The organism is Thalassobacillus hwangdonensis (genome assembly GCF_042675915.1).
Classification (GTDB): Bacteria; Bacillota; Bacilli; order Bacillales; family Halobacillaceae; genus Thalassobacillus_A; species Thalassobacillus_A hwangdonensis.
Genome location: NZ_JBHTKL010000006.1, coordinates 396367 through 451820, shown reverse-complemented (window position 1 = coordinate 451820; position 55454 = coordinate 396367). Strand labels below are relative to the sequence as shown.

Here is a 55454-nt window from a genome sequence, read left to right as displayed (position 1 = left end):
ATATAAGGCAGACAAAAGAGGTGGTAACCTATGCTCGTAAGTATGGTGTTACCGTAGAGGCAGAAGTAGGGAGTGTCGGTGGCAGTGAAGGTAGCGACAAGGTAACTGATCCTGTTTATGCGGATCCGATAGAATGCATTGATCTGGTGAAACGAACTCAAGTTGATTGTCTAGCCCCCGCCCTAGGATCTGTACATGGGATATATAGAGGTGCACCGAAATTGGATTTTGAAGGGATGAAGGAAATTTCCCAATTAACAAAAGTTCCATTGGTTTTACATGGAAGTTCAGGTTTATCTGCTGACCATATTAAGCGTACCATTGCATTGGGAACCGCGAAAATTAATGTGAATGCAGATAATCATCTTTCTTTTTCTAAAGCTGTTCGAAATTGTTTGGAAAACGATAAAGGATTATATGATGCCAGCGTATATGGAAGTCTGGGGCGGGAACAGCTGAAAGAAACAATCAGAATAAAGATGAGGTTGTTCGGGTCAGTTGGAAAAGCAATAGAATAAAAGGTGCTTCTCATGAAGCACCTTTTATTCGCTAAGAAATTCTTTTTTGCCTTCGCTCAGCTTGAATCTTATTTAGCTGTAAGATGATACTCTGTTGCTGTTTCATCGATACATTGATGAACTGCACTCCGTATTGGTTCATCTTTTGATGGATATGCTCTTCTTTCCTGACAAGGAGTCCGAATTGTTCAAAGGTTTCATTGTTCAATTCAAACACGACTTTTATTTTCAGCTTCGACTTTATCGGCAAATTGTATGGTGAGGTAATTTTTAAACCAGATGTGCTTATATCTTCAATGTGTGAAGTGATTTTTCTATTCGTCAGTCTTTTCAGGCTTTCTTCCTCCACGTCAACGAACTCGATCGTACAAGGGATTTGTGGGACTTCTAAACGGAAATTCCTCCTCGTACCTGCTTTTACGGGCATGAGTTCTTTCTTTATAGTTTGAAGCTGCTTTTGCAATTCTACGATTTCTTTTTTCTTTTTCACAAAAAGTCGATTACCTTTCAGCAACAGGAACAACATCAACAAACTAACCACTAAACCATAACTGACTAACCAAATCATCATGGCCCCTCCGTTCCTATTACATCAACTTTTGTGGTTTTCCCAATAAGAAACCTTGAGCATACGTTACTCCAAGCATTTTGGCTACCGTAAGTTCTTTTGAAGTCTCAATCCCTTCTAAAATCAATTTAATGTTGAATCTTCGGCTATAGTTGACTAAATACTGAAGAAATTCCTGTTTCTTCGGTGATGTATCGAGTTCGGAAGTAATATAACGGTCGACTTTGATATAATCCGGGTTCAATTCCAGCAGGTTCATCATGTCACTCCTGCCAGCACCGAAATCATCGATAGCTATTTTCAAGCCAGAACTCTTTAAGGAATCTAATTTTTTTACAAGTGGACCTGGGTGATCCAACTCTTCGGATTCGTTCAACTCAAACACGAGAGAATCTTTCTGTACACAAGGGTGAATATGTTCTTTGAAGAAGAAGTTGAAATCTGGATGAAGTATCGTGGAAGGATAGACATTGATGAACAACTTGGCACCTTTGTGAATGTGTTGAAAAGTCGATAGGTTGTGAAGAGCCAGTTTTATCGACTCGATATCCAGTTTGAAGAGGTTCTTTTCCTTTTTGGCAATTTGAAATGCTTTGACTGGGGTTGCGTGAATCTTTGAGCGGAATAAAACCTCGTATCCTGTTTTGTTCCATGTTCTAAGATTGAAGATCGGCTGGTAATTATGATAAAAACTTTCAGCGACAGTTAACGGCATGTAATCTGTTTTCATTGAATCGCTCCTTTTTATTCATTAAAAAAAGCAGTCTCAAATAAGAGACTGCTTTGTCTCCCATGCTTCGGTAACCCGGCTATCGTAGATAGAACATCTGTAGACCCGTGGTTTTGCGTCCCAGCCTTTCAACTGGTTTGCCATTATCGGTAGGGCGGATATTAGTTGTATCTTTATTTCACGTGTATCGCAATATCAGTTCAGATTTACCATTCACATCTAATTTTTTGTAGATGTTCTTGATGTGGGCTTTTGCGGTGTGTTCTGAAATATGAAGGGATTTTGAAATATTCAGCGAGTTTGCTCCGTTCAATAGGTGGGAAAGTACTTCGTCTTCTCTAGCAGTTAAGCTTTTTCTGAAGTCTGAATGGTTAACTATATCTTTTTCATTAATTGCGAATTCTAACTTCAAACTTTTAAGGCGGTCGATTTGATCGGAAGAAAAATTCTCATGATTGATCGTCGTATCGATAGCGTAGATCAGATCATTGATATCTTGCGGGGATAATAAGTAAGCATTAACCACTTTCAACATAAATCTCCTCCTTTCGACATGCGTCGATATGTACATATTACTATACTAGTAAAATAACATCTATTACTTATGTGTGGTATTTTCTAACCATATAAGGGTATTTATTACTATTTTAATATTGTTAATGGGAATTAATGGGTATAAAGGCATTGTTTTTGAATTATTTTTTTAGAAATGTACCAATTTTTATTGAAATATGATACCATAATGTAAAATATTGCAAAGGGACAATTTAATTATGTATGATATTAAAGGAGGAGGTTGCATGGCTCAACCTCAGTTGTACGACCCCATCCGGAGAGAGCTTGAAAGAAAACGCCACCGGATGATGCAGGAAGGGATGGAACGTGGATTTCAAGACCCGATCGTCCTCAAACTTTCACAGGAATTGGACCAGTTACATAATCAGATCATCATGAAAGCATAATTTTTCATCATAGAGCGTACTGTCAACTTTCCAGCCACATGGTTGGGAATTTTTTTATGGTAATATGTAATATATTTTTGACACTATGTAAAAAATATATTACAATAAGCATCGTGAGGAGTTGAACATATGGTGCTTAAAGATAATGGAGAGTTGGAGAATCGTATTGCGGTCTTTCGTGCAGAGAAGAAGTGGTCGCAAAAGGAAGTTGCCCAGAAGCTTGGTGTCAGCAGACAAACAGTCGTTTCATTGGAGAAAAACCGTTACAATCCATCACTCAAGTTAGCGTTTCAAATCGCAGAGTTGTTCGAAAAGGATATAAATGAAGTATTTCAATACAAGGGGAGGGAGATTGAATGATTTTCGCAGGAATCATTTTAATGCCGGTATTTTTAGTATCACTTTATATCATCTTCAAGGTGTCTTGGGGAGAAGAAGGGAAAGATGAACGAGGCCAGGCGATTCTGAACAAGTCTTACATGTTCTCAGCACCGATCCTTCCAATCGGATGGCTGCTGTTGGAAACGGCGCATTCTTTTTCGGAAGTCTCTTATGATTTTTACCGGGATACGATGTGGGTGCTGATCCTGCTTACGTTTATTGTGCAGGGAGCTACACTTTACACGATCAGAAAGCGGGCGTAATAAAAGAACATCCAGAACTCCCGGGTTCTGGATGTTTTCATTTATCAAGATAGGAAAATCCGTAATTGATGAAGTTATTGATCAGCACAGCCATTTGCTTCGGAGACTGGTCCAAATCGTTTTCAAGCCAATCCTTGATTACCTGGATGGCGCCGCTGATGGCAAAGGAACTCAAATACCTAGACTCATCCGCCTGCAGATAATGGTCCTTCATCCAGTTGTTCATCATGAATCCTCGTGTCAAATCCATCATCCGTTGTTCAAACGTCGGGGCTGCATCCTGCTTCAAAAATGTCTGGAACATTACTTTATTATCAACCACGTATTCGAGAATTTTCTCGGTCATCTGAATTGACTCTTCTTCAATTTCATAGCTGTAGCTGTGAAGGTATTTGTTCATATCCTCGGTTATTTCTTCTTCTATTTTACTGAGCAGGTCATAATGGTCGGAGTAGTGGGTGTAGAAGGTCGATCGGTTGATATCGGCAAGCTCGCACACTTCTTTTACAGTAATATCAGAAATTGTTTTGTTTGCCAGTAAAGTAATCAGGCTTTCCTTCAGCACTTTCCTCGTGTATTTCTTACGGCGGTCCAATTTTTCACTCAATTCGTCCTGCCTCCATTTTGTTAAAAATTTGTTACAATCCAACACTTATCTATCGTTGTGTTGGGAAACTGACGCATCATAGCAAACTGTTTGTTGAATATCCAACACGGTGTCAAATACAATAGTAGAGTGTGAGTTACGGTTTTGCAAGAGAGGATGAGGACTTATAGATTGGGCAGCACGAATCATAAAACATAAAAAGAGCATTGTGATTATCTTTTTCATCCTTACATTACTGAGCACGATTGCGCAGTTCGGGGTCTCGGTCAATTACAATATGGCTGACTACCTGCCGGAAGACTCGCCGTCGATGAATGCAGTGGATGTGATGGAGGAAGAATTCGACGAACCGATGACGAATGCGCGGATGATGGTCAAAGATGTGTCCGTCACAGAAGCGCTTGAATATAAGAAGAATCTCGAAGCGATTGATGGCATCAGCGGAGTAATGTGGCTCGATGATGTCGTTGATTTGAAAGTGCCACTCGAAATGGCAAATGAAGATACAGTGGAAGAGTATTATCAGGACAACAATGCGTTGATTACGCTGAAAGTTCGTGATGGAGACGAAGTCGAAGTCATCAATGAAATCTACGAGTTGATCGGGGACGAAAACGCAGTAACTGGAGAAGCTGTCACGACAGCGACTTCCCAGCAGATGGCTGGCAGCGAATCGATGAATGCAGGTCTTTTACTGGTACCGATCATCATCATCATTTTGATTCTGTCGACTACTTCCTGGATCGAGCCGTTATTCTTCCTGACGGCGATCGGAGTGTCGATCCTGATCAACCTCGGAACGAATATTTTTCTCGGAGAAGTGTCATTCATTACCCAGTCCGTGGCACCGATCCTGCAGCTTGCAGTGTCGCTCGATTACGCGATCTTTTTACTGCACAGCTTCCAGGATTACCGGAAGGATGAATCGGATCCGGTGAAGGCGATGTCGCTTGCGATGAAGCGGTCATTCCCAGCGATCATCGCCAGTGCTTCGACGACGTTTTTCGGATTTTTCGCATTGACGTTCATGGACTTCGGTATCGGGTCTGATTTGGGAATCAACCTGGTTAAAGGAATTCTATTGAGCTTCATCAGTGTCATGGTTTTCTTACCGGCATTGACGCTCTTGTTCTATCGCTGGATCGATCGTACCCAGCACCGCCAGTTCATTCCTGATGTGAAAAATATCGGCAAATTTGTGATGAAACTGAGAATTCCGAGTCTGCTTCTCGTTCTGCTGATCATCGTGCCAGCATTCCTTGCTCAAAGCAAGACACCATTCATCTATGGTGCCGGGGAACAGCCGGAGAATACACGTGCAGGTCAGGACGCAGCAGCCATTGAAGATGCCTTCGGTAAAAATGTGCCGGTCGTCCTGCTTGTACCTGAAGGGGACCGGGCAAAAGAAGAAGAGCTCGTCCAGGAACTTGAGGATGTGCCGAACATTTCTTCTGTCATCTCCTACGTGAATATGGTCAGCCCGGTCATTCCGCCTGCCTATTTGGATGAGGAGACGACCGATCCATTCTATTCGGAAAATTACGCTAGGATCACTCTTTATACAGACACCGAAGAAGAGGGAGAGGAAGCCTTCAAGCTGATTGAGCAGGTGAAGGAAACCGCCGGCGACTATTATGACAAAACGTATATGTTAGGGGAAAGCGTCACCCTGTACGATATGAAAAATGTCGTCCAGAAAGATAATACGCTCGTCAATATCCTGACCGTCATTACGATTGCGATCGTGCTGTTGCTTACGTTCCGCTCCCTTTCTATCCCAGTCGTTCTATTGCTGACCATCCAGACATCGGTATGGATCAACTTGGCGGTACCATATTTTAGTGATACGCCGCTCGTTTACGTAGGATATCTACTGGTAAGTACTATTCAATTGGCAGCAACGGTCGACTATGGAATATTGTTTACTGAAAATTACTATATGCTCCGCAAGAAAATGCCTGCAATGCAGGCGATCAAGCAGACAATCGATGGCAAAGTCTTTGCGATTTTCATTTCAGCTGCAATCTTGTCGAGTGTCGGATTCATTCTTGGAGCGACCTCCTCGAATCCAGTCGTGTCAGCTATCGGTCTGCTGCTGGGTCGAGGCGCACTGCTTGCCTTTCTGATGGTCGTATTCGTACTGCCGGCAATGCTTGTCGTCTTTGACTGGATCATTAAGAAAACAACATGGAAAGCAAACTTCTATAAGGGGAAATGAAAATGAAATTCAAACGGATAACTGCAATGTTCATGACGTTTCTTCTTGTCCTGCCATCCTTCCTCGTTTCGGCGGAGAAGGGTGAGTCCTCTTCTGAGGAAAAGAAGCCACAGGGGGAAGGGACGTATGCAGAAAAGCATGAAGTGGTCTATGCCACATTGAGTGCAACCGGGAATCAGGAAGAAATGTACGTCGTCAATAACTTTAAGATAGAAGACCAGGGAACGATCATCGATCACGGAGCTTATACGAAAGTGGAGAATTTGACGGACCTTGAAGAAATCAAGCAGGAGAACAGCAAGGTGAAGTTCACTGCTGCAAGCGATCAGTTCTACTATCAAGGGAACCTCAAGGATAAGCCGCTGCCATGGGATATCGGCATCTCCTACAGCCTTGATGGAAAAAGGGTTGCTTCGGATGATCTGCCAGGAAAAGATGGCGAGTTGGAAATCCAAATCGATACAGCGAAAAAAGAAGGCGCACCGGAAGCCTTTTTCAATAACTACCTGTTACAGATTACGCTGAAGCTCGATTCGAAAATCTATGAAAATATTGAAGCGCCAGGCGGATCAGTAGCCAATGCTGGTAAGAACCGCCAAGTGACGTTCACCGTCATGCCTGAGAAAGAAGAAAGCTTCACCGTGAATGCAGACGTCACCGATATGGAGATGAACGGAATTGAAATAGCGGCTATTCCATCGTCCATGTCGTTCGATGCACCAGACGCCGATACGATGACCGGTGATATGAAATCACTGTCTGATGCGACAGCTGAAATCAATAAAGGTGTCGGAGAACTGAAAAATGGCATTGCCGAACTGAATAATGGAGCAGCAGAGCTTCAAAACGGTTCCGCTCAATATAAGAACGGCATCAATGAGCTTAACAATGGCTCATCCGAATTGGTGAACGGTTCCGCTTCCATCAAGTCTTCGCTTCAGCAAATGAGTGAATCGGTCAATGGTGGCTCGAGTGATATGAATCTCGGTGAGCTGAAACAGATGGTAGAGGGGCTTCGTCAGCTTGCTGGTGGGTTGAAAGAGACCGAGACTGGTTTGACAGACTTGAAGAATCAGTACAGCCAGGCGAATCAGGCATTAGCGCAGGCGATTGAAAGCATTCCAGCAAGTGAGATTTCGGATGCAGATATCCAGGCACTGAAGGAAAGCGGTGCTAACCAGGAAGTCGTCAACAAGTTAGTGGCCAGTCACCAGGCTGCCCAAGGTGCAAAGGCGACCTATAATCAAGTGTCAGGTGCGTTCCAAGCGGTAACTCCTGCCTTGGAACAAAGCGCAGCTGCACTTGGTGAAATGCGTGCGAACGTGAACACGATGGCTGACGGGCTCAGCAGCAGTCTGGAAAACATGAATGTCGATGATTCGATGAAACAGTTGCAGGAAGGACTGCAGCAGCTTTCCTCCAACTATTCCAACTTCCATGCTGGATTGACGGAATATACAGGCGGGGTTAGTGAACTCGCTGGTTCATATAATGAATTGCACGGCGGCATCGCGGGGTTGGCGAACGGTACAGCTGAACTTGAAAACGGAGCGGCCGAACTTCATGAAGGAACATCCGAACTGGCTGACTCTACAAGCGATCTACCTGGTCAGATGCAAGGGGAGATCGACCAGATGATCAGTGAATACGATAAATCGGGTTTCGAGCCGGTTTCCTTCGTATCGTCTGAAAACAAAAAAGTGACTTCGGTCCAATTTGTCATTAAGACGGAAGCCATCAAAAAAGAAGAAAAAGCGCAGGAGGAACCTGAACAAGAAGAAGAAAAAGGGTTCTGGGACCGCCTGCTGGCATTGTTCAACTAAACTACCGTACCTTCTCTTGCTACTCTGAGAGAAGGTTTTTTTATGCTAGAATTAAGTTACTATTTTGAGAGAACTGGAAGAAGGTAAGTGGATGAAGAAGTTTATTTTTAGGTTGTTGATTGGAATTGTACTGGTGCTGGCAGTTGGATATGGAACCTATGAAGTGATGAATGCGCGTGGCTTTCAAGTATTCGGGGAACTTACCGATCATGTGGAGACCGATGAAAAAGTAGTCGCACTCACATTTGATGATGGGCCGACAGAGAGGGTAAAGGACCTATTGCCTTTGTTGGAAGAATACGATGTGAAGGCAACCTTTTTCCTTGTGGGAAATGAAATCGAGCAAAACTTGGATGAAGCAAGGATGATTATTGAGGAAGGGCATCAGGTTGGGAATCATTCCTATTCCCATCAGAAAATGGTCTTCAAACGCTATTCTTTTTATAAAAATGAAGTCAACCTCACAAATGGCATGATACGTGAGATCGGGTACAAGAGAGATATTGATTTCCGTCCTCCTTTTGGCAAAAAGCTTGTAGGTCTTCCATATTATTTGAATCAGCTGGATATGGAAACGATCATGTGGGATGTAGAACCGGACACTTACTATACAACCCCGGAAGACAAAGTTGCCTATGTTAATGAAAACGTGAAGCCAGGGTCCATTATTTTGATGCATCCAATGTATGGAGAAATAGAAGAATCTTTAACTGCTATCGAAGGCGTAATTCAAACCTTATCAGATAAAGGGTACACGTTCGTAACGGTCGATGAGCTGAAAGAAAAAAGAAGGAAATGACTTGTATTAGAGAAGGCTGCTGACATCAAATGAGTCGGGGGCCGGAAGCTAATCCGGCGAAAATCAGAATAAACTGGCGAAACCGGTAGATAATCTGGCGAAAACAAAAATAAACTGGCGATACCACCAATTAATCTGGCAATCAATCAAAAAAAGCCGTTTTTCAGCAGCGTCATACTGAAAAACGGCTTCAATTTACTACTTTCAAAGTAGGAAATGTTTTGATAAGTAACTGGCATTTTTTAACCATTGCAATGGAAAGTTTCTTTTTACGGAATGTCTGTGGGCGATTCCAAAGATCCTTGAATAATTGGCAGACGATCCGTTCTGCAAGCTCGCGATCTTCAATTTCATTCCGAACGATCCGATAGACCAAAGGGCTATACTTGTCATAAACTGCTTCTAATGCCTGACGGTCCTTCCTTGCAATGCGTAACAATAACGATTGATCGCTCTTCACTTGATACCCCCTAATATGTAACCTCTTGATATCAAGATACCCGTTTCCTCATATTAAAAACATTCCTGATGTGCTTATTTTACTAGATTGACTACTTTTCACTCGGCTAAAATGCTCCGGAACTGGTTATATTGGTAGATAAAAGAAATGTGTGAAAGCATAGAATATCAGATTTCATTTCACGACAAAATTCCTTAAAATGTAAGAGTATTCGATGCTTTGTCATAGGTCATTAATATAGTATAGTTAGAATAGACGAAATATTTTAAATTATTTCAGGAAATATGGGGGGAGTCTTACGTTATGGCCCAGCAGACATTTTTATATCAACCTAGAATTTCGGAAGTTTTGAAGAATATTAGAAAAGTAATGATTGGTAAAGATGAAGCGGCATTATTAAGCGTAGTTGCGCTGTTAGCGAGAGGGCATGTGTTGTTGGAGGATGTTCCTGGCGTCGGGAAAACGATGCTTGTTCGAACATTGGCGAAATCGCTCGATTGTGAGTTCAAACGGATCCAGTTCACTCCTGATCTACTGCCGTCAGACGTGACAGGTGTATCAATTTATAACCCGAAAGAAATGGAATTCGAGTTCCGTCCAGGGCCGATTCTTGGAAACGTCGTCCTTGCAGATGAAATCAACCGTACATCTCCGAAAACCCAGGCGGCACTGCTTGAGGGAATGGGAGAAACGAGCATCACTGTCGATGGGTCACCAATCCCGTTGAAGGAACCGTTTTTCGTAATGGCGACACAGAATCCGATTGAATATGAAGGTACCTATCCATTGCCTGAAGCTCAGCTTGACCGTTTCCTTCTGAAGCTGAAAATGGGATACCCGAACCGTAATGAAGAAGTGGAAATGCTTCAGCGGACGTCAGGAGCACATCCGATTAATACGGTAGAAGCCGTGATGAGCCGTGATGAGCTAGTCGAGATACAGAAACAAGTCGATGATGTCTATGTCGATGCTTCGGTCCAACGGTATATCGTTGATATCGTCGGGGCTACGAGAAATCATGAAAGCATTTATCTTGGAGTCAGTCCACGTGGATCATTATCCTTGATGAAAGCTGCGAAAGCATATGCCTTCATCCACGATCGCGATTATGTCGTACCTGACGATGTGAAATTCCTTGCACCTTTCGTTCTGCCGCACCGGATCATCCTCAATTCAGAGGCGAAATTCGAAGGCCAGACTGCAGAATCGATTACCAAAAAGGTACTGGAGCATACACCTGTACCAGTCCAAAGGGAACATCATGAATGAAGCGAAATCTATCATTCATCGCTAAATTATCAGTAGTTGCGATTCTCTTTTTCGTATTATTTTCCTATGCGATGTTCCAGGGAGGGTTTGTCAGCTGGTTTTTGTTTACGGCATTTGCTCCCTTCCTTCTATATATGTTCGGGCTATTGCTCTACCCACTTCACAATTGGAAAGTGGAACGGAACCTTTCTAAGCGGATCGTGCAGGCGGGAGAGCAGATCAGCGTGGAGGTTACGATCAGGCGGAAAACACCATTTCCGCTCTATTACTGTGTAGTGGAGGAATTTTTTCCGGAATCGTTGAAGAAAAAAGACGACCATCTGGAAAAATACAAGCATATGGATCAGCCGGATATCCTCCTGCAAAATCGGAAGATGAAGCGGGTTTCTTTCCCGTGGTTCAAACGCACAATCCGCCACACATACGAATTGGATGAAGTGCCTCGGGGAGAACATCGGTTATGGGGAATCCGTGTGAAAACCGGAGATTTTTTCGGATTCCTGAAAAAAGAGCACGTTTACCGTGTCGATCACACGTTTCTTGCTTATCCATACCAACGGGAGGTGCGCTTGAAAGAGAGAGCCTACAGTTTTGAGCAAGGTTCAAGCCCTTCACTGACCGTCAATTACAAAAATACCAATATCGTCTCCGGTGTGCGTGACTATATGCCGGGTGACCGTTACTCGTGGATTGATTGGAAATCGACAGCGAGAAAGAACACGATCATGACGAAAGAGTTCGAACAGGAAAAAAGCATGGACATGTTGCTGGTGCTGGATGCTTCCGAGTCGGAAAACCTTACTTCTGTAGCGTTTGAGGGGATGGTGGAACTGACGAATTCACTAATGGATGAAATTCGGAGGCGGACATCCCAGCTGGCAATCATGACTTTAGGCAATCAGCGGATTTACTTTCCTTTTCATAGCGACCAGAGTAATCGGACTCTGATTCAGAAACATCTATCTGTTGTGCAGCCAACTGGAGAAATGCCGTTTGCACAGCAGTTGGAAAAAGAACGTGCCCAGATGCCGAACGGGCTGGTCACGCTCGTCGTCACCTCGGAAATAAGTCTTGATCTTAATAAAGCCTTAGAGCGACTAAGTCAGAAATCTAAGCGTGTCACGTTATTTGTCGTTCGTCCTAAGCGCCACATATCCGAATTGGAACGAAAATGGCTGAAGCAGCTGAGCTTCCACAACATCACAGTCAACATTCTCACAGAAGATCAGTTTACCCAGCGGGAATTCGAGGTGAGTACGTAATGTCGCTATCCAGGCAGCAGCAAAAGTTTCTTTATCAGTTCGTCATTTACGTATGTGCCTTTCTTCTGTTCTGGGAATGGCTGCGACCGCTTGAGCAAATCACCGATACAGAAGACATCACGATTTTCATCATTTACGCAGGCTTTTGCTTTTTCATATCCTTCTTGCAGGTAAGCTGGTGGCTCTCGATTCCGTTAAAGTTTCTGGGGCTGGCATTTATTCTGGATGGGCTGTATCTTGCAGAGCGTCTCTTTTCGAAGGCTTGGTTTACAGCTGCCACTGAGCAGATCCAGTTCAATATAAGCCAGATCTTCCAGCAACAGTGGTGGGAAATGACACCGTTCTTCCGGAGTCTCTTATTCCTTATCCTGCTATGGCTGATGAGTTATCTGTTGTATTACTGGTTTGTAGTAGCGAAGCGGATGTTATTTTTCGTTATCCTGACGTTCATCTATGTCACCGTGCTCGATACGTTTACGGTGTACGATGGGAAAATGGCGATTGTCCGGACCTTCATTATTTCATTGATTGGGCTTGGAATCAGCAGTTTTTCCAAAGAGATGGACCGAGAGGAAGTGCACTTCAAAGGCCTCCGGAAAGCGCATTTATGGGTGTTGCCGTTAGTATTGGTCATTGCATTTTCTTCAGTTGTCGGCTATGCATCGCCAAAGCTCACACCACAGTGGCCGGACCCTGTTCCGTTTTTGACAGGTGGTACTGGTAGTGGTGGATTCGGTAATGGCGGTGGTATCCAAAAAGTAGGCTATGGTGAAAATGATGAACGGCTTGGTGGTTCCTTCATCCAGGACGAATCACCGGTTTTCCAGGCTGCGACAGATAGTAGAAGGTACTGGAGGATCGAGTCGAAAGATCAATACACCGGAAAAGGCTGGGTCAACTCGCTTGAGCCCTCAATTACCAGACTCTCGAATGGTGATATAACCTATCGAACGTTTACTGACGAGGTTGAAACCGAGAACCAGGAAACAATCGTTGTCTTCAATGATCGTGCAAATTTAAGGAAGCTTGTCTATCCATACGGGGCCGATGAGCTTGTGCGTTATACCAATGGTTTTGAATTTGAACAGAATGGATCTACCGGGGAAATCAAAACGTATCGGAATCAATTGTCGGATAACCCGAGTCAGATCGGTAACTATCGGATGACGTACGATTCGCCTTCCTTTGAGTATGATCAGTTGAGAGAAGCGGGGGATGACGATCCTCAGGAAATACTGGACACATACTTGCAGCTTCCGGAAGATATGCCGAACCGGATCCGAAACCTGACTGAACAAATCATCGAAGAGGAAGAGAACCGCTATGACGCGGTCAAAGAAGTGGAAGGTTATTTTTCCTCCAACGGGTTTGAATACAATACGGAAGATGTAGCGGTTCCTAGGGAAAACCAGGACTATGTCGACCAGTTCATTTTCGAAACACAGCAAGGCTATTGTGATAACTTCTCTACTTCGATGGTCGTCATGTTGCGGTCCGTTGATATCCCTGCCCGCTGGGTGAAGGGGTTCACCGGTGGTGAGCGTCTCGATGCAGAGGTGGAGCTTGGTGAGGAAACCCATAACTTTTACGAGATTACGAATGCGAATGCCCACTCATGGGTGGAAGTGTTCTTCCCGGGTATTGGATGGGTACCATTCGAGCCAACGATGGGCTTTACGAATCCGACTGATTTCTATATGAATACGGATGACCTCGAGTCTGATGAAGACCAGGAAACGAATACACCTGAAGATCCGATGGGGCAGATCCAGGACTTTGAACAGGAGACAGAAGAAGATGCTGCGGCTGCAGCTGGAGGTTCGGATCAGGACGGCGGCAATAACTGGTACCTTCTGGTTGTTGCGGCAGTACTTACCGGTATTGCAATTCTGCTTTACCTGACCCGCTTCCGTTGGATGTCTTACTACCTTATGAAAAAATATAAGCACAAGACAGATGCGAAAACGTACCAGCAAGCGTATCAGTTCCTTCTGAAAGCCCTTGATAAGAAAGGGCTGAAGCGAGCACCTGACCAGACACTGAGAGAGTATGCCCATGAAGTCGACGGCTATTATCAGTCGCGGGACATGCGTACGCTGACCCATCATTATGAACGAATCATCTATCGGAATGATCATCAATCCGATCAATGGCGTAAGGTAACAGAATTATGGGAAAATTTAATTAAAAGAACATTGTCTTGATTCTTATCACCTGCGTTGTTAGAATGGATAAAAATTATAACGCAATGATCTTCATATATCCTCGATAATAAGGTTCGAGAGTCTCTACCGGGATACCGTAAACATCCTGACTATGAAGGCAATGATCCAATGGTGATGAAATTCTGGATTTTTGCCTTCCTATGTAGGGGCAAAAATCCAGTTTTTTTAATTTCAAAGGAGCTGACAAGCATGAAAAAAGTAACCAATGATATGATTCTTGTTCTGGATTTCGGCAGCCAGTATAACCAGCTGATCACTCGCCGCATCCGTGAATTCGGCGTCTACAGTGAGCTGCATTCCCACAAGATGACAGCAGAAGAAATAAAGGAAATGAATCCGAAGGGGATCATCCTTTCCGGTGGTCCGAACAGCGTCTATGGTGAGGACAGCTTCCGTTGTGACGAGCGTATTTTCGACTTGGATATCCCTGTGCTGGGAATCTGTTACGGCATGCAGCTGATGACCCATCATTTCAATGGGAAAGTGGAACGTGCTAAAGAACGCGAATATGGGAAAGCTGCCATTACTCTTAAAAATGAAAATGTACTATTCGAAGGCAGTCCGACTGTTCAGAACGTCTGGATGAGTCACAGTGATAAAGTCATTGGTGCTCCTGAAGGGTTTACCGTCGATGCGACAAGTCCTTCCTGCCCGGTTGCAGCAATGAGCGATGCTGAGCGCAAGCTGTATGGCGTCCAATTCCATCCTGAAGTGCGTCACTCAGAGTACGGCAATCACTTGCTGAAGCAATTCGCATTTGATGTGTGTGACTGTAATGGCGACTGGACGATGGAAAACTACATTGATATGGAAGTTGAAAAAATCCGTGAGCTAGTTGGAGATCAAAAGGTATTGTGTGCACTTAGCGGCGGGGTAGACTCTTCTGTCGTAGCTGCACTGATCCACAAAGCGATCGGCGATCAATTGACTTGTATTTTCGTTGATCATGGCCTGCTTCGTAAAGATGAAGCGGATAGTGTCATGCGGACATTCAGTGATGGGTTCAACATGAACGTCATTAAGGTGGATGCGAAAGATCGTTTCCTTGGAAAATTAGAAGGTGTGTCTGATCCTGAGAAGAAGCGTAAAATCATTGGAAACGAGTTCATCTATGTATTTGATGATGAAGCTGCCAAACTGAAGGATACGCATTTCCTTGCACAAGGTACGCTATATACCGATATCATCGAGAGTGGTACGGATACTGCTCAGACGATCAAGTCCCACCACAATGTCGGTGGACTGCCTGAAGACATGCAATTCGAATTGATCGAGCCGCTGAACACGTTGTTCAAGGATGAAGTGCGTGTGCTTGGTTCTGAATTAGGGGTGCCTGATGAAATCGTTTGGCGCCAGCCATTCCCTGGCCCAGGCCTTGCTATTCGCGTGCTAGGTGAAATCACGGATCAGAAGCTTGAAATTGTCCGGGAATCCGATGCGATTTTGCGTGAAGAGATCAAAAATGCAGGACTGGATCGTGACATTTGGCAGTACTTCACTGTACTTCCAAACATCCGCTCTGTAGGCGTGATGGGCGATGCACGTACGTATGACTACACAATCGGCATCCGTGCAGTTACGTCGATTGACGGGATGACTTCCGACTGGGCAAGAATCCCTTGGGACGTGCTTCAGAAGATCTCTACACGTATCGTAAACGAAGTCGACCACATCAACCGTGTCGTGTACGATGTGACTAGTAAGCCGCCTGCAACGATCGAGTGGGAATAAAAAACGAACATTAAAACGACAAAAATAGATAATGTTCGAGTTTTGTATTGACAGCAATTTGAATCTAACTTACTATAAATAGTAGAAAAAGATTATAAAGTTACACCGTCGTATAATTTTGGGGATAGGGCCCAATAGTTTCTACCAGGTTACCGTAAATGACCTGACTACGTTGGTGAATGGGTGTAGTGTCATTACTATGCCGATTTCCATCGTTCTTCAGAAACGCTCCTATTCGTAAGGGGCGTTTTTTATTTTTACCTGACGTCGTGTGACTAGTAAAAGGGGAGAGAACGAAATGAAGAAGTATTTTCGATTTGAGGAGTTAGGTACGAATTATCGTACGGAATTCATGGCGGGGATGACGACATTCCTGGCAATGGCTTATATCTTGTTCGTCAATCCGGCGACACTGGCTCTTTTAGATATTGAACAATTACCGGAAGGTGTCACTCGGATCGACCAGGGTGCTGTCTTCACTGCCACAGCGATTGCTGCGGCTGTCGGATCACTGATCATGGGTGTGTTGGCGAAATACCCGATCGCACTTGCGCCTGGAATGGGCTTGAACGCATTCTTCGCATACACCGTCGTGCTTGGCTATGGCATCCCATGGGAAACTGCTTTGGCTGGTGTACTTGCTTCTGGACTTATTTTTATCGTATTGACTGTAACTGGTTTGCGTGAAAAAGTGATCAATGCGATTCCTGCCAACTTGAAACTGGCAGTCGGTGCCGGAATTGGCTTGTTCATCGCCTTCATCGGACTTCAGAGCTCTGGAATCATTCAGAATAACGATGCAACGCTTGTCGGTATTGGTGACTTGACCGCTCCGACTACGATGCTTGCAATCTTCGGGATTGTCGTTTCAATCGTTCTACTGACTTTAGGTATTAAGGGTGGAATCTTTTTCGGAATGATTCTTACTTCCATCGCTGGGATGGTCACTGGATTGATCAATCCTCCATCCGGATTAGGCGGGATTGTCGGGGAAGTACCAAGCGTAGCTCCAACATTCGGACAGGCATTCATTCATTTTGGTGATATTTTTACGTTGGAAATGCTGGTCGTCATCCTGACATTCCTATTCGTCGACTTTTTTGATACAGCTGGAACGCTTGTAGCAGTATCTACACAGGCTGGTCTTATGAAAGACAACAAATTGCCACGCGCAGGACGTGCGTTGTTTGCGGATTCCGCTGCAACAGTCGTCGGTTCGGTAGTCGGAACTTCAACTACAACTTCCTATATTGAATCTACCGCTGGTGTAGCAGCAGGTGGTAGAACCGGATTCACATCTGTCGTGACAGCTGGATTCTTCCTATTGGCATTGTTCTTCTCTCCATTGTTGGGAGTCGTAACCGCTGAAGTTACTGCCCCGGCATTGATCGTTGTTGGTGTGCTGATGTCTGCATCGTTGAAGAACATTGACTGGGATCAGTTCGAGATCGCTGTTCCTGCATTCTTTACGATCATTGCGATGCCACTGACATACAGCATTGCTACAGGTATTGCAGTAGGGTTCATCTTTTATCCGATTACGATGATCATGAAAGGCCGGATCAAAGAAATCCACCCGATCATGTACCTGCTGTTCGTCATATTCATCCTGTACTTCATCTTCCTATCCTGACACGCTTTAACGCACTGAGGGACTGTCCCTCATCACTTTAAAGTAGTAAAGCTCCGGCCTTTTGGCGCGGAGCTTCTCTTTTAAGCTGGGGTGTATTTTACTATTCTTCTAAGTTGACGATTTTGATGCGGTTTTTTCGGTCTGTTTCGTGAATCAGGCGGTGGAGGTGGATGACGAGCAGCCCGTTCTTATAGGAAGCATCAATTTTGTCGCTTCTTACTTGATAAGGCAGATCCACTTTCCGATCAAATGCTCCCTGTACAATCTCGCCTTTCACTTGCTGACCGCCCAAGTGGTGCAACTCGATTACACCTTTGATTTCAAGCGTAGACTGATGGACGTAGACATCGACCTTATTAAGATCCTCCAATCCGGGCACACTGGCAATACAGATAAGTTCATTATCAAGTTGGTAAAGGTTGATTTGGGGAAGTGGTGGTTTGACTAGTCCCTCGAAGCCGCCCCAGAAATCATTACCGAAGAAACGGTCCATATTCTTCTTCCAATCATCGAACTGGTTCATCACACTCGACACCTTTCCATATAATTTCTGTTTGTAACCAGCTTTATGGTGTTATATAGTGTATGCAAATGAATTTTTCTGTGTGAATACCCAGGTACGAGCAGACAAATTGGGAGGTACAGCAATGTTGGATAACGCACTCGTGATGATTGCCATCATTCTCGTCGTGAACATCGTTTATGTTTCGTTTTTCACGATCCGGATGATCTTCACGCTGAAAGGTCAGCGGTACTTCGCTGCATTCATCAGTATGTTTGAAGTCGTCGTCTATATCGTCGGATTGGGCCTCGTGCTCGACAACTTGGATCAGATCGAAAACCTGATTGCCTATGCAGTCGGTTATGGGTTAGGTGTCATCGTCGGCATGAAAATTGAAGAAAAGCTGGCGCTCGGATACATCACCGTCAACGTCATTTCCTCAAGCCCGGACATTGAATTCACAAAGAAGCTTCGTGATAAAGGCTATGGAGTTACGAGCTGGTTCGCCTATGGAATGGAAGGGGACCGACTTGCGATGCAGATCCTTACCCCGAGAAAGTATGAACTGAAATTGTATGATACCATCCGCTCACTGGACCCGAAGGCTTTCATCATCGCCTATGAGCCAAAGCAGATCCATGGCGGGTTCTGGGTGAAACAAGTGAGGAAAGGGAAGTTGAACAATGGCTAAAGGCAAAAAGATGCGTTTTGAAGTGGAAGAAGGCGAGACAATCGATCAATGTCTCGACCGGATGGCAAAAGAAGGCTATACCCCAGTTCGTCGAATGGAAGAACCGATTTTCCAGGAAGTGACGAAGGACGGGAAAAAGGACGTCGAACCAGTCGGCCGCAAAATCGTCTTTACTGCAGTAAAACAGTAAAATCCGAACGTTCAATAGTCTGAAAATTTTATTGTTCGTAAATTGCGTTGACAGTTGTTTTGAATACCTGCTATGATGAAGATAGAAATTAAATAACGTGCCTCATATAATTACGGGAATATGGCCCGTGCGTCTCTACCCAGCTACCGTAAATGGCTGGACTATGGGGAAGATGAATCGTTGCAGCAATGCAAGGATTGTCTGGTGACTCGTATATCCAGATTGTCCACGCCAATGCCTATCCATCTTCTCTATCGTAGAGAAGGTAGATAGGCATTTTTATGTTTTTAAGAAGATCCGGGCGGCGGGGAATGGCTCGCTTTCCGCGGGCGAGCGGTGAGCCTCCTCGGACTGACGTCCTGTGGGGTCTCACCAAGCACTTCTGTCCCGCAGGAGTCTCCCCATCCCCCGCCGCTCTCTGTCGTATATATCGGAGCAGTTCAACTACAAACATCTGGGTTGGCTCTGAAATGACGAGACTCCCGCGGGAGAAGGGGCTAGGCAAGATCCCACAAGGCGAAGCCTGAGGAAGCTTGCCAGATCCCCCGCAGGAAAGCGAGTTGTTTCCGAGCCAACCCGAACGCAACTACAGTAACGGGACATACCATTAGTCTTGGCGAAGTGGAAGGCAATAAGAAACAGAAATGAGGGGTTAGATGATTCAAGTAGGTGTGATCATGGGGAGCATTTCCGACTGGGAAACGATGAAGCATGCATGTGAAGCCCTGGACGAATTGCAAATTCCTTATGAAAAAGAAATCATTTCGGCGCATCGAACGCCTGAAGATATGTTCGACTATGCTACACAGGCCCGCAAAAGGGGATTGAAAGTCATCATCGCAGGTGCAGGCGGAGCAGCGCATCTTCCTGGGATGGTCGCTTCCAAAACGACACTGCCGGTCATCGGCGTGCCGGTCCAGTCCAAAGCGCTGAATGGACTTGATTCCCTTTTATCAATCGTTCAAATGCCAGGTGGTGTACCGGTGGCTACCGTTGCAATTGGCAGTGCGGGAGCGAAGAATGCCGGTATTCTCGCAGCACAAATGCTAGGAACTTTTGACGAAACGATTGCAGCAAATCTACAAAACTACCAATCAAGTCTGAAAGATAAAGTCAATGGCATGAGGAGGGAACTTCATGACAAATAAACTCATCCAGCCAGGCCAGACGATCGGCATCCTCGGTGGTGGGCAATTAGGACGCATGATGGCAACCGCTGCCAAACATATGGGGTACCGGATCGCAGTTCTCGACCCGAAGGAAGACTGCCCATGTGCACAGGTTGCTGATCACCATATCATCGGAGCCTACGATGATCGCGAAGCGGCTCAACAGCTGCTTGATATAAGTGACGTCATCACATATGAATTCGAAAATGTCGACCTAAGTATCGCTGAAATGCTGGAGGATGCAGCAAAGCTTCCTCAAGGCGCCTACCCGCTGAAAGTGACACAGAACAGAGAGCTTGAAAAGGGAGTTTCTGTCGAAGCAGGGCTGAACGTCCCGGAATACGCGATTGTACAAACGTTTGATCAATTGAAGGAAGCAGCTGCCACTATCGGCTTTCCATCGATGTTGAAAACCGTGACAGGTGGATATGATGGAAAAGGACAGCTGAAACTGGACGCTGAATCTGACCTTGCCGAAGCAGAAAGCTTTATCGCTCCGGACAGCACGTACATCATCGAAGCGTTCGTACCGTTCGACAGGGAAATCTCGATTATTTTTACGAGAAGCCAAAGCGGTGACATCGTCTACTTCCCGATTGCGGAAAACATCCATCACAATCAGATTCTGTTCAAAACGCAGATTCCAGCTGCAATCACTGCAGACATCGAAGCAAAAGCACAGCAAATCGCCAAAAGCATCGGTGAATCAATGGATCTCGCGGGAACCTTCGCCATCGAGCTATTCGTTCAGGGTGATCAAGTTTTTGTCAATGAAATGGCGCCACGTCCACATAATTCTGGACATTACACTATAGAAGCATGTAACGTGTCGCAGTTCGAGCAGCACATCCGTGCACTCGTCGGTTTACCCTTGCTTCCGGTCCACACCTTCCCGGCAGCTGTCATGATCAATGTCTTAGGTGCACAACAGAAAGAGCTTTTCCGACGACTGGAACATATAGAACAGGCACACCTTCATGATTACGGGAAAAAAGAAGCAAGGGCAAACCGGAAAATGGGACACATCACCTTTATCGGTGAATCATTGGAACAAATCGAACAAACGATAGAGAAAAACAACCTGCACTCGTGGTAAAGTGTTTGGTGGGACAGTTTAAGGAGGTTCAACATGATTGAACGTTATACACGTCCGGAAATGGGAGCGATCTGGACAGAAGAGAACAAATTCAAAGCATGGCTCGAAGTCGAAATCCTCGCCTGCGAAGCGTGGAGTGAACTGGGCATCATTCCGACCGAGGATGTGCAGAAGCTGAGAGCGAATGCGGACTTCAATATCGAACGCATTTACGAAATTGAAAAAGAAACACGCCACGATGTCGTCGCGTTCACACGTGCGGTATCCGAAACACTTGGTGAAGAACGAAAGTGGGTCCATTACGGACTGACTTCCACGGACGTTGTCGACACGGCGCTTTCCTACCTGCTTAAGCAGGCGAACGAAATCATCCGTAAAGATGTAGTCAACTTCATCGAGATCCTCGGTGAAAAGGCACAGGCACATAAACATACCGTCATGATGGGGCGTACCCACGGCGTGCACGCAGAGCCGACAACCTTCGGCCTGAAGCTTGCGCTCTGGTATGAAGAGATGAAACGGAATCTCGAGCGCCTGGATCTTGCTATCGAGCACATCGAAGTCGGCAAGCTGTCTGGTGCAGTCGGTACTTATGCCAATATCGATCCGTTCGTAGAAGAGTATGTGTGTAAGCATCTCGGACTGAAGCCGGCGCCTGTTTCCACTCAGACGCTTCAGCGTGACCGTCATGCTCATTACGTTTCGACACTGGCACTGATCGCGACATCGATTGAAAAAATGGCAGTGGAAATCCGCAGCCTTCAGAAAACGGAAACGCGTGAAGTGGAAGAGTTTTTCGCGAAAGGTCAGAAAGGTTCATCCGCGATGCCTCATAAACGTAATCCAATCGGTTCAGAGAACATGACCGGGATGGCTCGCGTCCTTCGTGGAGAAATGCTGACGGCTTATGAAAATGTTGCACTGTGGCATGAACGTGACATTTCGCATTCCTCAGCAGAACGTGTCATTTTACCGGATGCGACGATTGCATTGAATTACATGCTCAACCGATTCGGCAACATCGTTAAGAACCTTACCGTTTTCCCTGATCGCATGCAGGAAAACATGGAAAAGACATATGGACTCATCTTCTCACAGCGTGTCCTTTTGACATTGATTGATGAAGGCATGGTTCGTGAAGAAGCATATGATCTTGTCCAGCCGAAGGCGATGGAGGCATGGGAACGTGGAATTCCGTTCCGTGAACTGATTGAAGCAGATGAAAAAATTACATCAACACTGTCCCCAGAACAAATCGAAGAATGTTTTGATTACACCCATCATTTGAAAAACGTCGATCGTATTTTCGAACGGATTGGTCTGTAATCAACAGGAGGGAAGGGACATCGCAGTTCCTTCCTTTACTATTATCTTAAACGAGGTGTTCTTATGAAAGGCTCCCTGCTCTATGAAGGTAAAGCGAAGAAGGTCTATCATGTCGAAGGTCAGGATCAGCAGCTGATTCTATCATATAAAAATGACGCCACCGCCTTTAACGGTAAGAAGAAAGCAGAGTTCGAAGGCAAAGGCCGTCTCAACAATCTCATCACATCAAAAATCTTTCAATACTTGCACGCGCAAGGCATATCCTCACATTTCATCAAGGCATTGAATGATACGGAACAGCAGGTGTACAAGACGGAGATCATCCCTTTGGAGGTCGTCATCCGTAACATCGCCACCGGCAGTATCACGAAACGGCTCGGCATCGAAGAAAAGACGGTGTTCCTGCAGCCGATCATCGAGCTTTTTTACAAAGACGATTCCCTTGATGACCCACTCATTAATGATGAACACGCAAAACTGTTAGCAAATGTAACTGAATATGACCTGGATGACTTGAAGATCGAAGCATTGAAGATCAATAGTCTATTGAAGAAAGTCTTTCTCGAAGCTGGACTTACCCTCGTCGATTTCAAGCTTGAATTCGGCCGTCTGCCAGACGGAAGCATCGTCCTTGCAGACGAGATTTCCCCGGATACCTGCCGCCTGTGGGACACGAAGACAGGCGAAAAAATGGATAAAGACGTATTCCGCAATGATATTGGCGATCTGATCGAAGTCTATCAAACTATTTTAAATCGACTGGAGGAGAAAGTATGCGTAAAGTAATGGTTCACATCACATTGAAAGAAGGCGTCCTAGATCCACAAGGAAAGGCGGTCCAGCACTCTCTTCACGCCCATAATCATAAGAATGTCGGAGAAGTCCGTGTCGGAAAATACATGGAACTGATGATTGAAGATGGAGCAGATATCGACAAGCAGATCGAAGAGATGTGCGAAAAGTTCCTTGCCAACCCTGTCATCGAAGACTATACGTACACAATCGAGGAGGTCATCGCGTGAAGTTCGCTGTCATCGTTTTTCCAGGATCGAACTGTGACCGGGACATGTACCATGCCGTGAAGGATGGGCTTGGCGAAGATGTCGACATGGTCTGGTACCAAAATGCAGACCTGTCTGAATACGATGCTTTATTGTTGCCTGGTGGATTTTCCTACGGCGATTACCTTCGTTCGGGTGCAATCGCTTCAACGTCAGAAGTCATCAGTCAGATAAAACAGGCGGCAGAAGCAGGAAAGCCTGTACTGGGTGTCTGCAACGGTTTTCAGGTGTTGCTCGAATCCGGTCTTTTGCCGGGTGCGATGCTTCCGAACCGGGACCTCAAGTTCATGTGTCACGTCGAACCTCTCAAAGTGGAGAACGCCACGACGATGTTCACCTCCCGCTACGAAGCAGGAGAGGTGATCGGCCTTCCGATCGCCCACGGAGAAGGAAATTACTATTGTGATGAAGCTACTTATCAGAGATTGCTAGATAACGATCAGATCGTTTTCCGATATACCGACAACCCGAACGGTTCCGTCGGTGATATTGCCGGAATCATCAATGAACGAGGCAATGTGCTCGGCATGATGCCTCACCCGGAACGCGCGGTGGAAAGCCTGTTAGGCAGTGAAGACGGACTGCGCCTGTTCCAATCCATTCTGACACACTGGAGGAATTCCCATGCCATCCATGCTTGAAATCAGCCCGGAACAAGTAGAAAGCCAAAAGCTCTATAGCGAAATGGGACTCACGGATGCCGAGTTCATCAAAATCAAAAATATTCTCGGACGCCGCCCGAATTACACGGAAACCGGTTTGTTTTCCGTCATGTGGTCTGAGCACTGCAGCTACAAGAACTCCAAACCCTTACTAGCGAAATTCCCGACGAAAGCACCTCATGTGCTCCAGGGTCCGGGAGAGGGAGCTGGGATCATCGATATCGGTGATGAGCAGGCGGTGGTTTTCAAAATCGAAAGCCACAACCACCCGTCAGCTGTTGAACCATATCAAGGTGCTGCAACCGGGGTAGGCGGAATTATCCGTGACGTATTTTCAATGGGCGCACGCCCGATCGCGCTCTTGAATTCGCTCCGGTTCGGTTCATTGGAGAACTCTCGTGTCCGCTATCTATTTGAAGAAGTTGTCCGTGGCATTGCAGGCTACGGAAACTGTGTCGGTGTACCAACTGTAGGGGGAGAAGTCCAATTCGATGATGCCTACGAAGGAAATCCGCTTGTCAACGCGATGTGTGTCGGCTTAATTGACCATAAGGATATTCAAAAAGGAATCGCAGCAGGAATCGGAAACACCGTCATGTACGTCGGTGCCAAAACTGGCCGTGACGGCATCCATGGAGCGACTTTCGCATCGGAAGAATTATCTGAAGAGGCAGAAAGTAAGCGTCCTTCCGTCCAAGTCGGCGATCCATTCATGGAAAAACTGCTGATCGAAGCATGCTTGGAAGTCATCCATCACGATGCGCTTGTCGGCATGCAGGATATGGGGGCAGCAGGTCTTACTTCTTCTGCAAGTGAAATGGCGAGTAAAGCAGGCACGGGAATCGAGATGAATCTTGACCTGATTCCACAGCGGGAATTGAATATGACACCATACGAAATGATGCTTTCTGAATCGCAGGAGCGCATGCTGCTTGTCATCGAAAAGGGCCGTGAAAAAGAGATCCAGCAAGTGTTTGAAAAATACGAATTAGAAGCCGTCGCTGTCGGTGAAGTCATTGAAGAACGCCGCTTCCGCCTGACTCATCAAGGGGAGGTCGCTGCTGATGTGCCAGTCGATTCTCTTGCAGAAGATGCTCCGGTCTATCACCAGCCATCTGCTGTACCGGGATATTATCAGGAGTTTCAGGCGATGGAAACGTATCGACCTAACGTAATCGATGCAACGGAAACATTGAAAGCATTACTCCAGCAACCGACGATCGCAAGTAAAGAATGGGTCTATGACCAATACGATTCAATGGTCCAGACGAATACAGTCATCTTACCAGGATCCGATGCTGCAGTCGTAAGAGTAAGAGGCACGAAAAAAGCGCTCGCGATGACAACGGACTGTAACTCCCGCTACATTTACCTCGATCCGGAAACGGGTGGGCAAATAGCAGTAGCTGAAGCAGCTCGGAATATCGTATGTTCCGGTGCACGACCACTAGGGCTTACGGACGGACTCAATTTCGGTTCACCAGAGAATCCAGAAATTTTCTGGCAGATGGAGAAGAGCGTTGAAGGGATGAGTGGGGCCTGTGAAGCACTGGGCACTCCGGTCATCAGTGGAAACGTTTCGCTTTATAACGAATCCTTCGGTAAAGCGATCTACCCGACACCGATTGTGGGTATGGTCGGATTGATTGAAGACACCGATCATATTACACGCTCCGACTTTCAGGCAGAAGGCGATCTTATCTATGTAATCGGAGAAGCGGATGCATCGTTTGGTGGGAGTGAACTTCAGGGACTGCTCGAAGGCCGCTATTTCGGAAAAGCGCCAGCAATCGATCTCGATGTGGAAAAAGGACGCCAGCAACGGTTGCTTGCAGCAATCAAATCAGGTGTTGTAAAGAGTGCGCATGACTTATCAGAAGGTGGGCTTGCGGTCGCACTGGCAGAATCTCTTTTTGCAAATGAACTAGGGTGTGACGTCTCGCTTGAAGGCGATCTAGTTGAGGAGTTATTTGCAGAAACGCAGTCCAGATTCCTGATTTCTGTAGATCCTGCTCATAAAGATTCAATTGAACAAATGCTGCCGGATGCTTACCAGATCGGAATCGTAACGGCAGATGGAACAATGAAGGTGGAGCACAACGGAACGAACGTCATCAACGAACAGACAGAAGCATTGAAGGATGCTTGGAAGGGAGCCATTCCATGCTTGGTGAAATCAAAGGCCTGAATGAAGAATGCGGAATATTCGGCGTCTGGGGACATGAAGATGCAGCACAGCTGACCTATTATGGTCTTCATGCCCTCCAGCACCGCGGACAGGAAGGTGCGGGTATCGTCGTCAGTGATGGGAACGAGTTGAAGCTTGCGAAAGGATTGGGACTGATCTCTGAAGTGTTCCAGCAGGAGCGTATGGCAGACTTGGATGGTCATGCGGCGATTGGTCACGTCCGTTATGCAACACAAGGTGGCGGCGGATACGAAAATGTCCAGCCGCTCGTGTTCCGTTCGCAGAAAAGCAGCATGGCCCTTGCTCATAATGGTAACCTCGTCAATGCACAAGCGTTGAAGCATCAGCTCGAGGCGCAGGGCAGTATCCTGCAGACGACCTCCGATACGGAAGTGGTCGCTCACCTGATCAAACGCAGCGGTCATCTGGAAATGGATGAAGCTTTGATGCAGGCATTTTCAATGATCAAAGGTGCATATGGGTTCCTCGTCATGACGGAGGATCACCTCTATATAGCCCTTGATCCGCGCGGCTTGCGACCGTTATCGATCGGAAAGATGGGAGGCGCTTATGTCGTCTCCTCGGAAACGTGTGCATTTGATGTCGTCGGTGCAGAGTATCTCCGAGAAGTGCAGCCTGGGGAATTGCTGATCATCGGGGATGACGGGATTCAGGCGAAGCGGTTTTCTGCACCAATTCAGCGTACACTCTGCTCGATGGAACATGTTTATTTTTCTCGACCGGACAGTAACCTCGACGGGAAAAATGTCCACGCTTCACGGAAACGGATGGGGAAAGCGCTAGCTGAAGAAGCACCGGTGGAAGCAGACGTCGTCACAGGTGTACCGGATTCAAGCATCTCCGCCGCCATCGGTTTTGCCGAGGAATCCGGCATTCCGTATGAGCTTGGTATGATCAAGAACCGCTATGTTGGCAGAACGTTCATCCAGCCTTCCCAGGAATTGCGGGAGCAGGGTGTGAAAATGAAATTGTCTGCGGTTCGTGGCATTGTCGAAGGCAAGCGTGTCGTCATGGTCGATGATTCAATCGTCCGTGGTACCACGAGCAGGCGGATTGTAAGGATGCTGAAGGAAGCGGGTGCGACGGAGGTTCACGTACGGATTGCATCCCCTCCGATCAAGAATCCTTGTTACTACGGTATCGATACATCGAATTCCGGTGAGTTGATTGCCGCTAATCATAGCCTTGAAGAGATGCAGGAGATCATAGGCGCGGACAGTCTGGCATTTTTGTCAGTCGATGGATTGAACGAAGCGATTTATGAGGGTGAAGAATCACTGGAACACGGCGGATGTACAGCATGTTTCACGGGGAACTATCCGACGGAAATCTACCCGAATACACTGCATCCATATGCGAAAGCTTAATGGGAAAGAGGGGATACGATGAGTACGAAGTATAAGCAGGCTGGTGTTGATGTCGAGGCTGGATACGAAGCGGTCGAACGGATGAAGAAGCACGTCCAGCGAACGATGCGCAATGAAGTCATCGGAGGGCTCGGGAGTTTTGCTGGTTTATTTGACCTTAGTGGGTTTTCCTATCAGCATCCGGTGCTAGTGACTGGAACGGACGGCGTCGGCACGAAGCTGAAACTTGCATTTGAACTCGACAAACACGATACGATCGGAGTGGATGCTGTGGCGATGTGCGTCAATGACATCTTGGCACAGGGTGCTGATCCACTCTTTTTCCTCGATTACATTGCATGTGGAAAAAATAATCCCGAGAAGCTTGAGCAAATCGTCAAAGGGATCGCTGATGGCTGCGAGCAGTCCGGCTGTGCGCTGATCGGCGGAGAAACGGCAGAAATGCCTGGCATGTATGATGAGGAAGAGTACGATCTCGCCGGCTTTGTCGTCGGAATTGCTGTAAAAGAACTCTTGATTACCGGTGCCGAAGTCAAACCTGGAGATGTGCTGATCGGATTGCCATCGAGCGGTGTTCATTCGAATGGATTTTCACTTGTACGGCACATCATTGCCGAACAAGGACTTGATTTCCATGAATCTTATCAAGGGCTATCGTCAACCCTCGGTGAAACGCTTCTGGCACCTACGAGAATCTATTCGAATGCGGTTAAAACAATGAAGCAGGCTGCGGAAATCAAAGGTCTGGCGCATATCACTGGCGGCGGTTTTTACGAGAATATCCCGCGGACACTTCCGGATGGCCTTGGCTGTACGATTGTAAAAGGAAGCTGGGAAGTTCCTGAGATATTCGGCTTTTTACAGGAACGCGGAAACATTGAAGCGGAAGAAATGTACGGCGTCTTCAACATGGGAATCGGAATGGTGGCGATCGTTAATGCTGCTGACGCAGAAGCAGTCGTTGAGCAGTTGAAACAGGCGGACGAACCAGCAGCAATCATCGGAAAAGTTACCGATGAAGAAGGGATTCACTGGGCATGAGGAGACTTGCAGTTTTTGCATCAGGAACCGGAAGCAACTTCGATGCGATCGCAGCAGAAATCGAGCGCGGTGCAGTCCAGGCGGAAATCAGCCTCGTCGTCTGTGATCGTCCGGGTGCACGTGTGATTGAAAAAGCAGAAGCACAAGGCATCGAGACATTTGTTTTTTCAGCAAAAGATTACCCTGATAAAGCAGCTTATGAAAATGAACTGCTGACCGCCTGCAGGGAAAAAGGAATCGAATGGCTGATTCTTGCCGGGTACATGCGACTGATCGGCCCGACTCTGCTCGAAGCTTATGAAAACCGGATCGTGAATATCCATCCATCCTTGTTACCGGCGTTTCCGGGCAAAGATGCCATCGGCCAGGCATTCGATAAACGTGTCAAAGTGACCGGAGTTACCGTCCATTTCGTCGATGCCGGCATGGATACAGGACCGATCATCGATCAGGAAGCAGTCCGGATCGATGAGAACGATACACGTGAAACATTGCAGAAGAAAATCCAGGCAGTCGAACACAGGTTATATCCAGCAGTCATCAAGGAATTAATCGCTGAGGAGGTAGTACAATGAACGAAAAAAAACGCGCACTATTAAGTGTGTCCGATAAATCAGGCATTGCAGAATTCGCCCAGTCACTAGTCGAACTTGGATATGAATTGATCTCTACTGGAGGTACGAAAAAGGTGATTGAAGAGGCAGGACTTCCGGTCATGTCCATTTCTGATATCACAAGCTTCCCGGAAATCATGGACGGAAGGGTGAAAACATTGCACCCGGCTGTCCATAGCGGCCTGTTGGCGAAACGGAATAATCCCGATCACATGGAGCAGCTGAGTGACCTTGAAATTTCAACGATCGATCTTGTCGCCGTTAACCTCTATCCCTTTAAAGAAACGATTGCAAAACCTGACGTCACGGAAGCGGATGCGATCGAGAACATCGACATCGGTGGACCGACGATGCTTCGAGCTGCTGCGAAAAGCTTTGAAGATGTCGTCGTCGTGGTGGACCCAGCAGATTATCAGATTACAGTGAACGCACTGGGTGAGGGAGAGCTTTCCTATGAAGCACGCCGTGAATTGGCAGCTAAAGTGTTCCGTCACACAGCAGCGTATGACGCGATGATTGCCGGTTACTTCAATGAACTTACTGAAGCTGAATTTCCGGAAACGTACACCGTTACTTATGAGAAAAAGCAGGACCTGCGTTATGGGGAGAACCCACACCAGCGTGCCGCCTTTTACAAAAAGTCTGGAGCTGCAGGGGTGTCGCTTGCAGATGCTGAGCAGTTGAATGGGAAAGAGCTCTCTTACAACAATATCCAGGATGCGAACGCAGCGCTTGAAATCGTATTAGAATTTTCAGAACCTGCGGCCGTTGCGGTCAAACATATGAACCCTTGCGGCGTCGGCACTGGTGAAGGTATTTATGAAGCTTATCAAAAAGCTTACGAAGCTGACTCGATGTCCATCTTCGGCGGAATTGTAGCGGTCAACCGCGAAGTCGATGAGCAAACAGCATTGAAAATGAAAGAGATTTTCCTTGAAATCATCATCGCTCCAGCGTTCAGTGAAGCTGCGTTAGAAGTGCTGACTCAAAAGAAAAACTTGCGCCTATTGAAAGTCGACATGACGCCTTCAGAAGGTGCGGCTCATAAGTTGACTTCAGTCGTAGGTGGATTGCTCGTCCAGGATCTTGATAAAGGGACACTTGAAGACGTGGAACTGCAGTGTGTCACGGAGCGTGAACCGACACAGCAGGAAATGGAAGACTTGAAGCTTGGCTGGAAGGCGGTCAAACATGTGAAGTCGAATGCAATCGTAGTTGCGAAGGCAGATCAGACGCTGGGAGTAGGTGCCGGTCAGATGAATCGTGTCGGTGCTGCGAAAATCGCACTTGAACAAGCTGGCGAAAAGGCACAAGGCGCGATCATGGCCTCGGATGCATTTTTCCCGATGCCTGATACAGTCGAAACAGCGGCTGCAGCTGGAATCAAAGCAATCATCCAGCCAGGCGGTTCGAAGCGTGACCAGGATTCGATCGATGCATGTGATAAGCACGGAATAACGATGGTATTTACAGGCATGCGTCACTTCAAACACTAATGAAAAGGGAGTGCGACAACGATGAACGTAATGGTGATCGGACGTGGTGGAAGAGAGCACAGCATCGCCTTGAAGCTCTCGGAAAGTGATAAAGTGGAGAAGATTTTTGCCGCACCCGGAAATGCCGGCATGGAAGCGGTCGCTAAGCGGGTGGCAATCGAAGAGACGGATACGGCGGGATTGATCGGTTTTGCTAATGAGCATGCGGTCGATCTGACGATTGTCGGACCTGAGAATCCGTTGATGGATGGTGTGGTGGATGCTTTCCAGGAAAAAGGATTGAAGGCATTCGGACCATCGAAAGCTGCTGCCATCCTCGAAGGAAGCAAGCAGTTTGCCAAAGACCTGATGAAGACTTACGAGGTTCCGACTGCAGCTTACCAAGTTTTTAATGATGCAGATGCTGCAAAAGCATATATTGAGCAACAGGGTGCACCGATTGTTGTGAAGGCGGACGGCCTTGCTGCAGGAAAGGGCGTCGTTGTTGCTGAGACAGTAGCGGAAGCGCAGCGTGCGGTAGATGATATGTTGGTTGAAGGGCAGTTCGGTGAGGCGAGCAATGAAATCGTCATCGAAGAATTTTTGACTGGGGAAGAATTTTCGCTAATGGCATTCGTTAACGGGGAGGATGTTTATCCGATGATCCCTTCGCAGGACCATAAACGTGCGTACGATGGCGATCGTGGCCCGAACACTGGTGGCATGGGTGCTTATGCGCCAGTACCGTTTTTGACAGATTCGGAAATTGGTGTTGCAGTGGAGCGGATTTTGAAGCCGATTGCGAAGGCGATGGTGAAGGAAGATCGTCCATTTACAGGCATCCTGTACGCCGGGCTGATTCAGACGGAGCAAGGCCCGCAAGTCATCGAGTTCAATGCCCGATTCGGCGACCCCGAAGTGCAGGTTGTATTGCCATTGATGAAAAATGATCTTGTCCAGGTGATCGAGGACGTGCTGAACGGTGAGGATCCACAGCTTGAGTGGGAGGATGCGCATTGTGCAGGCGTCGTGCTGGCATCTGCCGGTTACCCTGGATCCTATCAAAAAGGTGTAGCTATTCCTGCTATTGAGGTTTCTAATGGAGCGTGGATCGTCCATGCAGGCACAAAACGTTTGGAGCAAGGGTTCGTGTCGGACGGTGGACGAGTGCTGCTCGCAGCAGCCAAAGGTGATCGGCTGTCTGATGCGCTCGACACCGTGTATGCAAGCTTGAATCCGCTCGACTTTCATGACGACTTTTTCTACCGTACGGATATCGGTAAAGGCGCGTTACGTTCCTCGCTTACGGAAAAGTAGATAAAGCACAGCGACGATGCTGCCGATGACCGCCGTGATGACGAAGCCTGTATCTGTGACGTATTCGAGTACGTTCTCCATAGGGTTAGCACTCCTTCAAGTAGTTTTGATTAGAAAATGCAGAATTTTGATTAGTAACGCTTACTTTTTAATCAGTAAACAGAAGGTTTCAATCAATAAAACGCTCACTTTAATCAGAAAACACCGAACTTTGAATAGAAAGGGGGTCTGGATTCCAGACCCTTTTTATGATGGATTGTACGTCTGGCCGTTCTGCTGTTGCCCTTGATCCTGCTGCCCCTGCTGACCTTGCGTCCGGCCTGATGCAGCGTTAAAGATAGCAGTAAGCGGACAGTACCTCAGAATACCCTCCGCAACTTTCATTGAAGCAACTCCGATCACCCACAGGTTTGGCGACCGATTCGGCTTTTTCAGTGCCAGAATCGAAAAGAAGCTGATCATCGTCAGTCCGACGGTAATTCTCAGCATGGCATTCATAATTCCGATATTCGGTTTCATTTTTTACAAAACTCCCTTCAAAACTTTACTGCGTGAAACTGTTTCCTATGTTACGATAGAAAAAATACTTTTCAGCTTTAGAGGAACGAGGTGTTTGGGATAATGAATGAACAACGATTCCGCTGGCGCAACAAACAGCTGAGAGAACATGTCGCTGTCATGGATGGAAAACTTGCGCCGACAAAATTGATCAAGCATGCAACCTATCTCAACGTGCATATGAAAGAATGGATGGACGCCCATATATGGATCTATCAGGACAGGATCATCTATGTCGGTGAGGACTTGCCTGAAACGACAGAGGGTACCGAAGTCATCGATGCCAAAGGGCAGTACCTCGTACCTGGATATGTGGAGCCGCACGCTCATCCGTTCCAGTTATATAATCCCCAGAGTCTTGCTCATTATGCAACGCAGACAGGAACGACGACGCTCGTCAATGATAATTTGATGTGGCTTTTTTTACATGACAAAAAGAAAGCGTTTTCTTTGTTGGAAGAACTGGCTCAGTTGCCTGCTTCCGTCTTCTGGTGGTCGCGCTATGATTCCCAGTCGATGCTCCAGGAAAAAGACCAGCGCAAGTTCGAGCGCGACATGATGGACTGGCTCGAGCATGATGCGGTCATTCAGGGCGGTGAACTGACAGCATGGCCGGAAGTGATGAATGGCGATGACCAGATGCTGCACTGGATGCAGGAAACGACACGGCTGCGCAAGCCGATCGAAGGGCATCTGCCAGGTTCTTCAGACCGTACACTTACAAAAATGATGCTGCTCGGCGTCAATTCCGATCATGAATCGATGACGGCAGATGATGTACTTAAACGTCTGCGGTTAGGTTATAACGTCGGACTGCGCTATTCTTCGATTCGACCGGACCTTCCGGAAATCCTGAAAGACCTGGTTGAGCGTGGGCATACGCAATTCGACCATATGATGATGACGACCGATGGATCGACACCAAGTTATTACCGCGATGGTGTGATGAACACGTGCATTCAGATTGCGATTGATGCAGGAGTTCCTGTGATCGATGCCTATTTGATGGGTTCCTACAATGCCGCACGTCATTTCCAAATCGATCACCGCACCGGCAGTATTGCACCTGGCCGTGTGGCGCATATCAATTTTCTGAACTCGCCAGATCAGCCTGCACCACATTCCGTGTTGGCAAAAGGGGAATGGATTCGGAAAGATGAGGAGCTCGTCCACCAATTCAAATCGTTCGAATGGGAGGAGAAAGGCGTTGCGCCGGTCAAGCTGGACTGGGACCTGACTGAAGATGACCTTCAGTTCTCGACTCCTGTCGGTCTTGAGATGGCTAACGATGTCATCATGAAACCTTATCCGGTCAACATCGACCCTGCCATGCAGAAGATATCCAAGGACTTTGATGAGTCCTTCCTGATGCTTGTGGACCGAGAAGGAGAATGGCGTGTCAATACGCTGTTGAAAGGGTTCACGACGAGCCTTGGCGGATTAGTCAGCACGTACTCCAACACAGGGGACATCATTCTTACAGGTAAAAATAAAGGCGATATGAAACTTGCATTCCAACGCATGAAAGAGATAGGTGGGGGAATCGTGCTTGCTCATGAAGGAGAAGTCGTCTACGAACTGCCACTTCGGGTCGGCGGGAAAATGACGGATGTCAGCATGGAAACCTTGATCGAACAGGAAAAAGTGCTTGCAGATCTGGTCAAATCCCACGGCTACCAGTTCGGGGATCCTGTTTATACATTATTGTTCCTATCGTCTGTCCATCTGCCTTTCATACGCGTTACGCCAGCGGGTATTATCGATGTGAAAAAGAAAGAGGTACTCTTTCCTGCGATAATGCGTTAAAATGTAACTAATAGAAAAAGAAAAAGTTAAGGGTGGATCTACGTGAAAAAGTTAAGTTTGGGAGTCGTTTTCCTGATTTTTGCGTTGCTTGCAGCTTGCTCAAATCAGGAAAACAGCTCTAAACAACAGGAAGAACCGAAAGAGATTGAGACAGAGGAACCAGCAACGGAAGAACAGCCGGAAGAAAAAAAGGAAGAACCTACATATGACACCGTCTATCCATTGACGGGAGAGCCGGCAGAGAATGAAGCGGCTATTGAAAATCGTGTCATTTCTGTCATGGTGAACAACCATTCGAAAGCACGTCCGCAGACCGGTCTTTACAAAGCAGATGTCGTCTATGAGGTACTTGCTGAAGGAATGATCACACGATTCCTTGCTTTGTTCCACAGTGATATTCCGGATCGGATCGGGCCGGTTCGCAGTGCGCGCCCGTATTATTTTGAAATTGCCAATGGATACGACGCGGTCTACGTCTACCATGGCGCAGCGAACTTCATCAATGATATGATTCGTAATGATGGTATCAACTTTTTAGATGGTGCCCATTATGATAATGATGGAAAACTGTTCAAGCGATCCAATGACCGTCGTGCTCCGCATAATTCCTACCTGCTTACCGGAGGAATCGGTGACCGTCTTGAAAGTAAAGGATATGAATCAACGAAAACGATCGAACCTTTACCTTTCAAGAAAGCGGATGGTGAGGTCAATGGTGAAGAAGCAGCCAGCGTGAAAGTGGTGTACCACGAACGGGAATACGTCACGTTTACCTATGACGAAGCCGAAGGAAAATACCTCAGGTCCAGTGACGGGCAGCCGTCGGTGGATAAAGAGGATCAATCAAGAATTGGTGTGGAGAATGTATTTGTAGTAGAAACAGCGCACCAAGTCTATGATTCCGCCGGCAGAAGGAAAATAGATTTGAAAAGCGGTGGAAATGGGTACTTATTCCAAAAAGGCCAAAAGATTGAGGTTACCTGGAAAAACATCGATGGACGCATCCTGCCATTCAAAGATGGTGAAGCAGTCGGATTCGTGCCGGGTCAGACGTGGGTGAATATTGTTCCGGAAAGCCCTGGAATCAAACAGTCCGTTTCTTATAATTGATTATGAAACAAGGAGGAAATACAAATGCAAATCGATAAATTAAGGGGAAAAGCGCTGGATCAGCTATTTGAAGCGATCCTTTCGCTGAATGATGTAGAGGAATGCTATCGCTTTTTCGATGATCTTGCGACAATGAATGAAATCCAATCCCTGGCCCAGCGCCTTGAAGTTGCGCGTATGCTGCGTGAAGGATTCACGTACCATAAGATTGAAGATGAAACTGGTGCATCGACAGCGACGATTTCCCGAGTCAAACGCTGTTTGAACTATGGTAACGATGCATACGAGCTTGCACTTGATCGTCTTGCAGAGAAAAATAAAGAAGCTTAAACACCAACGCCTGATATCATAAAACGATGTCAGGCGTTTTTAGTTGAAGTCAACGTGATAAATAGACGGTGTAGACATTCCGGTCTTCATCATACTCTCCAGAAACCCGGTTGTAGTGAACACCATCCAGAAGCGGTCGAAATAGTAATAGGTGGGGAAGCAGTTCATTCTTTGAGGTGAACTCGTACTGTTTGATCAGTATTCGATCTTCTATCGCTTCGGTGAATATCCTATATTCGAGTAAGCATGTATCCCCTTTATGTACGGTTGCATTTTGGTAAGGCTCTTCGTGAGGCATTTCTTCTAATTCAATGACAAATGAATCTTCTTCTTTATAAGACCCAATGTTTTCATAGACACAGTTGCCTTGAACGAAGTAATCAGTCAAAAGTCTTGAAGACAAACCGGCCTCTGTAACTTCCCTATTGAATAAATCTTTTTGATCTGCTTTGTAAGTAACCGAATTCATAAAATCATCTCCTTTTTGTTGATAAGTCAACTGTAACAAATATATATGACAGGTTATGTCATACTTTCATGATAAACTTTATCTAGGTGATAATTATGTCAAAAGCCCAACGGCTGATAACAATCATTCTAGAAATGAACAACAAAAGACGGACGACGATTTCCGAACTGGCGGAGCTGTTGGCTGTTTCTTCAAGAACGATTGCCCGTGATTTGCAGGAGTTAAGCGAACTCAACTATCCGATCTATTCAGAGATGGGAAGAAACGGAGGCTATCGTGTTCTGGACAATCGATTCCTGCCACCGATCATGTTCTCTGAAGAGGAAGCACTTGCCGTATACCTTGCCATTGATTCCATGAAGTTTTTTGGCGCTACTCCATTTGATTCTTCTGCAAATGATGCTGCCAACAAGTTCTATAAAATGATGCCGGATGACGTAAAGGTTCAAATCGATCAGGTCAAAGACAAAATAAGTATGTGGCATCCACATCGTGCTCAGGAGGAGCAGTTTCTCAAGGGGATGATGGATGCTGTTTTAGGCGAGTATCAGGTGGATATCCATTATGCTTCTACCGGAGGGGTGCAGGAGAGGTCCATCCATCCTGTCGGTCTCTATTCCTACAAAGGTTACTGGTACGCTCCCTCATTCTGCCATTTAAGAAAAGCATTCAGGCTGTTTCGACTGGACCGAATTACATCACTTCATCCAAATGAAAAAATACCGACCCCTGGCTTTGTGAAAGAGGTAAGTATCAGAGATTGGCTCGAACCACCAGAAGAAACGGAAGAATCTTATGATACGGTGATCGAGTTATCGAGCGATGGGGTCAGAAGAGCTGAAAGTAATCTATGGTTTCGTGAATCATTACATACGTATGCAGATGGGACCGGATGGATCGAAATGCGCCTCCCTGTCGAGAAGCTGGAATATTACGCACAAATGGTTTGGGAGCTGGGAAGTGAAGCAGTGGTGAAAAAGCCCGACACGTTGAAATCAATGATGCTCGAAAAAGCTGCGAAGCTGATTAATCACTATCAATAGAGGAGGATGTACGATGCTGACCTATGAGGTGAAAGATTCAGATTTACATAAAGTAAAGCCGATGGATGAAGAAATCATTTGTGAAGAGATTGAGGAATTGGCCGGTCGACATGGCCTTAAGTTGACCCAGCGTACGACACTCAGTACGAAGAAAGGGTCCTACCATTGGCATTTCAAGAAAGGTAAAGAAAAAGGAGTGCTCGAAATCACGTATTGGCCGAAGCGTCATCAACTGTGGCTCGACATTCACGATAATCGTCGTGCAGAATGGAATCTGGAAATCATTGAAAGGCTTGCGGAGGATTTAAGTGAACATTTTTGTGGAAAAGTAGAAGTGAACCAATAATTTGAAAAACTTTCAAATTCAAAAGAGGAAATTTCCTTCTTTTAGTAGAAAGTATACAAGTATTGCGAATGGTACGTACGTGTAAAACCATTGGGGAGGAAACATACCGGTGAAATCCAATCAATATGAAATGCGTAAGACGTGGAAGGTCAAAGGGAATCGTGATGAATTGTTCGAGATTCTTACGAATGCGGTTGACTATCCACGATGGTGGCCGTCGTTGTTTTTAGATATAGAAGATACAGGTGTAGTCAAAGAAGCTGGCGGTAACATGTACGCATTACGCTCTACAGGTGGTTGGTTCCCGGCAACATTGCAATGGAATCTTGTCAACGTCAATGAAAGCACACCTTACCGCGTTTCGGTAAGGGCATGCGGCGACGTTACAGGTAGAGGGACGTGGAAACTCACCGAGGATGGAGAGTATGTCAACGTCGAACTGCTGTGGATTTTAGAAGCGGACAAGCCGCTGCTGAAATATCTATCGTTCATTCTTAAGCCGGTGTTCATGGCTAATTTCCATTGGTGCATGAAGCGCGGGTACGAGAGTCTCAATCTCGAACTGCAGCGGAGAAGGGCTACGTCGCATGAAGAAATCCGGCAGCTCCCATCACCGCCAGGTCCGACGTTTCAGCCGAAAGAGAAAGTGAAATCTTCATAATAAATGAGACGTGCTGAGCGTCTCTTTTTGTTTTACTTGATTCAGGAGGAGGCGCGCGGGCGGTTCCGGCGACTTTCGGAGGCTTTGCGGCAAGTTTTCGGTTTTTCCGGCGAGTTCTCCTGTTTTCCGGCTACTTTTTCGATTTACCGGCGACCCACTCATACAACACAAAATAATGGAGGAGAACATAATGAAAAAAGTACTCTTACTTGTATTTCCGCAATATGCAGACTTTGAACTAGGGCATCCGCTCTTCGTACTAAGAAAAATAGGGGAAGCACAGATTACCACGGTATCAGCCGATGGAGCGAACGTTGAAAGTCTTGGAGGCATGAAAACACAAGTCGATGGAAAAGCAGCAGACTTCAATGCAGAAAACTTCGATCTTGTATTAATTCCTGGAGGAGACGATATCGATTTAGTCCTGAAAGAGACCACTGTCATTACCATGCTGAATCAGGCTTATGAAAGCCAAGTACCAGTCGCGTCTATTTGCGCATCAGCTACGCTCCTCGCAAAAGCGGGAATGCTCAAAGGACATGATTTCACCTGCATGCCAGGAACCTATGAACATTTCAACCCTTTATTCGAGGGTGCGAGGTACTCAGGAGCACCGGTCGAAGTAGGTGACACCTGGATCACTGCCAAAGGAACCGCCTACGCAGAATTTGCAATAGCAATCGGGGAGATGCTCGACCTATTCGACAACGAGGATCACAAACAATCTATCCTCCATTTTTGCAAAGGAGTGGTTTCTACGGAAGAAACCGCGTAAACTAAAACAGAACTAATTTTGATAGGAATGAAGCAACGTGAAAAAGTTTTTTGAAAGAAATTATCTATGGTTCATCGCCATCTTCATGATTGTGACATTCGTCTGGACATTTTCCTTAGGGGAAGTCGACGGAGGAGATATCGTAGCGATTGTCATGGCTGGCGGTGGAATCGTAGCGGTCATTTACTTGGCCATCATCAATCATCGGAAGAATAAGGAAGATGAACATGAGTGATAACTGGAAGAAGATGATACCAGTGGAGGATAAGCCGAAGATCGATATTCCAAAAACATCGCTGGAAAGGTTTTTGGATATCATTTCATTCATTGCGATGGTCGGTGCGGTTATTTATGTAAGTGTCATGTATACGAAGCTTCCTGAAAAAGTTCCGATGCACTTCAACGGGCGTGGAGAAGTCGATCGGTACGGAGATAAAGCGGAGTTATGGATCCTGCCTGCAATCATGGTTGTGTTATGGGTGGGATTGACGATGCTCGAAAGGTATCCGCATACCTTCAATTATATGAACCTAACAAAGGATAACGTCGAGCAGCAATATCAAAATGCACGGCTGATGATGAATGTCCTTAAAACAGAAATCACCTTTCTGTTCGTGTACATTTGCTGGGAGATTGTGCAATCTGCCATCCGAGGATCGAACGAATGGGCGGCTCTTCAGATTCCTATCTTCACAGGCGTCATCATGCTCACCGTAATCCTTTTTGTCATCCGATCGTTCCGATTGAAATAAGCATGGCTCGACGGCCATGCTTTTCCTATTCAACCAAAGAAATGATGAATCGTTCGTTCGTCTCATCTACATAAAGGCAATAATCCTGCTTGGAGGTGATGCCTGCGTAGTTACGTATTTCCACGGGAATATTGACGGAATTAGCGGCTGAGATGTACCGCTTGTTATGCAGGCTGGCTTCCGAGGCTTTTTCTATGAAAATATCCGTTCCATCATGATAGATATCGACCTGGTCTCCGCTCTCAAGTCCGAACTCCCTGCACCATTTGATCGGAATGTAGACCATTCCTGTCTTCGGCAGCTGCTTGCAGCGATATACTTCCTTCCCCATCCCACGGCACCTCCTTACTAGTTTTTAGCCCCAAATCACTATGGGAAAACCTACCCTCCCAAAAAACATTCAAAAAGCCCTAAACTTCTGGTACAAAAGCAACCGAAAAGATGACCTTCAATTTTCTGTCGTTATCCCTCAATCTCCGGCACGATTTTTGCTATAATGGACTAATGGACATACAGGTATTGGAGGATAAGAACGTGTACAATGTGAAAACGTGGGAACACGTCTTTAAGCTTGATCCGAACAAGGAAATTTCTGATCAGGATCTTGAAAAACTATGCGACTCAGGGACAGACGCGATTATCGTAGGTGGCACGGATGATGTGACACTGGATGGCGTACTTGATTTACTGGCAAGGGTGCGGAGATACACCGTCCCTGTCGTTTTGGAGATATCCAATTTGGATTCGATTACACCAGGCTTCGATTTTTATTTCGTGCCGATGGTGTTGAACAGCAACAATAAAGAATGGGTGATGGACCTGCAGCATCAGGCAATCAGGGAATACGGGGACATCATGGACTGGGAGGAGCTTTTCGTTGAGGGATACTGCATCCTGAATGAAGATGCGAAAGCATTCAGACATGCGGAATGTAACCTGCCGGATCATGAGGATGTCATCGCGTATGCCCGGATGGCTGAGCACATGTTCAAGCTCCCGATTTTCTATATGGAATACAGCGGGACGTACGGAGATGAAGCACTTGTCGAAGATGTGAAACAAGTGCTTGATGAAACGCGTCTATTTTATGGTGGGGGAATCACTTCTCCAGATGAAGCAAAACAGATGAAAGCACATGCGGACTGTATCATTGTCGGGAACGTCATCTACGACAATATCAAATCCGCGTTAAAAACCGTCAAAGCAGTAAAGGATAATAACTAGGAGGAGGCTGTCCAAATGGCACAGGCAACGAATGACCTTTTGAAAGGGTTGAATGAACAACAGAGACAGGCAGTAGCACATACCGATGGCCCCTTGTTGATCATGGCAGGGGCAGGAAGTGGGAAGACACGTGTGCTGACCCACCGGATTGCATACCTACTTCGGGAAAAAGATGTGTCGCCAAGAAGCATCCTGGCGATTACGTTCACCAATAAAGCAGCTCGTGAGATGAAGGAGCGTGTCGAACGCCTTGTCGGGCCGGAGGCAGAACAGATTCTGATGTCGACGTTCCACTCGATGTGTGTACGGATTCTACGTCGGGACATCGACCGCATCGGCTATGACCGCAACTTTTCCATTCTGGACTCGAGCGACCAGCTGTCTGTCATCAAACAGGTGCTGAAAGAGCTCAACCTTGATCCTAAGAAATGGGATCCGCGGGCAATGCTTGGAGCGATCAGCAACGCGAAGAATGAATTGCAGGAGCCGGACGACTACGCGAACCTGGCCGGCAGCTTTTACGAGGAGCAAATTGCGGAAGTGTACAAAGGCTACCAGAAGCGTCTCCGTAAAAACCAGTCGCTCGACTTCGATGACCTGATCATGAAGACATTGACCCTTTTCGACCAGTTACCGGAAGTGCTGGAATACTATCAGCGCCGCTTCCAGTACATCCATGTCGATGAGTACCAGGATACGAACCACGCGCAGTATCAGCTCGTCCGTCAGCTTGCAAGCAAGTATGAGAACCTCTGCGTCGTCGGTGATTCGGATCAGTCGATCTATCGCTGGCGCGGAGCGGATATCCAGAATATCCTTTCCTTTGAAAAGGACTACCCTAGCGCGAAGGTCATCCTGCTTGAACAGAATTACCGTTCGACCGAGCTGATTCTGAATGCAGCCAACAAGGTGATCGACAACAATTCAGGACGGAAGCCAAAGCGTCTGTGGACAGATAATGCCGGTGGGGAAAAAATCTTCTACCACCAAGCTTCCACAGAACGTGAGGAAGGCTTGTTCGTTACGAATAAAATCGAAGAGATGATCAACCGCGGTGATTACAATTATAAAGATGTTGCCATCCTTTATCGTACAAACGCACAGTCACGTACAATCGAGGAAACGTTCGTCAAAGCGGGTATCCCGTATCAGATGATCGGCGGCACGAAGTTCTACGATCGTAAGGAAATCAAGGACATGCTTGCCTACCTGCGTCTAATCGCCAACCCGAATGATGACCTCAGTTTTGCCAGAGTCGTCAATGAACCGAAACGTGGTGTCGGAAAGACGAGTATGGATAAACTGCAGGCTTATGCGACAGACCATGATATCTCGCTTTACGATGCGGCATCCGAAGTCGATTTTGTCGGTGTCAGTGCGAAAGCGGCCAAGGCGATCATGGATTTCCAGCGGATGATCAAGAACTGGACCCAGCAGCAGGAATTCCTGTCTGCAACCGATATGGTCGAGGAAGTCATCGAAAAGACAGGCTATGAACAGATGCTGAAGAACGAGAAAAGCATTGAAGCACAAAGCCGTCTGGAAAACATCGAAGAGTTCAAGTCAGTTACGAAAAACTTCGAAGAAACAAGTGAAGACAAGACGTTGATCGCGTTTTTGACAGACCTTGCTCTTATCGCGGATATCGATTCGATGGATGATGACGATCCGATGGGCGACAACAAAGTGGTGCTGATGACGCTGCACTCCGCCAAAGGGCTGGAATTCCCGGTCGTCTTCCTGATCGGTATGGAAGAGAACGTCTTCCCGCATAGTCGCTCAATCATGGATGATGATGAGATGGAAGAAGAACGACGCCTTGCATATGTAGGGATTACACGGGCAGAAAAACAACTCTTCCTTTCTCATGCGAAGATGCGTACGCTTTATGGTCGCACGAATATGAACCCTGTCAGCCGTTTCATCAATGAAATCCCCGAGGAGTTCCTGGAAGGCAAGCAGGAGAAGGAAAGCATGCCATTTTTCCAAAACAAACGGAGCAGTCAGGACACACCATTTGGAAAGAGTACCAAGCCTGCTGCACCAGCTCCAAAGCGTGCAGCGAAGAAGAGTGGTGCATCCGGTAGCGAGAAACTCGGATGGCAAGCAGGTGACAAAGCAGTCCACAAGAAGTGGGGCGAAGGCACCGTTGTCAAAGTCCAGGGCGAAGGAGAATCGATGGAACTCGATATCGCCTTCCCGGCACCGGTCGGCATCAAGCGTCTGCTTGCTAAATTTGCACCAATCACAAAAGGATAAAGTGAGGTGTCCAACGTGAATCAAACGGAAGCGAAGAAAAAGGTGGAGACACTCCGGGAGGAACTCAACCGGTACAACTATGAATACCATGTTAAGGACAATCCGAGTGTGTCCGATTATGAATATGATAAAAAAATGAACGAGCTGATCGAGCTCGAGAATGAATTTCCTGAGCTGATGACGGCGGATTCCCCTTCCCAGCGTGTGGGAGGGCCGCCGCTTGATGCATTTGTGAAAGTGCAGCACAATGTGCCGATGCTCAGTCTAGGTAACGCCTTCAACGAAGAAGAATTGCGTGACTTCGACCGTCGTGTCCGTGAAGGATCCGATGGGGAAGTCAGCTATGTATGCGAACTTAAAATCGATGGTCTTGCAGTTTCGCTTACATACGAAGACGGTGTATTCGTTCGTGGAGCAACACGTGGCGACGGAACGACAGGGGAGGATATTACGAAAAACCTCCGCACCATCCGTACCATCCCGTTGAAATTGAGCGAGCCGAGTACACTTGAAGTGCGTGGGGAAGCCTTCATGCCGAAGCGCTCTTTTCTTGCATTGAATGAAGAAAAGGAAGCGAATGGAGAAGAGCCGTTTGCCAACCCACGTAACGCAGCTGCTGGATCACTCCGTCAGCTTGATCCGAAAATCGCCGCCAAGCGTAATCTCGATATTTTCCTGTATGGGGTAGGGGAATGGCAGGACAGCGAACTCACTTCTCACAGTGAACGCCTTGAAAAGATGAAAGCGATCGGGTTGAAGACGAATCCGGAATGGAAGAAATGCGAGAATATTGATGAAGTAATCGAGTATGTCAATGGCTGGGTGGAACGACGTCCAGACCTCGATTATGAAATTGACGGCATCGTCATCAAAGTCGATGACCTTGATCGGCAGGAAGACCTTGGTTTTACAGCTAAAAGTCCGCGTTGGGCAGTGGCATACAAGTTCCCTGCAGAAGAAGCAATTACGAAGCTGATCGATATTGAACTGAGCGTCGGTCGTACAGGTGCAGTTACACCGACTGCGATTCTCGAGCCTGTGAAGGTTGCGGGTACGACGGTTCAGCGTGCTTCGTTACACAATGAAGACCTGATCCGCGAAAAAGACATCCGTATCGGCGACACTGTCGTCATCAAGAAAGCTGGGGATATCATTCCAGAAGTCGTCCGTGTGGTCGAAGATCAGCGCACCGGTGATGAGGAACCTTACTACATGCCGGATACGTGTCCGGAGTGTGGAAGTGAGCTCGTCCGACTGGAAGAAGAGGTGGCACTTCGCTGTGTGAACCCGGATTGTCCGGCTCAGCTCCGTGAAGCATTGATCCACTTCGTATCAAGAAACGCGATGAACATCGATGGTCTCGGTGAAAAGGTGATTGCACAGCTGTTCCAGGAGAATCTCGTCCATACGATGGCTGATTTGTACAAGCTCGATCGTGAAGAACTGCTGAAGCTGGAGCGGATGGGCGAGAAATCCGCCGATAACCTGCTGAAGGCGATCGAAGCTTCCAAAGAAAATTCCTTGGAAAAGCTTTTGTTCGGACTGGGCATCCGTTTTGTCGGATCAAAGGCTGCCAGAACGCTGGCAGAACACTTCGAAACGATGGAAAACCTTCAGGAAGCAAGCTACGAACAATTGACGGACGTCAATGAAATCGGGGATAAAATGGCAGACTCCGTCGTCCGCTATTTTGAGGAGCCTAAGGTCGTTGAACTGATCAGCTCTCTACGTGAGCTCGGTTTGAATATGGAATATAAAGGCCGCAAAAAGAGCGATGCACCGGAAGACTCTCCATTTGCAGGGAAGACAATCGTCATCACCGGTAAAATGGAAACCTACGGCCGCTCTGAAGCGAAACAGCTGATTGAAGAGCTTGGCGGTAAGGTGACAGGCAGCGTCAGCAAGAAGACTGACCTGTTGATTGCTGGCGAAGATGCAGGATCGAAGTATGACAAGGCAGAGAAACTTGGCGTTGAGATTTGGGATGAAGATAGATTCAAACAAGCATTGAATGCATAGGGAGTGGAAAACATGAGGAAGATTCACGCAATATGGTTGGTCTCTCTCCTCTTGCTGAGCGCGTGTATTCCTGCCTACGACAACCATGAAGAAATCGTACAGGATGCGAATGACACCGATCAACAAACAGCGATTGTACCGCGATATAATATAGCTGAAGACGATTATAAAATGATTTTGACAGAAGACGGACCGAAAGTCGGCAAGGCGCGTGGAGTAATCACCCGCCAGGTATTCAACCGTCTCGATATCGGGGAACTAGAAACAGGACTGCTGCGCCATTCGAAAGAATATTTCGATCCGGATGATTATTACTTCCAGGCCGGTCAGTTCCTGAACTCTGACCTTGTCTATTCATGGCTGGAGCGTAAATCCAAAGATACGGAAGAGGGACTGAACCCCGAGGTGAAAGATGAATCCTCTGAAGATGAATTGAGGGACAATCCTAAATTCCTTTCCCACGTCCTTGAACAGAACTTCCTTCGGAAAAACAAGGAAGGCGCTGTGGAAGTGGCGGGTGTTTCATTAGGACTTGCCTTGAAATCGACATATCAGTTCCAGACGGAAATCGGTGGACCGACGTATTATGAGGATATTTCTGAAGAAGAAATGCTTCAGAAGGGGAAACAATATGCAGATCAGATCCTGCAGCGTGTACGTCAGATCGATGGCATGCAGGACATGCCGATCATGATTGCCTTGTACCGTGAAGAAGATTCAGGATCGATGGTTCCGGGGAATTTCGTGTCCCAGACCTATGTCAAAGGCGGAAGCATGTCCATTAAAGAATGGAAGGACATCCCTGAGAAGCATGTGTTGTTCCCTTCATCCGAAGCAAGGAACGATCACTTTGAGGATTACAAGCTGATGGAAGAATTCCGGAATGAAATCACAAGCTATTTCCCTGATTTCACCGGTTTCATCGGAGACGGTTTTTATGTCGAAGACCAGCTGAGAAGCATCAAAATCGACATCCCGATCCAGTTCAATTCCGAAACTGAAGTCATCGGGTTCACCCAGTATGTGTATGGACTCGTCGTGGAAATGTTCGATAACTACTATAATGTTGAGGTCAATATCATGAGCGACAAGACGCCGGAAAGTGTCATCATCCGAAAAGCGGGTGACGAAGAACCGACGGTGCATGTGTATTAATGATGCAAAGAAAAGGAGCTTGGATATCCAAGCTCCTTTTCTTATGTATCAAAGTTCTATTTTGGGGTCACTTAATTTGCACTTTCAAGGCGTTGGCGTGCGGTTTTCGAGTGATTTGTAACAGGTTTGTGTCCTAAAGCTTTCGCTAATCCGAACCTTGGCATATTCCCATAGATGGACTCACATTGATCAGGTTTAATTAAATATGTTTCATGATAAATACCGACAGAATCATTATTGCTTATTTTTCTATTGAACTGCCTCCACGCTTTCAAATGTTTCTCGCCTTTTGCATAATTCATTAAATCATCTTCTGACTCCCAGTACTGGACCATGAGGGTCGAACGTAGATTGAAAAAGTTCTCCATACTTAGGAATCCTAAACCTTTGGTACTTAAAAGCTCTCTGACCATAGGAGGCATAGCCAGAAACACAGGAACCCATTTATGTACTGCCCACCACTTATTGATTCGCATACCGATCAGAAACACGACGAAATCATCTTCATTCCTATTTTCTACTGTAAATCTACCTTTGAATATGTCAGCACCCATCTTATTCCTCCTTGAGACTATGTAATGTTTCCTTTGTCTTTATACACCACTCCATTGCAGCTTGGGTTGTACTGATCCCATAGTCTAGAGTAATGATCCAGAATGGCGCATCCTTATGTTGGCAGGACTCTGCGAGAATCATTTTTTTAATACCTTCGTAGGTGTCGCATCTCTCAACCAATTTTTCATAATAAATTTCAATTTGTGTAATCGTGGTTGAGTGATCCTGTTGACGACTGAAGAATAGCTTTAACAGCAATTCGTTTTTTTCAATTGGAAGTTCGTGTACAGGTTGCTCTAACCATTGTTTTAGATACGCTTCTCCAGACGTAGTGATAAAATATTCTTTCTTATCGGGTTTTCCCTGCTGGGATGCAACACTGACCTCTGCATATCCTTTATCAACTAATAGTTTTAGGGTAGGATAAATTTGCCCATAGCTGATCTTCCAAAAGTGATTTAAACTGCCGTCGATCATTTGCTTCATGGTATAACCAGTATGGTATCCGGTCGTTAACAGACCTAACAAAGCATATTGCGTATAATTTTTCTGAGCCATAGCGAACTCCTTTTGTATCTTTTTGATATATATCTTTTTGATATGTATACTCTACCAGTGATTCAAAAAAATGTAAACAACAAAACCCCTAAAGGAATTTCTTTAGGGGTTCACGCTGTATTTATTAAAGAGAGCTTATCTGACAAATACAAATTGTAAAATCGTATCACCAAAGAGAACAAACAGAAAGACTAACCAAACAACTCCTGCACTTAAAAAGATATACTTTCTTCTTGGTGGACTAGCTTTGTTATTTGCATTTAACAATTCCCCTATCAAACTAATTACAAAGCCTAGACCAAAATAGAACATCAAACCTAATAGCTCTGACTTTTCTGTTTCTGAAAAAGTTGTATTAGCCCTAATGGCAAATGCTATTGAAATAACAAGTAGAAAGCTAATACCTAAGATGAACAGTCGAGTATTCTTTGACATTAAACCCATCCTTTATCTAACTAAAACAATTCAGATCACTGAACAACCATATTCCCTACATATTGAGAGGTATTGCTTTCATCTGTAAACGTGACTTCTAAGACATAATTCCCTAAATCCTGAGGTAGTTGAAATTCTCTGGATTCATTCAAATCGATTTCAATTTGTTCTCCATTTTTCCATAGAGCAGCTGTTATTACAGGGTCCGTCCAAATATCCCCACCGTTCTCTTTGTTCGGTGTGAAATGTATAGAAGCTTCCTGCTCTGCAAAAACCTCTATTTCTTCTTGGGATAACCCGAACGCTTCAATGTCTGCTACTTTTTCATCGACCTCTCCACTAGATGAACTCCAGTCAATATTCGCTTCTGTCAATTGTACATTTTGAGCACCTATATCCAAGTGTGTATCTGTTTTGAAGTGAGCGGTTGGAACGCCAACATCGTAATCTTCAGCAATACATCCTGTCAGAGCGAAGATAAAAAGAATTGCTATTAATAATCTCATACGCATGCTCAAGCCCATCGCCCCTTCCTTAGTTTTAATTATTGAATAAACCCATTACTCCGATTACCAACAGAAAAACAACAATAATAAGGGCAGTCGCAACAGTATATAGTAAAAATTTCTTCGCCAAATTATCCATCTTCGAGTCTCCTTTTTTGCACATAGAAATAAGAGTGGATTACTCCTACTCTTCTATTATGTAATTCTTTACCATTCCATTGTATTCCTGCCCTATAGCTGAAAAGAGGATATCAGTAAAGAATTTCTAAAAAAATTGAAGAAATAGTGATCCAAATCTTTTTCTCTCCCGATAGCTTAGTGAATCGAAAATCAACCACATCAATCACAACTATAAAAGGAGAGGAAACAAATGAAGACATTTAAACGCGTACTTGTACTTATGATGGCAGTCATGCTGCTCGTGCCTACAATGGCATCCGCACATGATGGCCATTCCAAAACACCAGCAACAGACTTGAGGTCGAGCTTAGATCAGCTACTTTCAGAACACTTTGTGTTGGCAACGACTTTCCTGATGAAATCCTATGACGATGCAGAAGATGCGAAAGCAGTATGGAACAAGCTTGATCAGAACGCGCAGGATATGACCCCGGCGATTGCATCCATTTATGGGGATGAAGCAGCAGCGCAGTTCGAAGAGATTTTCAGAGGGCATAACGATTACTCTGATAGTTTTGTAGAAGCAGCTAAAAGTGATGACCGTGAAATGCGTAAGCAAGCAGAGAAAGAAGTAGAAGAATTCGTCAATGAATTTGGTACATTCCTATCCACTGCAACTGAAGGGAAGCTTCCTGAAGATGCAGCGAAGAAAGTATTGGCGGCTCACGAACAGGATGTCATCAATGTTTTCGATCACTATGTAAATGAAGAGTACCAGAAGGCTTACCAGGCTTTCCGTGATGGATTCAGCCGTATGTTTGATATCAGTAAAGCACTATCAACTGCAATCACAGAACAGATGCCGGAAAAATTCGAGAACACGAAAGCGAATTCCTCCGTTGCAGATTTGCGCTCCAACTTGAATGCATTGGCTTCTGAACACTTTGCACTAGCTGTACTGGAAATGCAAAAGGGCTACAACCAGTCTGATGATTACGATTTCGTCACTTGGGCGGAAAACGAACACACTGCAGATTTCAAAGCTACCATTGCGTCCCTTTATGGAGAAGAGGGAGCAGCACAATTTGAAAAAGTATGGCAGCAGGATCACATTAACGCACAGACAGACATTGTGACTGCTACATTGGAAGAAGATGAAGAAGCACGTAAGCAGGCGGAAGAAAGCCTGAAAATGTTCGCTAAGGACTTCGGTGCATTCCTTTCAACAGCAACAGAAGGAAATCTTACTGAAGAAGCAGCGACAGAAGCAGTTTGGGCACATGAAGAAGATGTCCTGCAAACGTATGACAATTACGTAAATGGTGACTATGAAGCAACATATGATTCTTTCCGCGAAGGGTATGCATTCATGTTCGGCATCGGCCAGACATTAGGCGATGCGATTGCACACCAAATGCCGGACAAATTTTCTGAAGAAACGATGCCAGAAGAGATGCCTGATACAGGTCTAGGTGGAAGTGCAGATGGCTCCATTTCCCCGATGAGGTGGACAGCATTCGGAGTTTTCGCTTTGCTGGCAGCGGGAATGCTTTATAGAAGAACGAGCAGACAGTAAGTCTTACAGCAGGAGGAGAGGTGCGCCCTCTCTTCTTGTATTTATATATAAGAAAAGGTGATCGATATGAAGGCGGAATGGAAAATCTATTTTACCGTAGTAGGACTCGTAGCTTTGATGTTGGTCGGCTATGAAACGAATGTATGGGCCAAACTTACGGAATCAGAGTCACAGGTAGTCAAAGTGGATGATCCTGACTCCTCCTCTTATTTGAATTCCTCGAAACAACCGGATCAAAAACAAGCTCCAGACGGTGAATTCACCGTCCTCAACAAAAATAAAGATTTGAACGATGCGGAAGTAACGAAAAAAGAAGTTAAGGAGGATGAAGGAATTGTACCGACCCGCATCGAGATTCCTTCCATTGACGTTGACGCAGAAATTGAAAATGTCGGTATCCTCGAAAATGGTGAAATGGGAGTCCCGGAAGATGACAGCAAAGTGGGCTGGTTCGAACCAGGAACGAAACCGGGCAATGAAGGGAACTCCGTCCTGGCAGGTCATGTTGATAACTATAAAGGACCAGCAGTTTTCTTCTATTTGAAGGATTTGAAAAAAGGCGATGAAATCACTGTTACGGACAAAGACGGTGAAAAGAAAACCTATGTCGTCCAAAAACTCGAAAGTTACCCGATGGACAATTCACCGATCGAAAAGATTTTCGGAAAAACCGATAAGAAACGTCTCAATCTGATTACGTGCACCGGTGATTTCATTCGTGATGAAGGAGGGCACCAGGATCGTCTGGTCGTCTATACCGAATTAAAAGAACCGGAAAAAGAGAAGAGAGAAATCGCCGCCCCTACGAATGTCGAGGTGAATGGCACATTTGTCACCTGGCATGCAGTCCGTGAAGATTATGTTGCAGGGTACCGCGTGTACAGAAGTGAAAACGGTGAAGACTTCGAGAAAGTCGGAAGTATTTCTGCGCATGAACGTAAGGCATTTTCTGATCCTGATGCTGGAAAATACACGTATTATGTAACGACCGTCGATAATGAAGGGAATGAATCCAAACCTTCTGAGAAAACATCATAATCCTTGGAATAGCACAGAACTACCGGGTTCTGTGCTTTTTTTGAAAATATAATCAAAAATATTTGATTTAATGATTGACTTTGTGAATTTATGGAATTATGATTAAGTTAATCAAAATAATTTGATTTATAATTTCAGCTAATTAATCAATAAAAGTTGATTTAAGGAGATGGATTTATGTCAGAAATATTATCAAGTTTTTTCAGTATCGCATTTGAGCTGACCGCTTTATTTGTAGGGATCACGTTCGTCATCCACTTGCTGCAAGGATTCATTCCTTATGAGCGTATGGAAGCATTGATGGATCGAAGCCATCCATTGGTCAGTGCGTCCATCGCAATCGGCTTTGCTTTTGTTACACCATTTTGCTCATGCTCCACGATACCGATGGTCGTCAATCTCCTCCGTAATCATGTCAAATTCAGCACCGTGATGATCTTCCTGTTCGCTTCCCCAGTCCTTGACTTGACGATACTTACATTAATGACAGCAATTCTCGGATGGAAAGTTGCGTTAGCCTATACGATACTTACGGTTTCCTTTTCAGTACTGATCGGATTCCTGCTTCATGCACTTGGATTTGAAAAACAATTGAAGAACGTCATGGTCGAAAATTACGCACATCCCGATAAGCGAGGGTGGAACATTGGGCAAGCATGGAGAGAGACGCTTACCTTGATGAAAACAGTTTTCCCATTTTTGATGATCGGAGCCGCTATCGGAGCGGTCATCCATGGAGCAGTTCCGACAGAATGGATCGCAACTTATTTCGGAGGAGATCAATGGTGGATGGTGCCCCTTGCGGCAATCATCGGGATTCCGCTGTACATTCGTTTGGCTGCGATGATTCCGGTGTCGAACATTTTGATTGCCAAGGGCATGGCGCTCGGCCCTGTGATGGCATTGATGATCGCTTCAGCAGGTGCAAGTCTGCCAGAGGTCACATTGCTTCACAGTATCTTCAAAAAAAAGCTCGTGTACACATTTGTTGGCTCTGTATTAGTAATGTCAACGATGTCAGGATTTCTATTTTATCTGATTTAAAGGGGGTGAACCTATGAACTGGTTGAAAAAGCTTAGAGGTAATAAGGAAGAGAAAGACTGTTGCAACGTCGCCATCAAAGAAGTCGACGAGCAGGAGGATGAGAAGAAGTGCTGTTAAAGTAGTGCCGACGTTCGGATTCGAGCGTCGGCTCTTTTTTTGCTTGGGAAGGAGTTTTGGTGGGGGAAAGAGAAGAGTTAAATGTTCGATAAATCCAGGGTTTTGTTCAATAAAAGCTGAAACTTGTATGATAAGTTAAGAAAGTTGTACGAAAAAACCGCAAACTTGTACAAATAAACGCAAAAGTTGTAAGAATAACAGGAGGTAACCAACGATGAATCTGACATATGAAGTGATTGCTGACGAAAATATAGCAATCTGCAAGGATCTGTGTAATGAATTGATGGATTTTCAGCAATCCGTAGCCTACATAAAACCCGAGCTGTTCGATGATATGAATTTTGAATCGAGACTTGTACCATCATTTCAGAAAGCGGAGCACAATTATCTCGTCGTCGTTAAGGATGGGGAGGAAGCCGTAGCCTACGTCTATGCGAACGTTAATCCGAAAACAGTCTACGCCAGTGACTTTGCGACGTTTTTTGATATGGATTCGGTCGAGGGTGACAAGGTCGGCTGTCTCTCGCAATTTTACATAAAAGAAGGGTACCGCCAATACGGCATCGGGACGAAACTCTTTCAGATGGCATTCGACTGGCTGAAGACTTTCGAGGACATTGAAGATCATTTCATCTTCGTCTCCAATGGAAATGACAATGCCCTGGAGTTTTACAAACGGAAAGGGTTCTTCGTCAGTCACCCAATTCTGGATGGGTTCATCACCGTGCTGCGTAACAAGGAAGTTTAATATGTTACACTGTTATCATAATTTTCCAATAATAGGAGAGTGAAGCTATGGAAATCTATCTGGATCACGTCAGGGTGAATGTTTCGAATTTACATCAGGGAATCGAATGGTATGAAGGGACGCTTGGGTTCAAGGTAACCGGACACTGGCCGCCTGAAAACCCGAACTATGCGCATTTTGAAACAGGGAAAGGTGCAATTTTTGCAATCATGGAAACGGATCCGTCGCCGAGTCATGGAAGACTCAACTTCAAGGTGGAGAATGTTGACCATTACTGGGATCAAGTAGCAGACAAGGTAGAAATACTGGAAGACTTGTTCGAAACCCCATATGGAACGAAAAAATTCACCATCAAGGATCCGGATGGTAATGAACTCGGATTTGTGCAGGCATAATCGATGGGAGAATTGATTTTATCGGGTGGAGGAGACGCGAAGCAGAACCAGCGGGTAAATAGCTATTTTTCTAAGCTGATCCGCCACGATAAGACCCTGCTATACATCCCTCTAGCTGGTGATCCAAGTCATCGTTCCTATGAAGACAGTCTTAAATACATACGCAATACGTTCAATCCGCTTGGCATAGAAGAAATCGAGATGTGGACGGAACTTACTAATAAAACTGCAGAAGAGTTGGAGCGGTTTACTGCAATTTATTTCAGTGGAGGCAGCACGACAGAATTATTGCGTGCGATTCGCAGCAGTGGATTTGATGAGGTTCTTCTTTCATTCTACGAAAAAGGTGGAATCATTTACGGACAAAGTGCCGGTGCAATCATTTTCGGCAGGTCGATTGAACATACCCTTGAGGAAACCGTGCATTCTGAAAAACCGCTAGATTTAGCAAACGGCTTCTCAATTTGGGCGCATTATGATTCGAAGGATGATGGGAGTATTGAGTCATATGATAGCATCCTTGCTTTGAGTGAGGGAGCTGCTGTTCATATGACGAAGGATGAAATGCATGCCATCGGAGAAGTCTACTTATTTGATCGTGGAACTAAGCAGCCGCTTTAAGGAGGGAGAAGTATGAGAAAGCTTCTGGTTATCCTCGTCTTCTTGTTGGGAGCTTGTTCCGAGGAGAGTGCTTCTGAACAAATAGAGACTATAGGTAGTCCACAAGTACAGGAGATTCTGGAGAAGAATCCCCAAGCAGATATCTTCGTATATCGAGCTATCGTCTACTCTAATGCCGAAGAAGTGGATTGGGTGCAAACAGTTGAATTAACGTTGGGAGAAGAAGTCAAAGTAATTGAAAGCGAATATGGCGGAACCGGAGTATTCGGGCAATACGCAGCAACCAAACTGCCTGTAGGTACAAAAATATACAAGAATGGGAGCGACCGAAGTGAGAATAGCAGTATTTTAATAGCAGTGGTGAATGATACTTTGATTCCTTATATCGGATTGATTGAAGGGTGATGGCAAGGATGAAAACAGAAAAAGACGTACTAGTTGCTGTTCAAAACGACGCAATCATGATGGATATATTGAAAACGGTGCAAGAACTGGATCTGCCAGATTGGTGGGTATGTGCAGGTTTTGTCAGGTCGAAGATTTGGGATGTTCTGCACAATTTTCCTCAGCAAACAGCTTTACCTGATGTCGATGTCATTTACTTCGATCCGGATAGGGTTGATGAGCAGTATGAAAAGGAGTTGGAAAAACAACTTGAAAGAAAAATGCCGCAGTTGCCATGGTCGGTGAAAAACCAGGCAAGGATGCATCATTTGAATAACGTGGCGCCGTACACATCTTCGGTGGATGGCATTTCAAAATTCCCTGAGACAGCAACAGCACTGGGAGTGAAGCTTGATAAGGAAGATAAGCTTATCCTCACTGCACCTCACGGACTGGAGGATGTCTTGCAGATGGTGGTGAAGCCTTCTCCAGGATTTGAAGAGGAGCCATTAGCAAGTATCTACCGTAAGCGTGTGAAGCAGAAGAATTGGCATTCGATTTGGCACAAGGTAACAGTAGTGAATCCTGATAAAGAGGAGGGGTCTCATGCGAAAAGTGGAAGTGGTAAAGTTCGATGAAACGTGGTCCAGGAAGTTTGAAGAAGAAAAAGAAAAGCTACG

The 55454-nt window shown here is 45.9% G+C and carries 62 protein-coding genes and 4 riboswitches (2 of these 66 only partly in view); of the genes, 48 read left to right on the top strand and 14 right to left on the bottom strand.

The window, feature by feature from the left end:
- Positions 1-518 carry the 3' portion of a class II fructose-1,6-bisphosphate aldolase gene (gene fba, locus ACFQ2J_RS17855; RefSeq protein ID WP_386063830.1) on the top strand. Its footprint begins 346 nt before the window's first position, so the window shows 518 of its 864 coding nt (coding positions 347-864); its start codon lies off the left edge, out of view; the stop codon is at positions 516-518.
- Between the two features lie 31 nt (positions 519-549).
- Here fba and ACFQ2J_RS17850 read toward each other — a convergent pair whose 3' ends face one another.
- The 3 genes from ACFQ2J_RS17850 to ACFQ2J_RS17840 all read right to left on the bottom strand — a co-directional run bounded on the left by ACFQ2J_RS17850 (position 550) and on the right by ACFQ2J_RS17840 (position 2351).
- Entirely contained in the window at positions 550-1086 is a 537-nt protein-coding gene (locus ACFQ2J_RS17850; RefSeq protein ID WP_386063826.1) for a PilZ domain-containing protein, read from the bottom strand.
- A gap of 19 nt (positions 1087-1105) precedes the next feature.
- Positions 1106-1816, bottom strand: a complete 711-nt coding sequence (locus tag ACFQ2J_RS17845) for an EAL domain-containing protein (RefSeq protein ID WP_386063824.1) — start codon at positions 1814-1816, stop codon at positions 1106-1108.
- Between the two features lie 66 nt (positions 1817-1882).
- Positions 1883-1968, bottom strand: a riboswitch (cyclic di-GMP riboswitch).
- A gap of 26 nt (positions 1969-1994) precedes the next feature.
- Entirely contained in the window at positions 1995-2351 is a 357-nt protein-coding gene (locus ACFQ2J_RS17840) for a response regulator transcription factor (RefSeq protein ID WP_386063821.1), read from the bottom strand.
- Positions 2352-2616: 265 nt separating this feature from the next.
- Between ACFQ2J_RS17840 and ACFQ2J_RS17835 the strand changes: the two genes are divergently transcribed.
- From ACFQ2J_RS17835 to ACFQ2J_RS17825, 3 genes are all read left to right on the top strand, one after another.
- Positions 2617-2778 carry a Spo0E family sporulation regulatory protein-aspartic acid phosphatase gene (locus ACFQ2J_RS17835; RefSeq protein ID WP_386063819.1) on the top strand — a complete coding sequence of 54 codons (162 nt, stop codon included), beginning with the start codon at positions 2617-2619 and terminating at the stop codon, positions 2776-2778.
- Positions 2779-2907: 129 nt separating this feature from the next.
- Positions 2908-3138, top strand: a complete 231-nt coding sequence (locus ACFQ2J_RS17830) for a helix-turn-helix transcriptional regulator (protein ID WP_386063816.1) — start codon at positions 2908-2910, stop codon at positions 3136-3138.
- Positions 3135-3422 (top strand): hypothetical protein, encoded by a 288-nt coding sequence (locus ACFQ2J_RS17825; protein ID WP_386063813.1) that lies wholly within the window; start codon positions 3135-3137, stop codon positions 3420-3422. The genes ACFQ2J_RS17830 and ACFQ2J_RS17825 overlap by 4 nt, the downstream gene beginning before the upstream one ends.
- 37 nt (positions 3423-3459) lie before the next feature.
- Here the strand turns inward: ACFQ2J_RS17825 and ACFQ2J_RS17820 are convergent, their stop codons facing one another.
- Positions 3460-4029 (bottom strand): TetR/AcrR family transcriptional regulator, encoded by a 570-nt coding sequence (locus ACFQ2J_RS17820; protein WP_386063811.1) that lies wholly within the window; start codon positions 4027-4029, stop codon positions 3460-3462.
- A 277-nt stretch (positions 4030-4306) separates the two neighbouring features.
- Between ACFQ2J_RS17820 and ACFQ2J_RS17815 the strand changes: the two genes are divergently transcribed.
- The 3 genes from ACFQ2J_RS17815 (at position 4307) to ACFQ2J_RS17805 (ending at position 8869) form a co-directional block, all read left to right on the top strand.
- The gene (locus ACFQ2J_RS17815) at positions 4307-6247 is read left to right on the top strand and encodes an efflux RND transporter permease subunit (RefSeq protein ID WP_386064026.1); all 1941 of its coding nucleotides are present in this window, start codon (positions 4307-4309) and stop codon (positions 6245-6247) included.
- Between the two features lie 2 nt (positions 6248-6249).
- Entirely contained in the window at positions 6250-8070 is a 1821-nt protein-coding gene (locus ACFQ2J_RS17810; RefSeq protein WP_386063808.1) for a YhgE/Pip domain-containing protein, read from the top strand.
- 91 nt (positions 8071-8161) lie between these two features.
- Complete coding sequence (locus tag ACFQ2J_RS17805) at positions 8162-8869, top strand: polysaccharide deacetylase family protein (RefSeq protein ID WP_386063805.1); 708 nt, start codon at positions 8162-8164, stop codon at positions 8867-8869.
- Positions 8870-9059: 190 nt separating this feature from the next.
- Here the strand turns inward: ACFQ2J_RS17805 and ACFQ2J_RS17800 are convergent, their stop codons facing one another.
- The gene (locus tag ACFQ2J_RS17800) at positions 9060-9329 is read right to left on the bottom strand and encodes an RNA polymerase sigma factor (protein ID WP_386063803.1); all 270 of its coding nucleotides are present in this window, start codon (positions 9327-9329) and stop codon (positions 9060-9062) included.
- A 303-nt stretch (positions 9330-9632) separates the two neighbouring features.
- Here ACFQ2J_RS17800 and ACFQ2J_RS17795 point away from each other — a divergent pair, with 303 nt between their 5' ends.
- From ACFQ2J_RS17795 to ACFQ2J_RS17775, 5 genes are all read left to right on the top strand, one after another.
- Complete coding sequence (locus tag ACFQ2J_RS17795; protein ID WP_386063800.1) at positions 9633-10598, top strand: AAA family ATPase; 966 nt, start codon at positions 9633-9635, stop codon at positions 10596-10598.
- Positions 10595-11860 (top strand): DUF58 domain-containing protein, encoded by a 1266-nt coding sequence (locus tag ACFQ2J_RS17790; protein WP_386063798.1) that lies wholly within the window; start codon positions 10595-10597, stop codon positions 11858-11860. The genes ACFQ2J_RS17795 and ACFQ2J_RS17790 overlap by 4 nt, the downstream gene beginning before the upstream one ends.
- Positions 11860-14064 carry a DUF4129 domain-containing transglutaminase family protein gene (locus ACFQ2J_RS17785; RefSeq protein ID WP_386063795.1) on the top strand — a complete coding sequence of 735 codons (2205 nt, stop codon included), beginning with the start codon at positions 11860-11862 and terminating at the stop codon, positions 14062-14064. The genes ACFQ2J_RS17790 and ACFQ2J_RS17785 overlap by 1 nt, the downstream gene beginning before the upstream one ends.
- Before the next feature lie 31 nt (positions 14065-14095).
- Positions 14096-14197: riboswitch (purine riboswitch) on the top strand.
- A 77-nt stretch (positions 14198-14274) separates the two neighbouring features.
- On the top strand, positions 14275-15816 hold the full coding sequence (gene guaA / locus ACFQ2J_RS17780) for a glutamine-hydrolyzing GMP synthase (protein ID WP_386063793.1): 1542 nt from the start codon (positions 14275-14277) through the stop codon (positions 15814-15816).
- 88 nt (positions 15817-15904) lie between these two features.
- A riboswitch (purine riboswitch) is annotated at positions 15905-16006 on the top strand.
- A gap of 108 nt (positions 16007-16114) precedes the next feature.
- Positions 16115-17449 carry an NCS2 family permease gene (locus tag ACFQ2J_RS17775; RefSeq protein ID WP_386063790.1) on the top strand — a complete coding sequence of 445 codons (1335 nt, stop codon included), beginning with the start codon at positions 16115-16117 and terminating at the stop codon, positions 17447-17449.
- Between the two features lie 100 nt (positions 17450-17549).
- Here the strand turns inward: ACFQ2J_RS17775 and ACFQ2J_RS17770 are convergent, their stop codons facing one another.
- A complete protein-coding gene (locus tag ACFQ2J_RS17770) occupies positions 17550-17972 on the bottom strand; it encodes an Hsp20/alpha crystallin family protein (RefSeq protein WP_386063787.1) in 423 nt (140 codons plus the stop codon).
- A 124-nt stretch (positions 17973-18096) separates the two neighbouring features.
- Between ACFQ2J_RS17770 and ACFQ2J_RS17765 the strand changes: the two genes are divergently transcribed.
- From ACFQ2J_RS17765 to purD, 14 genes are all read left to right on the top strand, one after another.
- Complete coding sequence (locus ACFQ2J_RS17765) at positions 18097-18642, top strand: DUF2179 domain-containing protein (protein ID WP_386063784.1); 546 nt, start codon at positions 18097-18099, stop codon at positions 18640-18642.
- The gene (locus ACFQ2J_RS17760) at positions 18635-18832 is read left to right on the top strand and encodes an NETI motif-containing protein (RefSeq protein WP_386063781.1); all 198 of its coding nucleotides are present in this window, start codon (positions 18635-18637) and stop codon (positions 18830-18832) included. The genes ACFQ2J_RS17765 and ACFQ2J_RS17760 overlap by 8 nt, the downstream gene beginning before the upstream one ends.
- Before the next feature lie 82 nt (positions 18833-18914).
- A riboswitch (purine riboswitch) is annotated at positions 18915-19016 on the top strand.
- 472 nt (positions 19017-19488) lie between these two features.
- Positions 19489-19980 carry a 5-(carboxyamino)imidazole ribonucleotide mutase gene (purE, locus tag ACFQ2J_RS17755; RefSeq protein ID WP_386063778.1) on the top strand — a complete coding sequence of 164 codons (492 nt, stop codon included), beginning with the start codon at positions 19489-19491 and terminating at the stop codon, positions 19978-19980.
- The gene (purK, locus tag ACFQ2J_RS17750) at positions 19970-21097 is read left to right on the top strand and encodes a 5-(carboxyamino)imidazole ribonucleotide synthase (RefSeq protein WP_386063775.1); all 1128 of its coding nucleotides are present in this window, start codon (positions 19970-19972) and stop codon (positions 21095-21097) included. The genes purE and purK overlap by 11 nt, the downstream gene beginning before the upstream one ends.
- Positions 21098-21130: 33 nt before the next feature.
- Entirely contained in the window at positions 21131-22423 is a 1293-nt protein-coding gene (gene purB, locus ACFQ2J_RS17745) for an adenylosuccinate lyase (protein ID WP_386063772.1), read from the top strand.
- A 63-nt stretch (positions 22424-22486) separates the two neighbouring features.
- Complete coding sequence (gene purC, locus ACFQ2J_RS17740) at positions 22487-23209, top strand: phosphoribosylaminoimidazolesuccinocarboxamide synthase (RefSeq protein WP_386063770.1); 723 nt, start codon at positions 22487-22489, stop codon at positions 23207-23209.
- Positions 23197-23445: a phosphoribosylformylglycinamidine synthase subunit PurS gene (purS, locus tag ACFQ2J_RS17735; RefSeq protein WP_386063767.1), complete on the top strand. Its 249-nt coding sequence runs from the start codon at positions 23197-23199 to the stop codon at positions 23443-23445. Before purC ends, purS begins: the two co-directional genes overlap by 13 nt.
- Positions 23442-24125: a phosphoribosylformylglycinamidine synthase subunit PurQ gene (gene purQ / locus ACFQ2J_RS17730; RefSeq protein ID WP_386063764.1), complete on the top strand. Its 684-nt coding sequence runs from the start codon at positions 23442-23444 to the stop codon at positions 24123-24125. The genes purS and purQ overlap by 4 nt, the downstream gene beginning before the upstream one ends.
- Positions 24109-26334 (top strand): phosphoribosylformylglycinamidine synthase subunit PurL, encoded by a 2226-nt coding sequence (purL, locus tag ACFQ2J_RS17725; protein WP_386063761.1) that lies wholly within the window; start codon positions 24109-24111, stop codon positions 26332-26334. The genes purQ and purL overlap by 17 nt, the downstream gene beginning before the upstream one ends.
- Positions 26310-27722, top strand: coding sequence for an amidophosphoribosyltransferase (gene purF / locus ACFQ2J_RS17720; RefSeq protein WP_386063758.1), 1413 nt, complete (start codon positions 26310-26312; stop codon positions 27720-27722). Before purL ends, purF begins: the two co-directional genes overlap by 25 nt.
- 18 nt (positions 27723-27740) lie before the next feature.
- A complete protein-coding gene (purM, locus tag ACFQ2J_RS17715; protein WP_386063755.1) occupies positions 27741-28763 on the top strand; it encodes a phosphoribosylformylglycinamidine cyclo-ligase in 1023 nt (340 codons plus the stop codon).
- Complete coding sequence (purN, locus tag ACFQ2J_RS17710; protein ID WP_386063752.1) at positions 28760-29338, top strand: phosphoribosylglycinamide formyltransferase; 579 nt, start codon at positions 28760-28762, stop codon at positions 29336-29338. Before purM ends, purN begins: the two co-directional genes overlap by 4 nt.
- The gene (purH, locus tag ACFQ2J_RS17705; protein ID WP_386063749.1) at positions 29335-30873 is read left to right on the top strand and encodes a bifunctional phosphoribosylaminoimidazolecarboxamide formyltransferase/IMP cyclohydrolase; all 1539 of its coding nucleotides are present in this window, start codon (positions 29335-29337) and stop codon (positions 30871-30873) included. Before purN ends, purH begins: the two co-directional genes overlap by 4 nt.
- Positions 30874-30894: 21 nt before the next feature.
- Positions 30895-32169: a phosphoribosylamine--glycine ligase gene (purD, locus tag ACFQ2J_RS17700; protein WP_386063746.1), complete on the top strand. Its 1275-nt coding sequence runs from the start codon at positions 30895-30897 to the stop codon at positions 32167-32169.
- On the opposite strand, the gene ACFQ2J_RS17695 is transcribed toward purD, so the two are convergent.
- Both ACFQ2J_RS17695 and ACFQ2J_RS17690 read right to left on the bottom strand, forming a co-directional pair.
- Entirely contained in the window at positions 32143-32250 is a 108-nt protein-coding gene (locus ACFQ2J_RS17695) for an EYxxD motif small membrane protein (protein ID WP_386063743.1), read from the bottom strand. The genes purD and ACFQ2J_RS17695 overlap by 27 nt on opposite strands.
- 165 nt (positions 32251-32415) lie before the next feature.
- Positions 32416-32688 (bottom strand): YgaP family membrane protein, encoded by a 273-nt coding sequence (locus ACFQ2J_RS17690; protein WP_386063741.1) that lies wholly within the window; start codon positions 32686-32688, stop codon positions 32416-32418.
- A gap of 102 nt (positions 32689-32790) precedes the next feature.
- Here ACFQ2J_RS17690 and ACFQ2J_RS17685 point away from each other — a divergent pair, with 102 nt between their 5' ends.
- The 3 genes from ACFQ2J_RS17685 to ACFQ2J_RS17675 are packed head-to-tail and all read left to right on the top strand — an operon-like array spanning position 32791 to position 35973.
- Positions 32791-34533 (top strand): adenine deaminase C-terminal domain-containing protein, encoded by a 1743-nt coding sequence (locus ACFQ2J_RS17685; protein ID WP_386063738.1) that lies wholly within the window; start codon positions 32791-32793, stop codon positions 34531-34533.
- Positions 34534-34575: 42 nt separating this feature from the next.
- Positions 34576-35643: a DUF3048 domain-containing protein gene (locus ACFQ2J_RS17680; protein WP_386063736.1), complete on the top strand. Its 1068-nt coding sequence runs from the start codon at positions 34576-34578 to the stop codon at positions 35641-35643.
- Between the two features lie 24 nt (positions 35644-35667).
- On the top strand, positions 35668-35973 hold the full coding sequence (locus ACFQ2J_RS17675) for a YerC/YecD family TrpR-related protein (protein ID WP_386063734.1): 306 nt from the start codon (positions 35668-35670) through the stop codon (positions 35971-35973).
- A gap of 49 nt (positions 35974-36022) precedes the next feature.
- On the opposite strand, the gene ACFQ2J_RS17670 is transcribed toward ACFQ2J_RS17675, so the two are convergent.
- Positions 36023-36442, bottom strand: coding sequence for a hypothetical protein (locus tag ACFQ2J_RS17670; RefSeq protein ID WP_386063732.1), 420 nt, complete (start codon positions 36440-36442; stop codon positions 36023-36025).
- Positions 36443-36537: 95 nt separating this feature from the next.
- Between ACFQ2J_RS17670 and ACFQ2J_RS17665 the strand changes: the two genes are divergently transcribed.
- From ACFQ2J_RS17665 to ACFQ2J_RS17640, 6 genes are all read left to right on the top strand, one after another.
- On the top strand, positions 36538-37485 hold the full coding sequence (locus ACFQ2J_RS17665) for a helix-turn-helix transcriptional regulator (protein ID WP_386063729.1): 948 nt from the start codon (positions 36538-36540) through the stop codon (positions 37483-37485).
- 13 nt (positions 37486-37498) lie between these two features.
- Positions 37499-37831, top strand: coding sequence for a hypothetical protein (locus tag ACFQ2J_RS17660; RefSeq protein WP_386063726.1), 333 nt, complete (start codon positions 37499-37501; stop codon positions 37829-37831).
- Positions 37832-37940: 109 nt separating this feature from the next.
- Complete coding sequence (locus tag ACFQ2J_RS17655; RefSeq protein WP_386063723.1) at positions 37941-38492, top strand: hypothetical protein; 552 nt, start codon at positions 37941-37943, stop codon at positions 38490-38492.
- 190 nt (positions 38493-38682) lie between these two features.
- Positions 38683-39267, top strand: a complete 585-nt coding sequence (locus tag ACFQ2J_RS17650; RefSeq protein ID WP_386063720.1) for a DJ-1/PfpI family protein — start codon at positions 38683-38685, stop codon at positions 39265-39267.
- A 37-nt stretch (positions 39268-39304) separates the two neighbouring features.
- Positions 39305-39502, top strand: coding sequence for a hypothetical protein (locus ACFQ2J_RS17645; protein WP_386063717.1), 198 nt, complete (start codon positions 39305-39307; stop codon positions 39500-39502).
- Complete coding sequence (locus ACFQ2J_RS17640) at positions 39495-40019, top strand: DUF1648 domain-containing protein (protein WP_386063714.1); 525 nt, start codon at positions 39495-39497, stop codon at positions 40017-40019. Before ACFQ2J_RS17645 ends, ACFQ2J_RS17640 begins: the two co-directional genes overlap by 8 nt.
- A 25-nt stretch (positions 40020-40044) precedes the next feature.
- Here ACFQ2J_RS17640 and ACFQ2J_RS17635 read toward each other — a convergent pair whose 3' ends face one another.
- On the bottom strand, positions 40045-40350 hold the full coding sequence (locus ACFQ2J_RS17635; protein ID WP_386063711.1) for an AbrB/MazE/SpoVT family DNA-binding domain-containing protein: 306 nt from the start codon (positions 40348-40350) through the stop codon (positions 40045-40047).
- A 203-nt stretch (positions 40351-40553) separates the two neighbouring features.
- Between ACFQ2J_RS17635 and ACFQ2J_RS17630 the strand changes: the two genes are divergently transcribed.
- The 4 genes from ACFQ2J_RS17630 to ACFQ2J_RS17615 are packed head-to-tail and all read left to right on the top strand — an operon-like array spanning position 40554 to position 46676.
- Positions 40554-41243, top strand: coding sequence for a heptaprenylglyceryl phosphate synthase (locus tag ACFQ2J_RS17630; RefSeq protein WP_386063708.1), 690 nt, complete (start codon positions 40554-40556; stop codon positions 41241-41243).
- 15 nt (positions 41244-41258) lie between these two features.
- Positions 41259-43502, top strand: coding sequence for a DNA helicase PcrA (pcrA, locus tag ACFQ2J_RS17625; protein ID WP_386063705.1), 2244 nt, complete (start codon positions 41259-41261; stop codon positions 43500-43502).
- 15 nt (positions 43503-43517) lie between these two features.
- Positions 43518-45521: an NAD-dependent DNA ligase LigA gene (ligA, locus tag ACFQ2J_RS17620; RefSeq protein WP_386063702.1), complete on the top strand. Its 2004-nt coding sequence runs from the start codon at positions 43518-43520 to the stop codon at positions 45519-45521.
- Between the two features lie 12 nt (positions 45522-45533).
- Positions 45534-46676: a CamS family sex pheromone protein gene (locus ACFQ2J_RS17615; RefSeq protein WP_386063700.1), complete on the top strand. Its 1143-nt coding sequence runs from the start codon at positions 45534-45536 to the stop codon at positions 46674-46676.
- A 71-nt stretch (positions 46677-46747) separates the two neighbouring features.
- Here ACFQ2J_RS17615 and ACFQ2J_RS17610 read toward each other — a convergent pair whose 3' ends face one another.
- The 4 genes from ACFQ2J_RS17610 to ACFQ2J_RS17595 form a co-directional block, all read right to left on the bottom strand.
- Positions 46748-47230 carry a DUF4188 domain-containing protein gene (locus ACFQ2J_RS17610; protein ID WP_386063698.1) on the bottom strand — a complete coding sequence of 161 codons (483 nt, stop codon included), beginning with the start codon at positions 47228-47230 and terminating at the stop codon, positions 46748-46750.
- Between the two features lies 1 nt (position 47231).
- Complete coding sequence (locus tag ACFQ2J_RS17605) at positions 47232-47789, bottom strand: PadR family transcriptional regulator (protein ID WP_386063695.1); 558 nt, start codon at positions 47787-47789, stop codon at positions 47232-47234.
- Positions 47790-47924: 135 nt separating this feature from the next.
- Positions 47925-48224 (bottom strand): hypothetical protein, encoded by a 300-nt coding sequence (locus tag ACFQ2J_RS17600; RefSeq protein WP_386063692.1) that lies wholly within the window; start codon positions 48222-48224, stop codon positions 47925-47927.
- A 35-nt stretch (positions 48225-48259) separates the two neighbouring features.
- The gene (locus ACFQ2J_RS17595) at positions 48260-48736 is read right to left on the bottom strand and encodes a hypothetical protein (RefSeq protein WP_386064024.1); all 477 of its coding nucleotides are present in this window, start codon (positions 48734-48736) and stop codon (positions 48260-48262) included.
- 364 nt (positions 48737-49100) lie between these two features.
- On the opposite strand from ACFQ2J_RS17595, the gene ACFQ2J_RS17590 reads away from it, so the two are divergent.
- The 9 genes from ACFQ2J_RS17590 to ACFQ2J_RS17550 all read left to right on the top strand — a co-directional run.
- A complete protein-coding gene (locus tag ACFQ2J_RS17590) occupies positions 49101-50426 on the top strand; it encodes a copper amine oxidase (RefSeq protein ID WP_386063689.1) in 1326 nt (441 codons plus the stop codon).
- A 66-nt stretch (positions 50427-50492) separates the two neighbouring features.
- Positions 50493-51464 carry a class F sortase gene (locus ACFQ2J_RS17585; protein ID WP_386063686.1) on the top strand — a complete coding sequence of 324 codons (972 nt, stop codon included), beginning with the start codon at positions 50493-50495 and terminating at the stop codon, positions 51462-51464.
- 177 nt (positions 51465-51641) lie between these two features.
- Positions 51642-52508 carry a permease gene (locus ACFQ2J_RS17580; RefSeq protein WP_386063685.1) on the top strand — a complete coding sequence of 289 codons (867 nt, stop codon included), beginning with the start codon at positions 51642-51644 and terminating at the stop codon, positions 52506-52508.
- Between the two features lie 332 nt (positions 52509-52840).
- Positions 52841-53374 (top strand): GNAT family N-acetyltransferase, encoded by a 534-nt coding sequence (locus ACFQ2J_RS17575; RefSeq protein WP_386063684.1) that lies wholly within the window; start codon positions 52841-52843, stop codon positions 53372-53374.
- A gap of 47 nt (positions 53375-53421) precedes the next feature.
- Positions 53422-53769, top strand: coding sequence for a VOC family protein (locus ACFQ2J_RS17570; RefSeq protein WP_386063680.1), 348 nt, complete (start codon positions 53422-53424; stop codon positions 53767-53769).
- Between the two features lie 3 nt (positions 53770-53772).
- Positions 53773-54390, top strand: coding sequence for a Type 1 glutamine amidotransferase-like domain-containing protein (locus tag ACFQ2J_RS17565; protein ID WP_386063677.1), 618 nt, complete (start codon positions 53773-53775; stop codon positions 54388-54390).
- 12 nt (positions 54391-54402) lie between these two features.
- Complete coding sequence (locus tag ACFQ2J_RS17560) at positions 54403-54795, top strand: hypothetical protein (RefSeq protein ID WP_386063674.1); 393 nt, start codon at positions 54403-54405, stop codon at positions 54793-54795.
- Positions 54795-55412, top strand: coding sequence for a nucleotidyltransferase family protein (locus ACFQ2J_RS17555; RefSeq protein ID WP_386063671.1), 618 nt, complete (start codon positions 54795-54797; stop codon positions 55410-55412). Before ACFQ2J_RS17560 ends, ACFQ2J_RS17555 begins: the two co-directional genes overlap by 1 nt.
- On the top strand, positions 55381-55454 hold the 5' portion of the coding sequence (locus ACFQ2J_RS17550; protein ID WP_386063669.1) for a GrpB family protein. The gene runs 442 nt beyond the window's last position; only the first 74 of its 516 coding nucleotides appear in the window; its start codon is at positions 55381-55383; its stop codon lies off the right edge, out of view. Before ACFQ2J_RS17555 ends, ACFQ2J_RS17550 begins: the two co-directional genes overlap by 32 nt.

Excerpts from the sequence above, each read along its gene's own strand:
- ACFQ2J_RS17850 (WP_386063826.1), bottom strand. The coding sequence starts at position 1,086 with ATGATTTGGTTAGTCAGTTATGGTTTAGTGGTTAGTTTGTTGATGTTG.
- ACFQ2J_RS17845 (WP_386063824.1), bottom strand. The coding sequence starts at position 1,816 with ATGAAAACAGATTACATGCCGTTAACTGTCGCTGAAAGTTTTTATCAT.
- ACFQ2J_RS17840 (WP_386063821.1), bottom strand. The coding sequence starts at position 2,351 with ATGTTGAAAGTGGTTAATGCTTACTTATTATCCCCGCAAGATATCAAT.
- ACFQ2J_RS17835 (WP_386063819.1), top strand. The coding sequence starts at position 2,617 with ATGGCTCAACCTCAGTTGTACGACCCCATCCGGAGAGAGCTTGAAAGA.
- ACFQ2J_RS17830 (WP_386063816.1), top strand. The coding sequence starts at position 2,908 with ATGGTGCTTAAAGATAATGGAGAGTTGGAGAATCGTATTGCGGTCTTT.
- ACFQ2J_RS17825 (WP_386063813.1), top strand. The coding sequence starts at position 3,135 with ATGATTTTCGCAGGAATCATTTTAATGCCGGTATTTTTAGTATCACTT.
- ACFQ2J_RS17815 (WP_386064026.1), top strand. The coding sequence starts at position 4,307 with ATGGCTGACTACCTGCCGGAAGACTCGCCGTCGATGAATGCAGTGGAT.
- ACFQ2J_RS17810 (WP_386063808.1), top strand. The coding sequence starts at position 6,250 with ATGAAATTCAAACGGATAACTGCAATGTTCATGACGTTTCTTCTTGTC.
- ACFQ2J_RS17805 (WP_386063805.1), top strand. The coding sequence starts at position 8,162 with ATGAAGAAGTTTATTTTTAGGTTGTTGATTGGAATTGTACTGGTGCTG.
- ACFQ2J_RS17795 (WP_386063800.1), top strand. The coding sequence starts at position 9,633 with ATGGCCCAGCAGACATTTTTATATCAACCTAGAATTTCGGAAGTTTTG.
- ACFQ2J_RS17790 (WP_386063798.1), top strand. The coding sequence starts at position 10,595 with ATGAAGCGAAATCTATCATTCATCGCTAAATTATCAGTAGTTGCGATT.
- ACFQ2J_RS17785 (WP_386063795.1), top strand. The coding sequence starts at position 11,860 with ATGTCGCTATCCAGGCAGCAGCAAAAGTTTCTTTATCAGTTCGTCATT.
- guaA (WP_386063793.1), top strand. The coding sequence starts at position 14,275 with ATGAAAAAAGTAACCAATGATATGATTCTTGTTCTGGATTTCGGCAGC.
- ACFQ2J_RS17775 (WP_386063790.1), top strand. The coding sequence starts at position 16,115 with ATGAAGAAGTATTTTCGATTTGAGGAGTTAGGTACGAATTATCGTACG.
- ACFQ2J_RS17770 (WP_386063787.1), bottom strand. The coding sequence starts at position 17,972 with ATGAACCAGTTCGATGATTGGAAGAAGAATATGGACCGTTTCTTCGGT.
- ACFQ2J_RS17765 (WP_386063784.1), top strand. The coding sequence starts at position 18,097 with ATGTTGGATAACGCACTCGTGATGATTGCCATCATTCTCGTCGTGAAC.
- ACFQ2J_RS17760 (WP_386063781.1), top strand. The coding sequence starts at position 18,635 with ATGGCTAAAGGCAAAAAGATGCGTTTTGAAGTGGAAGAAGGCGAGACA.
- purE (WP_386063778.1), top strand. The coding sequence starts at position 19,489 with ATGATTCAAGTAGGTGTGATCATGGGGAGCATTTCCGACTGGGAAACG.
- purK (WP_386063775.1), top strand. The coding sequence starts at position 19,970 with ATGACAAATAAACTCATCCAGCCAGGCCAGACGATCGGCATCCTCGGT.
- purB (WP_386063772.1), top strand. The coding sequence starts at position 21,131 with ATGATTGAACGTTATACACGTCCGGAAATGGGAGCGATCTGGACAGAA.
- purC (WP_386063770.1), top strand. The coding sequence starts at position 22,487 with ATGAAAGGCTCCCTGCTCTATGAAGGTAAAGCGAAGAAGGTCTATCAT.
- purS (WP_386063767.1), top strand. The coding sequence starts at position 23,197 with ATGCGTAAAGTAATGGTTCACATCACATTGAAAGAAGGCGTCCTAGAT.
- purL (WP_386063761.1), top strand. The coding sequence starts at position 24,109 with ATGCCATCCATGCTTGAAATCAGCCCGGAACAAGTAGAAAGCCAAAAG.
- purF (WP_386063758.1), top strand. The coding sequence starts at position 26,310 with ATGCTTGGTGAAATCAAAGGCCTGAATGAAGAATGCGGAATATTCGGC.
- purM (WP_386063755.1), top strand. The coding sequence starts at position 27,741 with ATGAGTACGAAGTATAAGCAGGCTGGTGTTGATGTCGAGGCTGGATAC.
- purN (WP_386063752.1), top strand. The coding sequence starts at position 28,760 with ATGAGGAGACTTGCAGTTTTTGCATCAGGAACCGGAAGCAACTTCGAT.
- purH (WP_386063749.1), top strand. The coding sequence starts at position 29,335 with ATGAACGAAAAAAAACGCGCACTATTAAGTGTGTCCGATAAATCAGGC.
- purD (WP_386063746.1), top strand. The coding sequence starts at position 30,895 with ATGAACGTAATGGTGATCGGACGTGGTGGAAGAGAGCACAGCATCGCC.
- ACFQ2J_RS17695 (WP_386063743.1), bottom strand. The coding sequence starts at position 32,250 with ATGGAGAACGTACTCGAATACGTCACAGATACAGGCTTCGTCATCACG.
- ACFQ2J_RS17690 (WP_386063741.1), bottom strand. The coding sequence starts at position 32,688 with ATGAAACCGAATATCGGAATTATGAATGCCATGCTGAGAATTACCGTC.
- ACFQ2J_RS17685 (WP_386063738.1), top strand. The coding sequence starts at position 32,791 with ATGAATGAACAACGATTCCGCTGGCGCAACAAACAGCTGAGAGAACAT.
- ACFQ2J_RS17675 (WP_386063734.1), top strand. The coding sequence starts at position 35,668 with ATGCAAATCGATAAATTAAGGGGAAAAGCGCTGGATCAGCTATTTGAA.
- ACFQ2J_RS17670 (WP_386063732.1), bottom strand. The coding sequence starts at position 36,442 with ATGAATTCGGTTACTTACAAAGCAGATCAAAAAGATTTATTCAATAGG.
- ACFQ2J_RS17665 (WP_386063729.1), top strand. The coding sequence starts at position 36,538 with ATGTCAAAAGCCCAACGGCTGATAACAATCATTCTAGAAATGAACAAC.
- ACFQ2J_RS17660 (WP_386063726.1), top strand. The coding sequence starts at position 37,499 with ATGCTGACCTATGAGGTGAAAGATTCAGATTTACATAAAGTAAAGCCG.
- ACFQ2J_RS17650 (WP_386063720.1), top strand. The coding sequence starts at position 38,683 with ATGAAAAAAGTACTCTTACTTGTATTTCCGCAATATGCAGACTTTGAA.
- ACFQ2J_RS17640 (WP_386063714.1), top strand. The coding sequence starts at position 39,495 with ATGAGTGATAACTGGAAGAAGATGATACCAGTGGAGGATAAGCCGAAG.
- ACFQ2J_RS17635 (WP_386063711.1), bottom strand. The coding sequence starts at position 40,350 with ATGGGGAAGGAAGTATATCGCTGCAAGCAGCTGCCGAAGACAGGAATG.
- pcrA (WP_386063705.1), top strand. The coding sequence starts at position 41,259 with ATGGCACAGGCAACGAATGACCTTTTGAAAGGGTTGAATGAACAACAG.
- ACFQ2J_RS17615 (WP_386063700.1), top strand. The coding sequence starts at position 45,534 with ATGAGGAAGATTCACGCAATATGGTTGGTCTCTCTCCTCTTGCTGAGC.
- ACFQ2J_RS17610 (WP_386063698.1), bottom strand. The coding sequence starts at position 47,230 with ATGGGTGCTGACATATTCAAAGGTAGATTTACAGTAGAAAATAGGAAT.
- ACFQ2J_RS17605 (WP_386063695.1), bottom strand. The coding sequence starts at position 47,789 with ATGGCTCAGAAAAATTATACGCAATATGCTTTGTTAGGTCTGTTAACG.
- ACFQ2J_RS17600 (WP_386063692.1), bottom strand. The coding sequence starts at position 48,224 with ATGTCAAAGAATACTCGACTGTTCATCTTAGGTATTAGCTTTCTACTT.
- ACFQ2J_RS17595 (WP_386064024.1), bottom strand. The coding sequence starts at position 48,736 with ATGCGTATGAGATTATTAATAGCAATTCTTTTTATCTTCGCTCTGACA.
- ACFQ2J_RS17590 (WP_386063689.1), top strand. The coding sequence starts at position 49,101 with ATGAAGACATTTAAACGCGTACTTGTACTTATGATGGCAGTCATGCTG.
- ACFQ2J_RS17585 (WP_386063686.1), top strand. The coding sequence starts at position 50,493 with ATGAAGGCGGAATGGAAAATCTATTTTACCGTAGTAGGACTCGTAGCT.
- ACFQ2J_RS17580 (WP_386063685.1), top strand. The coding sequence starts at position 51,642 with ATGTCAGAAATATTATCAAGTTTTTTCAGTATCGCATTTGAGCTGACC.
- ACFQ2J_RS17575 (WP_386063684.1), top strand. The coding sequence starts at position 52,841 with ATGAATCTGACATATGAAGTGATTGCTGACGAAAATATAGCAATCTGC.
- ACFQ2J_RS17570 (WP_386063680.1), top strand. The coding sequence starts at position 53,422 with ATGGAAATCTATCTGGATCACGTCAGGGTGAATGTTTCGAATTTACAT.
- ACFQ2J_RS17565 (WP_386063677.1), top strand. The coding sequence starts at position 53,773 with ATGGGAGAATTGATTTTATCGGGTGGAGGAGACGCGAAGCAGAACCAG.
- ACFQ2J_RS17560 (WP_386063674.1), top strand. The coding sequence starts at position 54,403 with ATGAGAAAGCTTCTGGTTATCCTCGTCTTCTTGTTGGGAGCTTGTTCC.
- ACFQ2J_RS17555 (WP_386063671.1), top strand. The coding sequence starts at position 54,795 with ATGGCAAGGATGAAAACAGAAAAAGACGTACTAGTTGCTGTTCAAAAC.